A 56,504-nucleotide genomic window follows, 5' to 3' on the forward strand; every position below is an offset into this window, starting at 1 on the left:
GCGATGGCCACCTTCGAGGCCTCCCGGCCCGCCGTGGGCGCCATGGCCGTAGGTACCGCCCGGGCCGCGTACGAGGTGGCCCTCGACTACGCCAGGACCCGCACCCAGTTCGGCCGCCCGATCATCGACAACCAGGGCGTCGCCTTCCAGCTCGCCGACATGCGCACCCAGATCGACGCGGCGCGCCTGCTGGTCTGGCGCGCCTCCTGGATGGCGAGCACCGGCAAGCCGTTCACCTCCGCCGAGGGCTCGATGTCCAAGCTGTACGCGAGCGAGGTCGCCAAGAAGGTCACCGCCCAGGCCGTCCAGATCCTCGGCGGCAACGGCTACACCCGCGAGTACCCGGTCGAGCGGATGCACCGCGACAGCGCCATCTACACGATCTTCGAGGGCACGAGCGAGATCCAGCGCCTGGTGATCGCCCGCACCCTGTCCGGCATGCCGATCCGGTAGCCGGAGCCGTACGCCCAGGGGCCGGCCCCCACCGCCCGCGGCGGGACGGGGGGCCGGCCCCTGGGCGTCAGCGGGCGTCCCGCAGCAGCCCGGCCAGGGCGCGCGCGAAGAGCAGCCGGCCCGCCGCGGCCGTCAGCGGGTCCAGGAACCGCGGCAGGCCGCGCAGCCGCAGTTCCTCCCGCCACCGCACCTCGCTGCCGCCGCGGCCGTCAGGGGCGGGGCGCACCTCGATCTCGGCCCAGCCCGTCACCACCCGGCCGTGCTTGACCAGCCGGCAGTGCCCGGGCCGGCCGTCCGCCGGCGGCCGCCAGGCGACCACTTCCATCGGGTCGTCGAAGGCGACCCGCCCCAGGCCCGTGCGGGCCGTGAAGCGGGTGCCCAGGCGCGTGGGCGGGTCCGTGGCCACCGTCGTACGGGTCAGCGGGACCTGCGCGCCGTGCCGCTCCCAGTCCGTCACTCTGTGCCACGCCTCAAGAAGCGGTACATCGGCGGTGTGCACGATCTGGATAACGGACATGTACTGATCGTAAATCCCCTTCCGGTACCTGAGATGAATGTCGAATATGGGTTCCATCCGGTGCCGGCGGTCGGTCATACTTCCGGCCACCGTGGACGGCGGCTCGGACCGGCAACGACCACCCGGCCCTCCGCCGCCGCAGCGCGAGGAGGTACGCCATGTTGTGTTCCCACCAGCCGATGTGCCCCAGTGCCGACAGCGCCGATCGTGACGCCGCCCGCACCGTGGCCTCCCATCCCGAACAGGGCTGGAGCCTGCTCTGCAACGGCGTGGTGCTCTTCGACGACACCGGTGAACAACTTCCCGACGGGCGCGTGGTCGAGCCGCGCCGCCCCGTCCTGCTCCGAGCCTGAACAGGGGGAGACCATGCGCCAGACCCTGATCCGCAAGCCCGCCCCGCGCCCCGCGCCCCGCGACCTGGACCTGCGTACGCCGTCGGGCAGACCCCTCCCGTACTGACGGGAGCCCGCATCCGGGGGAGCCCCCGCCCGCCCGCGTCGGCCTCGAAGGCGACCGCGACGGGCGGCTCCTCGCCGAGCTGACGCGTGACGCTCAGGAGCCCGTCCGCCGTCGGTGCGCGGAAGGCCGGGTCGGAGAAGGTGGCCGGGCGGCTGACGAACACGCCCATGGACGAGGACCAGTTCCGGCTCAGCCCACGGCTCACCCCACCTGCGGCCGGGACTCGGCCCCGCCGTGGAAGGCCTTCTCGTACGCCTCGTCGCCGATGGCCGCCCGGGCCTGCCGCTCGCCCGCGTCGCGCAGCGCCAGCAGGGAGGGCGAGCCCATCTGGGGCCGGCCCACCGTGCGCCACCAGGCGTGCCCGGTGCCGAGCAGCCGTGCCGCCAGCTCCCCGTCGCCCTGCGCCGCCACGGCGGCCCCCAGCAGGTCCAGGCCGAGGGCGATCCCGAAGCTGTCGTGCAGCAGCCGCTTGCCCGAGAGCATGGCGCGGACGTGCCGGGCCGCCTCGCCGGGCCGTCCCAGCCCCAGCGCCGCCACCGCCAGGACGTAGTCGGCGTACGCGCGCAGCCAGTGGTCGCCGATCGCCGCGCAGGCGTCCCGCAACTCCGCCGCCTCCGCCATGGCCTCCTCGTAGCGGCCCAGGTCGGACAGCGCGTACGAGGCCACCAGCTGGCACAGCAGCCGGCCCAGCCCGTACGGCCGGCCCGCGTGCGCCGACCGGGCCCGTCCGCCGGTCAGGGCGAGCGCCCGGTCCGCGTCCCCCGGCATCAGCACCGACACGCCCACCAGGTACGTCGCCCGCAGCCGCGTCTCGGGGTCGGCGGACCCCTCCGCCGCCCGGACGCACTGCTCGCCCAGCGCCAGGCTGGTGCTCAGGTCCCCCTGGAGCAGGGCGGTCAGCCCGAGGGCCCAGACGCCCTGCCGGTGTGCCGGGTCGTCGGCGGGCACGGTGGCCAGCGCGCGTTCCAGGAAGCCGCGGCCCTCGCTGAGGTGCCCGCAGCAGAACCAGAAGAACCACAGGTTTCCGGCCATCTCCAGGGCGGTGCGCGGATCGGTGCCCAGCAGGTGTTCCAGGGCCGTGCGCAGCTCCATGTGGTCGGCGCTGGTGCGGCGGTACCAGTCGAGCTGCTCGGGCCCGAGCCAGCCCGCGTCGGCCTGCCGGGCCAGGGCCGCGTACCAGTGGGCGTGCCGGTCGGCGACCACCGACTCCTCGCCGAGCTCACCGAGCCACTGGCGGCCGTACTCGCCGATGGTGTCCAGCATCCGGTAGCGCTCGCGCGCGCCTTCGACGGTGCGGCGGACCACCGACTTGCCGGCCAGGCCGGCCAGGACCCGCTCCACGCGGTCGGCGGGCAGCGGGCCGCCGGCGCAGACGGCGCGGGCGGCGGCCAGGTCGAAGTCCCCGGCGAAGACCGACAGCCGGGCCCACAGCAGCCGCTCCAGCGGCTCGCACAGCTCGTGGCTCCAGCCGATCGCGGTGCGCAGGGTGCGGTGCCGGGGCGGCCGGCCGGCCGCGCGCGGGTCGGCGAGCACCTCGAAGCGGGTCTCCAGACGCGCGGCGACCTGCTCCAGGGTGAGCAGGTCCAGGCGCGCGCCGGCGAGTTCGAGGGCGAGCGGCAGGCCGTCGAGGCGGCGGCAGACCTCCACGGCGGTGGCCGAGCGCCCCGGGTCGGCGAAGGCCGCGGCGAGCTGGGGCGTGGCGGCCAGGGCGCGTTCGCGGAAGAGCACCACGGCGTCGCTGTCGGCGTCCCCGACGGGCAGCGGGCGCACCTCGCGGACGGTCTCGCCGTGGCAGCCCAGGGGTTGGCGGCTGGTGACCAGAACGGTCAGGCCCGGTGCCGCCTGGAGGAGTTCGCCGACCAGATGGCGACAGGACTCGACCAGGTGCTCGCAGGTGTCGAGCACCAGGAGCACGTCCCGCTCGGCGCACCACTCGCACAGGCTCTCGTCGAGGCTGCGGCCGGACAGTTCGCCCAGGCCCAGGGCGTGGGCCACGGTGGCGGAGAGCAGGGCGGGGTCGCGCAGCGGGGACAGTTCGATCCACCAGGCGCCGTCGGGGTGGTCCGTACGGGCGGCCGCCCGGGCCGCGCGCAGGGCGAGACGGGACTTCCCGACGCCGCCCACGCCGGTGAGGGTGACCAGCCGACTCTCCCTCAAGAGGGCCTTCAGCAGGCGTAGTTCCTCGTCCCGCCCGACAAAGCTCGCCGTCTCCGGCGGCAGGTTCCCCAGCACGGCGTCAGATTCTGTCTCAAAGTCCCGGTGAGGCGCGCCCGGGTGATCGTTGTTGATCGAATAGTCATCGAGCGAACGGTCAGTTTGATCCCGCGGATACGAGCGTGACCGATCGTTCGGGAGAGAAGCCGCCCCAGCCGCCGTCGGGCAGCCGGGCGCGCAGTTTCACGGTCCAGACCGTACCTCCGGGCCCGGTGGCGTCGAGGCGCTGGACGGTGCGGCCGACGGGCACGGCGTCGGCGCCCCACTGGACGACCGTGGTCGGGCGCCCGTTCACCCAGAGCTCGTACGCGCGGGGCCGGTGGGCCGGGTCCGGCCAGGTCCAGGAGAGCTCGACCGTGCCCGGAGCGGCCGTGGCCAGGAAGTCCACCGGGACCGTGCCACCGGTGTCCGGCGCCGCGGGGGTGGTGAGGCGGGCGGCGGGGCTGTCGGGGGAGGAGTTCTCGGCGGCGTCCCGGGCCCGGACGGTGAACGCGTACGCGGTGTGCGGGCGCAGCCCCGTCAGGCGCGTGCCGGTCTCGCGGCCGCCCGCGGTGTGGACCCGTACCCCGCCCTGGTAGACGTCGTACGCCGTGACGCCGGTGTCGTCGCGGGCGGCGGACCAGACCAGGTGTACGGTGCGGCCGTCCTCGGCCCGGGCGGTGAGCCGGGCGGGGGCGCCGGGGGCGCGGACGTCGCGTGCCGCCCGGGCGGCGGTCGTCACCCGGGCCGCGCCGGTGGGGTCCGAGAGGTTCCCGGCCGCGTCGCGGGCCCGGACGGTGAAGGCGTAGCGCGTGGCGGGGGAGAGGCCGTCGACGTCCACCATGGTCCGCTCGGCGGGGAGTTCGCGCACCAGGACCCCGTCGCGGAAGACCTGGTACGCGGTGACGCCCGCGCGCGGATCGGCGGCCTCCCACATCACGTGCGCCGAGGTGGCGCTCCCGGACTCGGCCGTCAGCCCGGCGGGGGAGGGCGGCGGATCGGTGTCCGCCCCCGGGCCGCCGCAGGCGGTCAACGGGACGGAGCACAGGAGGCAGCACAGGACCAGGACCGGGCCGACGGTGCGTCGCACGGCCGCCCTCCTTCCCTCGCGAGGTCCCCGTCGAGCCCCTGCAGGCTCCCCGTCGAGCTCCTCCCGGGACCGGGTTCAAAGGTCTGGACATATATGACACGAGCGTCGTGGACACATCAAGACCCTGCGGTCGCCGCTCCGTCGCGGAGCGGCGCGCGCCGCGGTCGTCGGGGCGGCGGATCCCGACGTGTCCGATCACGTCCTGTTCCACTGCGATCGATGTGCAGGAGCGGTCGGGGCGCCCGGCCCCGGTGGCCCCGCCGGCCGCGGCCACCGCCCCGCCACGGCCAGGCCCAGACGGGCGTAGCCGGGCAGGACCACGTACACCACCGCCGGCACCACCAGCGCCGTGAGCACCAGGGAGCGCAGGGGCAGGGGGAGTCCGGCCAACGCCGGCCCCAGCACCGCCAGCACCGCGGTGATGACCGGGTACACGGCGAGCCAGGTCAGCAGGGCCCGGCGGTGCGCGCCCGGGGCGCTCACGGGGCGGCCGGGAGGCCGAGGGCGGGATCGCCGGTGTACGCGCGGGCGAGGCCGAGGGAGTCCTCGAAGATGTCGTAGGCGGCGATCCGGCCGTCGGCGATCGTGAAGACCATGACGAAGGTGTCGTCCAGGATCTGCCGGGAGGCCGTGAAGCGGTAGGCGAAGCGGCCGGGGATGACGACCTTGGTGCCGTGGCCGGGGGGCCCGGCAGGTACCTCGGTCATGCCGTGCACCTCGAACGCGAGGGGCTCGCTGGCGGTGAACAGCTCGGTGAAGAAGTCCCGCAGGGCGTCGTGTCCCTGCCGGACCCCGACCCACGGCACGATCCGCGGGTCGCCGGGCACCGTCCAGACCGCGTCCGGGGCGACGAGGGACAGCGCCCGGTCGATGTCGCGGGCGCCGAAGGCGGCGAAGTAGGCGTCCACGACGGCGGTCGCGTCGGTCGTGGCGGTGGGCGCGTCGGTCGTGGCGGTGGTCGTCGTGGTCGCGGCGGTTGCGGTGGTCGCGGCGGTCGTGCTCATGGGTCCCTCCCTGGTGGTCGTCCTCCCGGGCGGGCCGCCCGGGGACGTCTCCACCTTCCGTCACGATCCGCCCCAGGGCGCCCGATGGGCATGCCGGTCTATACGATCCATGCCCGGGAGGCATGGAATGGACATGGAACTCCGACTGCTCGGCTACGTCGTCGCGGTCGCGGAAGAGGGCACGGTGAGCGGCGCCGCCCGGCGCCTCAACCTGACCCAGCCCACCCTCAGCCGCCAGCTCCGCGACCTCGAACGCCGCCTGGGCACCGAACTGTTCGTCCGGACCGGGCGCGGCCTCACCGCCACCCCGGCCGGCCTGGCGCTCGCCCAGCGGGCCCGCGCCGTGCTCGCCGGGGCCGAGGCGGCGCTCGAGGACGTGCGCCGGGCCGCGCAGGGGCGGACCGGGCGGCTCACCGTCGCGTTCGCCGGCTCCGGCATCAACGGCCCGCTGGGCGCCGCGCTCGGCACGGTCCGCACCCGACTCCCCGACGTCGACCTCCGGCTCATCGAGAGCTTCGACGACGAGGAGATGTCACGGGGCGTCCTCGACGGCACGTACGACGTCGCGGTCCAGCGCCTGCCGCTGGCGGACAACCGGCTGCGCACGCAGCCCTGGTGGCGCGAGCCGCTCACGCTCTTCCTCCCCGAGCAGCACCGGCTGGCCCGCGGCCGCCGGCCACTGCCGCCGGTACCGGCCCGCGTCCTCGGCGAGGTGCCCCTGGTGCTGTGGCCGCGGGAGGTCTCGCCCCGCTCGTACGACGAGGTCATCGGCCTCGCCCAACGGGCCGGCGTCAGCCCGCTCGTCGCCGCCGAGGGACGCAGCGTCCCCACGGTCCTGGCCCTGGTCGCGGCGGGGTTCGGCGCGGCCGTGCTGGCCGACTCCATGCGCGTGCTGCGCCGCGTCGGCGTGACGCCGCGCCCCGTCGCCGACACGGTCACGACGCTGCACCTGGTCCGGCACGCCGAACGGGAGTCGGTGCTCCTCGACCGCTTCCTCGACCTGCTCAGGGCCCCCGCGTCCGGGGGCTGAGAGGGGCCCCGCCGCCGGGCGCCGCGCCCGTCACCCTCGGTCAACCACCCGGACGGCCGACACGTCGTTCCCCCGTCGGGCCGCGCGACTGCGCCACGATGTGGGCCGAATGCCGCATCCTCCGGGCCCGGCCGCACGGGCCGGGCAAGCCCGGACCCCTCCTCTGTGGCCGATGCGGCGTAGGAGGTTCCGATGGCCGTTTCCATCTCCGTGATCCTGCTGCTCCTCATCCTGGCGGTGATCTTCGTGCGCAGCGGCGGGCTGAAGTTCTCCCACGCGCTGGTGTGCCTGCTGCTCGGCTTCTACCTGGCGAGCAGCAGCATCGCGCCCACCATCCACGACGGCCTGTCCGCGACCGCGGACGTCGTCGGCAGCCTGCGGCCCTGACGCCGGCAACCCCCTTTCACGACACCCGTGTTGCGCGTGCGTGAATCATGACCCGCCGGTATGGATTCCTCGGGCAACGGGTTCTACCGTCGGGCGGCGGCGCGACCCCGTACGCCCGAAAGACGGAGGAATTCCCGGATGTTCCGAAGAGCGCTGAACTGCGCAGTGGTGCCGGCCCTGGCGGTCGCCGCGGCCCTGACGGGGGCGGTCCCCGCCCGTGCCGACGGGATACCCAACGCCCCCGGCCACCGCCTCGTCAGCCAGTACGACGGGGCACCCGCGACGGCGGCGCCCGTCCCCGGCCAGGCCCCGCCGCAGCACCCCTTCCTCGCGCCCAGCGGACGCAGCGGCATGCACGCCGACGCCGCCGGCAGCGCCACCTACCCCTGGTCCGGGCCGCTCGGCCGGAACCCGCGGGTGACCAGCAGGAAGATCGCCGCCCTCGGTGGCGAGTGCGCCACCGCCACGTTCGACTCCGGCGGCCGCCTCGTCACCGTCTGCGGCACCTTCGCGGGCTTCGAGGTGAAGCTCCTCGACCCGCGCACGCTCGACACCCTCGCCGAGTACGCGCTGCCGCAACGGTCCTCGACCGTCGAGGCCGTCACCCGCCTCGACTTCTCGAAGATCTTCAAGGACACCTCGGGCGGCGCGTACTTCTACCTCGACGACCAGGACCGGGCCGTCCTCGCCGACTCCCGCCAGCACGTCCTGCGCCTGGCGCACGCCCAGGGCCCCGACGGCACCTGGAGCTTCACGGTCGCGGACGACTGGGACCTGACCGGGGTCGTCCCGCACGACTGCATCGGCTGGACCAACCTGTGGCCCAGCGGCACCTGCGACCCCGTCACCTCCGTCATGCCGGACTGGCAGGGCCGGATCTGGTGGGTGACCCGGCTCGGCCGGGTCGGCACCGTCGACCCCCGGACCTCCGCGATCCGCTCGGTGCAGCTGACGGGCGAGGAGATCCAGAACTCCTTCTCGGTGGCCGAGGACGGCGTCTCCATCGTCACCGACCACGCCCTCTACAGCTTCGCCGCCACCCCCGACGGCACCCCGCGCGTCCAGTGGCGGCAGACGTACGACCGCGGCACCGGCACCAAGCCCGGCTCGGTGAACCAGGGTTCGGGCACCACCCCGGACCTGTTCGGCGACCCCGCGGCGCCCGGTGGCGGCTACGTGGCCATCACCGACAACGCGGACGACCGCATGAACGTCCTCGTCTTCCGCCGCGGCCGGGACGTCGCCGACGGCGACCGCCTGGTGTGCCGGGTCCCCGTCTTCGGCGCCGGGGCGTCCACCACCGACAACTCCCTGATCAGCTGGGGCAACAGCCTCGTCGTCGAGAACAACTACGGCTACGAGAACGTCACCAGCCTGCTGCTGGGCAAGAGCGTGGTCGGCGGCGTCACCCGCATCGACGTCCGCCCCGACGGCAGCGGCTGCGACACCGTGTGGGAGAGCGCGATCCGGTCCCCCTCGACCGTACCGAAGCTGTCGACCGCCAACGGGCTGCTCTACTTCTACGAGAAGGAGCCCAACGTCTGGGGCATCGACGCCTGGTACCTGACCGCCGTCGACTTCCGCACCGGCGAGCGGCGCTGGCGCCGGCTGACCGGCACGGGCCCGCTGTACGACAACAACTGGGCCCCGATCACCCTCGGCCCGGACGGCACCGCGTACGTCGGCGTGTTCAACGGCATCGTGGCGGTCCGCGACGACGGCTGACGCCGGCCCGGCGGCGGTCGGGACCGGCCCGCGGTACGGGCGCCCGGACGGGGCGCCCGTACCGCGGGGACGCGGGGGAGGGCGTCAGCGGCGCTCGGGCAGGTCGGCCTCGGCCGGGGCGACCGTGAAGCCGCGGCGGGCCACCGACGGGGCCGTCTTCTTGCCGCAGAACGCGGCCTCGAGCGTGCCGCCCAGGGCGGTGTTGGCGGCGCCCCGGTTGGAGGTGTTCGCCATCGCGCTCAGGCTCCGCTCGCCGTCGCGCGTGGTGAAGGCGTACGAGTAGAAGCCCTGCACGGTGCCGGTGTGGCCGAACACCTGGGTCCCGCACGACAGGTTGTACCGGCGCAGGCCGAGCCCGTAGAAGCGGGTGTTGGTGGCGTCGGTGGGGGTCACCGTGGTCATGGCGTCGAGCAGGTCGGCGCTCAGCAGCCTCCCCTTGAGCAGGCTGGACATGAAAGTACTCAGGTCCGCCTCCGTGGAGATCATCGCGCCCGCCGACTGGGCCCAGGAGACGGTCTGCTCGGTGGAGTCGACCAGCGGCGCGCCCTCCTCGTCCGGGTGCAGGTAGCCGTTCACGTGCCGGCCCTTGATGGCCGTGTCCGGGTGCACGTACGACGTGTTCGACAGCCCCAGGGGCTTGATGATGCGGCGCTCGTACTCCTTGGCGACGGGGCGCCCGGTGACCTTCTCGATGATCATGCCGACCACCACGAAGTTGGTGTTCGAGTACGAGTACGCCGCACCCGGCTGGGTGGTGCGCGGCTCGGCCAGCGAGAGGTCCACCAGCTCCTGGTACGTGAACACCCGGTTGCGGACCGCCTCGAAGCCGGGGACGGTGTTCGCGAACATCGCGTTGGTGTAGTCGGACAGGCCGCTGCGGTGGGTGAGCAGGTGGCGGACCGTGATGCGGTCGTCGGGGAGCAGCCCCGGGACGTAGGTGTTCACCGGGTCGTCCAGCTTCACCTTGCCCTCGCCCACCAGCTGCAGGAGGACCACGCTGGAGAAGGTCTTGGTGATGCTGCCGACGCGGAACCGCGCGTGGCGGTCCATCGCTGCGCCGGTGACGCGGTTCTGCACGCCCTCGCGGCGGAACTCCACCCCGTCCGGGCCGGTGAAGCGGGCCATGGCGCCGGGGGCGCCGGCGGCCAGGGTGTTGCGCAGGGCCTGCGAGACACCGTCCATGTCGGGGGCCGGAGCGGCCGGGGCGGTGGCGGTACGGGCGGGCAGGGCCGGCCGTCCCCCGGCGGCCGGGGCGGCGGTGGCGGGGGCGGCCGCGGCGACGACGGTGAGCACGGCGGCACCGAGGGCGAGGCGTCGGTCGATCGACAGGCGCACGGGTCTCCTCAACTGGTCAGGGTGAGAGAAGCGGTTCGCGGTCGCGTACCGCTGGCCCGAGCCTACGCAAGATCACAGACAGCGTGCCGCCCCGACCCCCTCGGCTCCCGCCGTCCCGGCCCCCGGCCCCTCGTCGACCAGCCCCACGACGTGGTCCGTGATCGTGTCGAGCAGGTCCGCCGCGGCCGCCGCGTCCCCGAGGACCAGGAAGTTCAGCGTCAGCCCGTCGGTCATGGCGGCCAGGTAGCGGGCCAGCTGCTCGACGGGCACCCGGGGCGCGAAGCCCGTGGCCGCCCGCAGTTCCTCGATCAGCTCGCGGAACGTGGCGGAGTACATCTCGTACTGACGGCGCGCCAGGTGGCCGAGCCCGGGGCGCCGCAGGGCGTACTGGGTGAGCTCGTACGTGAGCATGTGCTCGCCCGGACGGGTGCAGACGTGGTCCCAGTACGCCTGGAACCCGGCGCGGATCGTCTCGCGGAGGGTGCCCCGCGGGCGCAGCGCCTGGCGCACCACCGCGATGTAGTGCTCCGTGATGGCCTCGATGACGGACTCCAGGAGCGCCTCCTTGGACTCGAAGCAGTAGTGGAAGACGCTCAGCGACACGCCCGCCTCGGCGGCGATCGACCGGGTGGTCGTGTTCGGGACCCCGTCGCGGGTCATGGCGCGGATCGCCGCCTCGGTCAGCTGCCGGCGCCGCTCGGCCGAGGGCATGCGTGCCATGTCGTGGTCCCTTCGCTGTCGTTCCCGTGCCCGCCGGCCGCGCCGTGGCCCCGTACGAAGCGGCCGGGGCCGACCGGATCCGAGGTGCTGATCCGGCCGGCCCCGGCCCAGGGTCTCGCGGCGGCGTCAGTCGCTGTAGACGCCCACGTCGTAGAGGGAGTAGCCCCACCCGGTGCCGCGCGTCACCCCGTGCACCCGCAGGTAGCGGGCCGGGGTGCCGGCGAACCGGACCGTGTCGAGGCCTCCGTCGCCCTCGGAAGTGGACCATACCGTCTGCCAGTTCGAGCCGTCCGCGGACAGCTCGATCCGGTACCCGCGTCCGTACGCCCGCTCCCAGTCGAGGACGACCTTCCTGACCAGCTGCGTGGATCCGAGGTCGAGCCGGAGCCACTGGTCGTCGCTCCACTCGCTGGCCCAGCGGGTGCCCCGGTCGCCGTCCACGGCCCGGCCGGGCGCGTAGCTCACGAACGGGTTCCACCACTCGGTCGAGGAGGCCGCGGCCGGTGCGCCGGCCGCCAGGTCGACCCCGGCGCGGTGGTGCTCCGAGGCCCCCCACGTCCCGAGGTAGGACTCGGCGCCCTTCATCAGGTCGTCGACCACGTCCTGGCCGCCGGTGACCCGGATGTCCTCGATCCAGTCCGGCACCATGCCGTAGTGGGCGCCGCCGTCGGTGTTGAAGTCCCAGGTGCGCTGGCCGGTGACCTGCCGGTCGAGCAGCGACCCGCCGTCCGCGCTGCGGAAGGGGTACTTGACCGGGTTGGCCGCGTCCGCCCCGCGCGGGGCCGGCCAGCCGCCGACGCCGTTCATGTCGGTGCCGACGCCGATCCCGACGTGGTACTTCTCGCGCAGCGCCTTGGTGCGGCGGGCCTCGGCGGTGAAGCCCTCGGAGCCGTTCATGTACTGGCCGAGGAAGCCACCGAGCTTGTAGAGGCGCTCGGTCCAGTCCGTGTCCATCCAGCTGTGCGAGGAGATGACGCCCGGGTAGTTCTCCGACTCCAGGATGTCGAGGGACCGGTTCGCGGCCTTCACGCTCATGTGGTCGAGTTCGAGCATCATCTTGCGCTTCATCATCCCGCGCAGGGCGTACTCGCCGAGGTCGGTCAGGCCGCGGGAGTTGCACTGCGCGGACGCCGCGTAGCCGGGGAACGAGACGCCCTCGGGCAGCCTCTTCACGGCCGCCGGCGCGGCGGCGGCGTTCAGGCCGATGGGGTTGTCGTGCTGCGGACCGGTGCACTCCTCGGTCTTCCAGAAGGTGCCGGTGGACAGGAACTGGCCGACGTTGATGGCCACGCCGAGCGCCCCGGAGTCGAAGCGCACGCCGCACAGGGCGTTGTCGAACTTGTGGCACAGGAACATGCTGCGCACGCCCAGTCCGTACAGCTCGTCCAGACCGCGGTCGATGTCCGCCTTGCTGCACTGCGCGACGTCGAGGATCTGCTTGCAGCCGAAGGGCTCGGAGGTCTCGACGCCGAGGACGACGGCGAGCTTGCCCTGCTTGATGACCTCGCGGGCCTGCGCGGAGTCCGTGACGATGCGGAACCAGCCCTTGCCCGGGCCGCCGTACATCTTGTCGATGTAGTCCTGCATCTCGTAGGTCTTGCGCGCCTCCAGGCGGATGGCGGTCATCTCGTCGCAGGTGCGGTCCTTGAAGAAGTAGACCGAGCAGATGACCCCGTTGGTGACGAGGTCGTTGACGAGGACGCGCTGGCCGCCGCGCCAGGCCCGCTCGACCCAGGCGTAGTACGTCTGGGTGTGGGTCAGCGAGTCATGGGCGGGCCAGTCCTTGAACGTGGGCCAGCCGACGGGGTCGTGCTTGCCGTCGCCGCCCTTGGTGATCATGTCGAACACGGCCAGGGAGCCGTCGGGGTAGTGCTCGGGGCAGTCCTTGAGGGCGTCGGCGATGCCGTCCTGGGAGAACGGCTTGCCGCAGATGAGGCGGCCGCCGAAGCCCTCGTTGGACATCAGGTGGACGTGGTCGTCGACGAAGCCGCGCACCTTGCCGTCAGCGTCGGTGCCCTTGAACGGCTCGCCCGTGACGTTGATCTGCGAGTCGGGGGCGGGGCGGGCGGTGGGGTTCCACCAGCCCTCCTGGGTGGTGTCCGCGGAGGAACTGGTGGCCGGGCCGAGGAGTACGGCCACCACGGCGAGGATCACCGACAGGACGGCCGCCGGCCGCCTGGTCGAACGGGAGCGGGCGCCCCTCGGGCGCGGGGGCGCCGGGCGCGGATGTGGGGTCATGGGTACGTCCATGTCTTCGGGCGGTGGGGACGCTCTGCGGCATTGCGGAGGTACGGCGGTGCGGCGGTACGGGCAGTGCGGCGGTACGGCAGTGCGGCGGTGCTGCGCGGAACGCGCGGCCCTTCCCTGCGTCGTGTGACGCGACAGGCCTTCTTGACATGTCCGCGCTCATGGATCCGCTCCGAGAATCGCTACTGGTGCGTAAAGAGTCAAGGGTCCGGGACGCTTGACCTGATGCCCCGTCGGATCCGCTCCGCGCGGGGTCGAGTGCGGCCCGATCCGAGCGGGGGCCTTCGTGCTTCGCCGCCTCGTCCCGCCCCGGCCCCGCGACCCGCTCGCCGTCCTCGCCCCCGGCGAGCGCGGCCGGCCCCGCTCCGGGCGCGGCCGGCCCGGCCCCGGCGCGGCCGGCCCCCTTCAAACAAGGACAAGCCCGGGCGAAGCCTGTGACGTATCGCTCGGTGGACACCCCTTGATCGATCAAATATGGGAGGGGTTAGCATATGAGCGCCGCCTAGCTCGAAAGATAATCCTGTGACTGTCAACGACGACTCGTTCACCAACTGGAAGACCCGCGAGGAGATCGCGGAGTCGATGATCCCGATCATCGGGAAGCTGCAGCGCGAGCGGGACGTCACCGTCCTGCTGCACAGCCGCTCCTTGGTGAACAAGTCGGTGGTCAGCATCCTCAAGACCCACCGGTTCGCCCGGCAGATCGCCGGTGAGGAGCTCTCGGTCACCGAGACGATGCCGTTCCTGCAGACCCTCACCACCCTCGACCTGGGCCCGTCCCAGATCGACCTGGGCATGCTCGCCGCCACGTACAAGGCCGACGACCGCGGTCTGTCGGTGGAGGAGTTCACCGCCGAGGCCGTCGCCGGCGCCACCGGTGAGAACAAGATCGAGCGCGGCGCGCCGCGCGACGTGGTCCTCTACGGCTTCGGCCGCATCGGCCGCCTCGTCGCCCGCCTCCTGATCGAGAAGGCCGGCTCGGGCAACGGCCTGCGCCTGCGCGCCATCGTCGTGCGCGGCGGCGGCGACGCCGACCTCGTCAAGCGCGCCTCGCTGCTGCGCCGCGACTCGATCCACGGCCAGTTCAACGGCACGATCACGGTCGACGAGGCCAACAGCACCATCGTCGCCAACGGCAACGCGATCAAGGTGATCTACGCCAACGACCCGTCCGAGGTCGACTACACGGCGTACGGCATCAAGGACGCCATCCTCATCGACAACACCGGCAAGTGGCGCGACCGCGAGGGCCTCTCCAAGCACCTGCGCCCCGGTATCGAGAAGGTCGTCCTGACCGCTCCGGGCAAGGGCGACGTCCCGAACATCGTCCACGGCGTCAACCACGACATGATCAAGCCGGACGAGCAGATCCTGTCCTGCGCGTCCTGCACCACCAACGCCATCGTCCCGCCGCTGAAGGCCATGGACGACGAGTACGGCGTGCTGCGCGGTCACGTGGAGACCGTCCACTCGTTCACGAACGACCAGAACCTGCTGGACAACTACCACAAGGCCGACCGCCGCGGCCGCTCGGCGCCGCTCAACATGGTGATCACCGAGACCGGTGCCGCCTCCGCCGTCGCCAAGGCGCTGCCGGACCTCAAGGCGCCCATCACGGGCAGCTCGATCCGCGTCCCCGTCCCGGACGTCTCGATCGCCATCCTGAGCCTGCGCCTGGGCCGCGAGACCACCCGCGACGAGGTCCTCGAGTACCTCCGCGACGTCTCGCTGAACTCGCCCCTGAAGCGCCAGATCGACTTCACCACGGCCCCCGACGCCGTCTCGATGGACTTCGTCGGCTCGCGCCACGCCTCCATCGTCGACGCCGGCGCCACCAAGGTCGACGGCGACAACGCGATCCTCTACCTCTGGTACGACAACGAGTTCGGCTACTCGTGCCAGGTCATCCGCGTCGTCCAGCACGTCTCGGGCGTCGAGTACCCGACCTTCCCGGCCCCGCGGGCCTGAACCGGTCGTGCCGTCCCCGTGACGGCGTAGCGTGAGGCGTCCGGCCCGGGCTCAGTGCCCGGGCCGGACGCCTTTAGCGTTCCCGCGAGGGTTTCCCGCCACCCACGAGAGCCGCCGTCCCGTGGTGTGTGGGGAAGCCTCTTGAGGCGTCATGGCAGGCTGGTCCGGAGGCAGGCCCGGGCCTGGGGTGGCCGAAGGCCAGGGCGCAGCCCCGAAGCCCCAGGGGTGGGCCTGCCGTAGGGCCTGCAGGCCATGACGCCTCAAGAGGCGAGGGGACCCACACACCACGGGACGACCCCACGAAGCGAGCCCACCCCGACACCGCCGCTGGCCGCGCCCCCACCCCTCAGCGCCCCTCGGCGCTCCCCGGGCGGTCCCGCCCCGTCAGCGGCCGCCGCCCGGCGCGACCAGTCCCGTCTCGTACGCCGTGATCACGGCCTGGGCGCGGTCGCGCACCCCGAGCTTCGCGAACACCCCGGTGATGTGGTTCTTCACCGTCGACGGGCTGATGTCCAGCGCCGAGGCGATCTCCGCGTTGTCGAGGCCGGTCGCGATCAGGCGCCACACCTCGGCCTCCCGCTGAGTGAGGTCCCCGGGCGCCGCCGCGGACGGCGGCCCGGGAGGGTGCGGGGTGCGCACGTACGCGGAGATGAGCCGGGTCAGCAGCCGCGGCGCGACCGCCGCCTCACCGGTGTGCACCACCCGCACCGCCGCCACCAGGTCCTCCGGCGACACGTCCTTCGGGAGGAAGCCGCACGCGCCGGCGCGCAGCGCGGCGACCACGTACTCGTCCATGTCGAAGGTGCTCAGCGCGAGCACCCGGCAGCCGGGCAGCTCCCGGGCGAGCCGTTCGGTGGCGGCGACCCCGTCCAGCACCGGCATCCGGATGTCCATGACGACCACGTCCGGACGGAGCCGGTGCGCGAGCTCCACGGCCTCCGCCCCGTCGGCAGCCTCCCCGACCACCTCGAACGCCGGGTCGGGCGTGAGGATCAGGGCCAGGCCGCGGCGCACCAGCGGCTGGTCGTCGGCGATCAGCACCCGGACCCGCGCCCCGCCGCCGAGCCGGTCCGAAGGCCCCCTGCTCACGACGCCCTCCCGTCCGCGAGTGCCAGCGGCAGCCGCGCGGCCACCCTGAACCCGCCCCCGGCCACCGGCCCGGCATCGAGGGTCCCGCCGTGCAGGGCGACCCGCTCCCGCATGCCGACCAGCCCGTACCCCGGGCCACCGGCCCGCTCCCGTGCCGTGCCGGTCGCGGAACCGGCGGCGTCCGGCCCCGCTCCGCGGCCGTCGTCCGCCACGTCCACCCGCACCTCCGTCGCGCCGTACGCCAGCACCACGGAAGTCCGCGCCCCGGCCGCGTGCCTGCGCGCGTTCGTCAGCGCCTCCTGCACGATCCGGAACACCGCCAGCCCCACGCTCGGCGGCAGCGCGCGCTCCTCGCCCCGTACGTCGAACGAGGTCGGCAGGCCCGCCCGGCAGGACTCGGCGACGATGCGCGGCAGGTCCCCGATCCCGGGCTGCGGGGCGTCGATCCAGGGCCCCGGCGCGGCCGGACCGGGCTCGTCCCCGGCCGGGGGCCCGGGCTCGTCCCCGGCCCGCAGGACGTCCAGCAGCTGCCGCATCTCCCGCAGCGCCATCCGCCCGGAGCCCTCCAGCTCCACCAGCGCCTCACGCACCACCTCGGGGTCGCCGGCCAGATTGGCCCGCGCGCCGCCCGCCATCAGCTGCATGGTGGTGATGTGGTGCGCGACGATGTCGTGCAGCTCGCGGGCGATGCGCCGGCGCTCGGCGGCGACCGCGCGGTCGGCGAGCAGCCGGCGGTGGGCCTCCGCGTCGCGCTGCCAGCGGTTCACCACGAGCGCCGCGCAGGCGACCAGGAACGCCGAGGCCGCGCTCGCCGCCACGTCGACCGCAGGCGGCGGCCACCGCGTCAGCCCGACCAGCGGTACGCCCGCGCTCGCGAGGCCCGCCCCCACCGCGACCGCCGGGCCCCGGGAACGGACGACGGTGAACAGGGCGACGACCACGGCGGCGTTGAAGTGCTGGGGCGTCGGCACGCTCAGGTTGAGCCCCAGCCCGGCCAGCAGGACGGCGCCCAGTACGGGCAGCGGGGCGCGGCGCCGGGCCAGCAGCGGCAGCGCCGAGACCGTCATGAGCAGGCAGCCGACGGCGGGCACGCGCCCGAAGCCGCTCTGGCTGGCGAGCGCGAAGCCGGTCAGGTCGACGGCCGCGGCCCCGACCGCGACCAGCGCGTCGTTGCGCGTCCACGGCATCGTCCCTCGTCCCCCCTCACGGCCCGCCCGGTGATCCATTCTCCCACCGCGTTCCCGTGCGCGTCCCCCACCCCCGGGCCCGTCCCCTCTGGGAGCACGGTCCTGGTCGGCCGCCCCGCCGGGCCCGCGCTCCCACCCGCGATCTCGTTCCCGGCCCCGACGCTCCGCCCCGTCCGCGCTGATGAGCTGGACAGCGGCCGGGGGACACCCGGCCCGGCCCCGGGACGGACCCGGCGCCGACCGCACCCCACCGCCGGAGGCCCCTCCGTGATCCGCGCCCTGACCGGATTCGCCACCCGCAACCCATGGCGGGTGATCGCCCTGTGGGCGGTGCTCGGCATCGCCCTGACCGTCCTCGGCCAGGCGCTCGTCCCGCGCGTCACCCGCAGCGCCGGGGGCGACTTCCTGCCCCGTACGTACGACTCGGCCGCCGCGCTGCGCATCGCGCAGGACCGGTTCGGCGTGGAGCCCGACGCCGACACGGTCACGGTGCTGGTCGCCCGGCCCGACGGCCGGCCCCTCACCACCGCCGACCACGCCCGGATACGGGCGGCCGCCGCGCACCTCGGCAGCCGGCGGGTGCCGATGCCGCCGTCCGAGGACCGGCCGCCCCTCCTGGCCCTGGACCACTCCCAGACCCCGAAGGTCCGGCACGCCATGACCGCCCCCGACGGCAGGTTCGACCTGCTGGCCGTCCAGCTGCGGGGCAACACCGCCGACCCCGGCCTGCACGACCTCTACCGGGCCTTCCGCGACCGGGCGGCGGCGGAGTTCGACGCCGCCGGACTGCGCACCGGCTTCACCGGCGGCCTGGCCGACCTCGTGGACACCGCCGACGCGGACGAGCCGACGCGGCTGGTCGTCGGGCTGCTCATGACCGTCCTGATCATGCTGATCCACGTGCTGGTGTTCCGGAGCCTGCTCGCCGCGTTCGTCCCGCTGATCGCGGTCTCCGTCATCGGGGGCGCCGCCACCGGCGCCGTCGTCGGCACCGCCCTGCTCACCGGCATCCGGCTCGACACCTCCACCCCCGGCCTCATCGGGGTGGTCCTCATCGGCATCGGCGTGGACTACCTGCTCTTCCTCCTCTTCCGCTTCCGCGAGGAACTGCGGGCCCGTCCCGAGCTGCCGCCGCGCCGGGTGGCCGCCGACGTCAGCCGCCGCGTCGGCACCGCGATCACCTCCGCGGCCCTGACCATCGTGGCGGCCTTCGCCACCCTGGGCGTCGCGACCTTCGGCCAGTTCCGGGTGCTCGGCCCCGCCGTCGCGGTGTCGGTGCTCGTCATGCTGCTCGCCGCGCTGACCCTGATGCCGGCGCTGCTCGCGGTCACCGGCCGCCGCATGTTCTGGCCCTCCCGGGCCCTGACCCGCGCACCCCGCGCCGGCGCGGCCGCCGCCCTCGCCTCGCTCGTGGCCCGCCGCCCGCTCGCCCTGGTGCTCGCCTCCGTCGCCCTGCTGGGCGCGCTGGCGGCCGGACTGCACGGCGTCCGCATGGACTTCGGCGGGCCCGGCGGCGGTCGCGGCACGCCGGCCGCCGCCACCGCGGCCGAGATCGCGCGGGCACTGCCCGCCGGCGTGTCCGACCCCGCGACCGTCTACGTCACCGCGCCGGACGGACGCCGTCTGACCCCGGCCGCACTCGGCGACCTCCCCGGAGCCCTGGCCAGGGTCGGGGGAGTGGGCCGGGTCGGCACCCCGGTACTGAACGCGGACCGGACGGCCGCCCGCATCGACCTGTACCTCACCGCCGACGCGCGGACGCAGCGGGCCCGCGACGTCGTCTCCGGTCCGGTCCGGGCCACCGTGGCGGCCCGGACCCCGGCGGGCCTGGTCGCCCACGTCGGCGGCACCGCCGCCGTGCTCGCCGACGTCGCCACCGCCGTCGACCACGACCTGCGGCGGGTGTTCCCGGTCGCGGCCGCCCTGATCGCCGTCATCCTGCTCGTCCTGCTGCGCAGCCTGCTCGCGCCGGCCGTCCTCATGGTCTGCGTCGGCCTGGGCTTCGCCGCCACGCTCGGCGCGTCCGCCCTCGTCTTCCAGCACCTGCGCGGGGAGCCGGGCGTCGACTTCGTCCTGCCGCTGGTGCTGTTCCTCTTCGTCGTGGCCCTCGGCACCGACTACAACATCCTCGTCAGCGACCGGATCCGCGAGGAGATGGCCCGGCCCGGCCCGGCGCGCGCGGCCGTGGCCCGTGCCGTCCGGCACACCGTCCCGGCCGTCGCCACCGCCGGCGTCGTCCTGGCGGCCTCCTTCGGCAGCCTCGCCGTCGACGCGGCGCCCGGCACGCGGCAGATCGGCTTCGCGACCGGACTGGGCATCCTGCTGTCGGCGTTCGTCCTCTCGTCCGTCCTGGTGCCGGCCGCGGCCGCCCTCCTCGGCCGCTCCCTGTGGTGGCCGGTGCGCCCTGTCCCGGCGGACCGGGCCGGGGCGCCGGAGGGGCGGCCCGCGGCGGTCCCGGAGCACGCGGCCGGCGGCGGCCGCTGACCGCCGGGCCGACGACGGCCTACGGGCCCCAGTCCCACGTGTCGAAGTACCCCGGCGTGCCGCTGCGCCGGGCGGCCACGACGGCCTCCAGGCGGGCGAAGTCCCGTTCGGGCATGTGCTTCCGCCACTCCTCGACGGTCAGGACGCGCACGGCGTCGTGCTCCGCCGGGTCCAGGGTGATGGCCTCGATGCGGGCGGGGGACAGGCGGCCGCCGTCGAAGACGAAGCCGACCGTGGCGTACGGCCACTCCGCGCCCGGCAGTCCGAAGACGGTGGCCAGCAGCCGGGGCGGCCCGCCGAACTCCAGCCCCGTCTCCTCGCGGCACTCCCGCACCGCCGTCTCCCACGGCCGCTCGCCCGGGTCCATGGTCCCGCCGGGCCACTGCCACGGGTGGGTGCGCGAATAGGTCGCGCGCAGCTGCACCGGCCGCTCGTGCTCGTCCGTGAAGAACAGGCAGGCGAAGGCGGTGGCCTTCATGACGGTCTCGGCGTACTGCTCGGGCGGCAGCCAGGTGGCGCTCATGGTCCGCTCCTGTCGGCGGTGTGGGGTCGGGGTGGGGTGGGGCAGGGCGGGCGGGTTGGATGCGGGCGGCGGGCGGCGGCAGGTGGGTGGGCGTCAGGTGGGGTGGGCGGGGCCGTTGGGGCTCCGGGGACCCCTACCCCGCCCGGCGCCCGACAGGCCCTGCCGGGGGTAGGCGTGCCGTCCTTCGGGAGCGTGCGCGGCGTGCGCGGTGGTACGGCTCGACCGTGTGCGCCGGGCACACCGGTCCCGGGGCGCGGGCCGCTCCGCGGCGGGGCCCCGTACGCCCGGGCGCGGAGCGGCCGTTCCGGTCGGGCATGATCAAAGGTATGGACCACTCCTCCCTGTCGACCACCCAGGCCGCGGTCACCGCCGTGCGCGCGATCGCCGACGCGTACGGCCGCACCGTCACGGTCGTCGACGACATCGGCGCGGACCGGACCTCCCGCCGTACCTCGGCCCCGCTGTTCACCGCCGTCGACGCCGACGGCTCGCTGCCGCACGAGGCCTTCGTGGAGCTGGCCGGGAGCCCCGCCGTGGGCATCCGGCTCTTCCCGGAGGGCGACGCGCTGGTCACCGTGGAGGGCGTCGAGTTCCACGACGTGCCGCGGGAGGCCGTCCCCGCGTTCGTGCGCTCCGTGCTGGGCGGCCTTGCGCACGTGAAGGGACGGTTCTTCCCGCCCGGGTACCGCCTGGTCGTCCCGCTGCCGGGCGACCGGACGTACACGGAGGTGGTCACGGGCGTGGCCCTGACCCCCTGGCTCTCGCGCGCGTTCCGCGACTGAGGGCGGCTCGGGGGCCGGGCGCGCCCGGGCCGGGGCGTCGTCCCGGATCCGGCCGCCGGATCGCCTTGGATGGGGGCGACGCCCGCGGACACCCCCGCGGGCCCACGACGGCCCGACCCCCGAAAGGCCCGGCATGAGGAAGATCAAGGCCCAGTTGTTCATCTCGCTCGACGGCGTCGTCGAGGCCCCCGACCAGTGGCACTTCCCGTACTTCAACGACGAGATGGGGGCGGCGGTCGACACCACCCTCGGGCGGGCCGACACGCTGCTGCTCGGACGCCGGACGTACGACAGCTTCGCCGGCGCCTGGCCGGGACGGGAGGCCGCCGGCGGCGAGGACGCCCCCTTCGCCAAGGTCCTCGGCGACGCCCGCAAGATCGTCGTGTCGAAGCGCCGGCTCGACTTCACCTGGCGCAACTCCGAGCAGGCCGACGGCGGGCCCGCCGAGGCGGCCGCCGCACTCAAGGGGGAGCCCGACACCGGCTCGCCCGTCTGGATCAGCGGCTCCGTGTCGGTGGTGCGCCACCTGCTCGCCGCCGGCCTCCTCGACGAACTCAACCTCCTGGTGCACCCCATCGCCGTCCGCAAGGGCCTGCGCCTGTTCGAGGAGGCGGACACGTCCGTCCCGCTGGAGCTGGTGTCCTGCGAGACGTTCCGGACCGGCGTGCTGAACCTGTTCTACGCCCCGGCCGCCGGCCCCGGCGCCGGCACGTACGAGGACGCGAGGACCCACCTGCCCCAGCACTGACCGCCCGGCCGTGCCGCCCGGTCCCGCAGGGGCGGTTCCCGGCCTCATCCGCCGCCCCGGCGTACCGAAGTCGGCCATTCTGCGCGTTCTCCTTCCTGGTCCGGACAAGTCCGGCAGGATGGCGCCGGTAGCACCGGAGACGACACCCGGGACGGCGCGGGCCGCGCGGAACCGGCCGGCAGCGGAGAAGGAGCGGCGATGCGGGGCGGCGGTACGGTCGCGGTGGTCGGCGGGAGCATTGCGGGCTGCGCGTTCGCGGCAGCGGCGGCGCGCGCGGGCGCGGACCGCGTGGTGGTCCTCGAACGCACCCGCGGGCAGCTGGCCGACCGGAGCGTCGGCCTGTGCATCCACGACGACCGGGCCGCCGAACTCACGGCCGCCGGCGCCCTGCCCGGGGGCATCGCCGCCCACCGGCTGACCCGGCGCCGCTGGGTGGTGCGCGACGGTGCGACGGCCGCCGGGAAGCTGTTCTGGGAGCAGCCGTTCCCCTTCCACTCCTACCACTGGGGACTGCTCTGGCGGGGGCTGCGGGAGGCGACGCCCGCGTCGGTGGTCTACCGGCAGGGTGCCGCGGTCGCCGGCGTCACGGTCCCGTCCGGGACGGGCGACGAGGCCCGGCCCGAGGTCACGCTGACCGACGGCACCGCCGAACGCCACGACCTGGTCATCGGTGCCGACGGATACCGCTCCGTCGTCCGCGAGGCCGTCAGCACCGGCTCCCGACCCCGCTACGCCGGGTACGTCTGCTGGCGCGGCAACTTCGACGCGCGCCTCCTGGACGGCCTCGGCGAGGACGTGTGGCCCTCCGACGCGGTCACCACCGTCTGCTTCCCCGGCGGCAGTTGCGTCGTCTACCGCATCCCGGGCCCGGCCGGCACCCGCGTCAACTGGGTCCTGTACGCCGTGCCCCCGCAGGACGGCGCGCTGCGCTTCGACGACCCCACGAGCTTCCCGCCCGGCCACCTCACCCCGGGCCTCGCGGAGGGCCTCGCGGAGCTGCTCGACCGCGCGTTCCCGCCGTACTGGGGCCGGCTGCTCGCCCTGACCGCCCCCGAGGACACCTTCGTCCAGCCCATCTACGACCTGGAGGTCCCCCGGACCGCCGCCGGCCGCGTGCTCCTCGCGGGCGACGCCGCCACCGTGGTGCGCCCCCACAACACCAGCGGTGTGGCCAAGGCCCTGCAGGACGCGACCGCGTTCGGCGCCGCCTGGCGCAGTGCCGCCTCCTGGGACGACCTCGTCGCGGAGTACGGGGCGGCACGGGGGCCCGCCGGCCGCGAACTGGTGGCCCTCGCCCGCCGGTTGGGTCGCGCCCAGGTCGAAGAGACCCCCGACTGGACGGCGATGGACCCCGGCCGCGCCGAGGTCTGGTGGCAGGAGGTGCTGGCCGGCGCGGCGGACATCGGCGGCCAGTCCCTGACCGGAGGTCGACTCTAGCTGCGACCGGAGGCGGGGTCGGGCGGGTGCGCGCCGGGGTGAGCCGTGTCTCACCCGGCGGCGGACGCTTGTCTATGCAACGAGTTGCATAGAAGGATCGGGGCATGGCGCTCGACCACGCGATCCTCGTGTCCCTCCTGGAGAAGCCCGGCTCCGGCTACGAGCTGGCCCGCCGCTTCGAGCGGTCCATCGGCTACTTCTGGACCGCCACGCACCAGCAGATCTACCGGGTGCTCAAGCGCATGGAGACCGAGGGCCTGCTGGTCGTCCGCGACGTCCCGCAGCAGGGCCGGCCGGACAAGAAGGAGTACTCCGTGGCGGGCCCCGGCCGCACCGCCCTGTCCCGCTGGCTGCACGAGCCGATCGAACCCGAGAGCCTGCGCCACGACCTCGCCGTCAAGATCCGCGGCGCGGCCTTCGACGACCCGGCCGCCCTCGTCCGCGAGGTCGAACGGCACCGCCAGGTGCACGGCGACCGGCTCGCGCACTACCTCGCCGGCGAACGGCGCGACTTCACCGGACCCGAGGCCCCCGCGCCGCTCGACGCCGGCCAGGAGCTCCAGCACGTCGTCCTGCGCGGCGGCATCGCCTACGAGCGCATGACGATCGCCTGGCTCGACGACGTGCTCGCCACCCTGCACCGCCTGGCCGGCCCACCCCCCTCGGCGCCGACGGCGTAGGTGCCCCCGCCCACGGACCCTGAGCGCCCACGGACCCTGAGCGCCCACGGACCCCGAGCGCCCGCGGACGGGGCCGGGCCCCGCCCGCCCGGGCCCGCCCGCCGCCGCGCACGCACCCCCACGGACCTCCCACCCCACCCCACCCCTCGACCGACGGAAGGCGGACCTCCCATGGCCGACCCGCTCCTCTTCAACCCGCGCACCTACGACCCGGCGCACTTCGACCCCGAGACCCGCCGGCTGCTGCGCGCCACCGTGGACTGGTTCGAGCAGCGCGGCAAGCGCCGGCTGATCCAGGACTACCGCGACCGCGCCTGGCTGGCCGACTTCCTCGCCTTCGCCGCCAAGGAGCGGCTGTTCGCCACCTTCCTGACCCCCGCCTCCGCCGCGGCCCCCGGCCAGGACGACCTGCGCTGGGACACCGCCCGGATCGCCGCCCTCAACGAGATCTTCGGCTTCTACGGCCTCGACTACTGGTACGCCTGGCAGGTCACCATCCTCGGCCTCGGCCCGGTCTGGCAGAGCGAGAACGCCGCCGCCCGCGCCCGCGCGGCCGAACTCCTCTCCCAGGGCGAGGTCTTCGCCTTCGGCCTGTCCGAGAAGACCCACGGCGCCGACATCTACTCCACCGACATGCTGCTGGAGCCGTCCGCCGACGGTGCCGGCGGCTTCCGCGCCACCGGTTCCAAGTACTACATCGGCAACGGCAACGCCGCCGGCCTCGTCTCCGTCTTCGGCCGCCGCACAGATGTCGAGGGCCCCGACGGGTACGTCTTCTTCGCAGCCGACAGCCGCCACCCGGCGTACCACCTCGTGAAGAACGTCGTCGACTCCTCCAAGTACGTCAGCGAGTTCCGCCTGGAGGACTACCCGGTCGCCGCCGAGGACGTCCTGCACACCGGGCGCGCCGCCTTCGACGCCGCCCTCAACACCGTCAACGTCGGCAAGTTCAACCTCTGCACCGCCTCCATCGGCATCTGCGAGCACGCGATGTACGAGGCCGTCACCCACGCCCACAACCGCATCCTCTACGGCCGCCCGGTCACCGCCTTCCCGCACGTGCGCCGGGAACTGGCCGACGCCTACGTCCGCCTCGTCGGCATGAAGCTGTTCAGCGACCGCGCCGTCGACTACTTCCGCTCCGCGGGCCCGGACGACCGCCGCTACCTCCTCTTCAACCCGATGACGAAGATGAAGGTGACCACGGAGGGCGAGAAGGTCATCGACCTGATGTGGGACGTCATCGCGGCCAAGGGCTTCGAGAAGGACAACTACTTCGCCCAGGCCGCCGTCGAGATCCGCGGGCTGCCCAAGCTCGAGGGCACGGTCCACGTCAACCTGGCCCTGATCCTCAAGTTCATGCGCAACCACCTCCTGGAGCCGGTCGAGTACCCGGCCGTGCCGACCCGCCTGGACGCGGCCGACGACGACTTCCTCTTCCGGCAGGGTCCGGCCCGCGGCCTGGGCTCCGTGCGCTTCCACGACTGGCGCCCGGCGTTCGACGCGTACGCCGAGCTGCCGAACGTCGCCCGGTTCCGCGAGCAGGCCGACGCGCTCTGCGAGTTCGTCGCCACCACCGCCCCCGACGAGGCACAGGGACGCGACCTCGACTTCCTGCTCTCCGTCGGCCAGCTGTTCGCGCTGGTGGTGCACGCGCAGCTGATCCTGGAGCAGGCGCGCCTGACGGACCTGGACACCTCCGTGCTCGACGAGCTGTTCGCCGTCCTCGTCCGCGACTTCTCCGGCCACGCCGTCGAACTGCACGGCAAGGACTCCGCCACCGAGGCCCAGCAGCGCTGGGCGCTGGGCGCGGTCCGCCGCCCGGTCGTCGACGAGGCCCGCTCGGCGCGAGTCTGGGCCAGGGTCGAGGCGCTCTCCGGCGCCTACGAGATGGCCGAGTAGCCCGGGAGCGCCGTCGGCTGCTCGGCCGCCCAGCGGGCCGCCTTCCGGGCCGTACGGCGGCACCGCGACCGTCGACGGCCCGGCCCGCCGGATCACCGCCGAGTACCGAGCACGGCCCGACGGCCACCGGCCGGCGACCCCGGGCCGCCGCGACCACTCTCCGTGCCGAAAAGATGCGCCGCGTGACGGACCGTGTCAGCGTCGTACCGCGGGCGGGACGACGAGGTCCCACCCGCTCCAAGGTTCCAAGGAGAGTGACCCGTCATGGGTGGTATGCAGGACAAGCGCCAGCAGCCCGGCAAGGGCCGGGAGGAGCAGACCCGGGGCCAGCGCAGGCCCGGAGAGGTCTCCCGGGACCGCGACGAGGACATGCGGCGCGAGGACATGTCGCGCGAGGACATGCACGGCGGCGACATGCGTGGCGGCGAGATGCGGCGTGACGACATGCGGGGCGGCGACATGCGGGGCGGTGAGATGCACCGCGACGACATGAGCCGCGGGGACATGGACGAGCGCCGGAGCACGGGCGACATGCGCGAGAAGCGCGGCAAGCGGGACGTGCGCGGCGGCCACTGACGCCGTCGCCGCCTCCCGCGGCACCCCCTGAACCAGGACCCCGGCCGGGACCGACAGTCACCACCGGCCGGGGTCCTGACCCGTGTTTCGGCGTACGGCGCCCGGGCAGACGCCCCCGGTCAGCGGCAGCCGCGCGCCGAGGCGGTGAGCACCATGGCCCGACCGGTCTGGACCGGTGTACTGAGCTTCGGACTGGTGAGCTTCCCCGTCGGGATCCACACCGCGACCGACAGCCACACGATCCGCTTCCACCAGCTGCAGCGCGGTACCTCCGACCGCGTCCGCAATCGCCGGGTCAACGAGCGCACCGGCGAGGAGGTGGCTGCCGACGAGATCGTCAAGGGGTACGACGCGGGCGACGAGTACGTCCTGGTCGAGCCGGCCGAGCTGGAGGACATCGCCCCCGGCCGCTCCAGGGCCCTGGAGATCAGCGGCTTCGTCGACCTGGAAGCGATCGATCCGATCTTCTTCGACCGGACCTACTACCTCGGGCCGAAGGGCGCGGAGTACGCGAAGGTCTACGCCCTGCTGCAGAGCGCCCTCGCGAAGACCGGCCGGGCCGGCGTGGCCACCTTCGTGATGCGCGGCCGCGAGTACCTCGTCGCCCTCAAGGCGGAGGACGGCATCCTGACCCTCCACACGCTGCACTGGGCCGACGAGATCCGCGATCCCCGCGAGGAGGTCCCCGACCTGCCCGACGAGTCCGTCGCGGCGAGCTCCGCGAAGGAGCTGCGGATGGCGGAGCAGCTGGTCGCCGCCCTCGAGACGGACTGGGACCCCGAGGGGTTCCACGACACCTACCAGGAGAAGGTCGCCGCCCTGGTCGAGGCCAAGCGGACGGGCGGGACCGTCGAGAAGGCCGAGCTCCCGGCGGAGGCCACCAACGTCGTCGACCTGACCGAGGCCCTGCGCGCCAGCGTCGCACGGGCGCGCGGCGGCCGGCGCGGCGGCAGCCGCCGCACCCCGCCGACCGAGCGCCCCTCCCTCGACTCCCTCACCAAGGCCCAGCTGTACGAGAAGGCGGCCGCCGCCGGCGTGCCGGGGCGCTCCACCATGACCCGTGACGAACTGGCCGAGGCCCTGACCCGTGCCGACGCCGCCTGAGGCGTCCCGGCGTCCCGGCGTCCCGGCGGCCGGGCCGCCGGGGCGGGCCGCCGATATCCTGGGACGGAGATCGGGGGCTTTCCCCACCCGGAAGGCAGCACGATGAACCGGCGTCGGCACCTCATGCTCCTCGCAGCCCCGCTCCTCGCCTCCACGGTGGCCTTCGGCCCCGCCCACGCCGCGCAGGCCGGCACCGCCGGGACGACCGGGGCCGTGTCGGCGGTGAAGGTCACCAAGGTCGAGGTGGTCACCCTGCTGAAGTCGGGGGAGACCGTCGAGTGCAACGGCACCCCCGTGGCCATGTCCTTCGACGGAAAGATCACGGCGACCGGGCCGGGCGCCGTCCGCTACCACTGGACCGTCAACACCGGCCGGGCCCGGGTCTCGCCGGGAACCTTCTCCTACGGCGCGGGCACCTCCACCAAGGTCTCCCTCCTGGTCGCGGACGTGCCGGCCCCCAAGGGCGCCAAGGCGGTGACCGGGTACGTCACGCTCCACCTGCCGGACCAGAAGAAGAGCGTCCGCAGCGAACAGGTGACCTTCCCCTGCAAGAAATGACCGCGCGAGAAGGCAGCCCTCGGGAAGTCGGCCCTCGAGGAGGCCTCCGAGAAGTGTGCCGACCCTCCCTCACGCCTCCAGCTCCTGGCGCCAGAGCTCCTCGGTGAGACGGTCCACGCCCGCCGCCAGATGGCGCCGGTAGGTGGACATCGGCAGACGCAGGAGGTCGGCCGCGCGCTGCTGGGTGCCGGCCGGCCTGAGGTACGTGTGGTGCAGCGCCCGGTACCCGCGCCGGTCGTGCGGCGCGGCCTCGAGCCGCGCGGCGGCCTCCCGCAGCAGCGCGGCCAGCGCCACCGCGCGCTCCTCCTCCCCGGCGTGCTCCCCGCCGCGGGCGGCCACCGACCGGGACCGCAGCAGCACGCACCCGTGCAGCCCGCCGGCCCGGCCCAGCCCCCGCAGCGCCTCACGGACCCCCGCCCCGAACTCCTCGCGGTCCAGGACGCGCAGCGGGGCGGCCTCGGGCGGTGCCACCGCCAGCGGCTCGGCCGCCGACTCCCGCGCCCCGAGCAGGTCGAGCCAGGCCAGCGGAGGCGTACGGCGCCAGTCGTGGACGAAGGCCCCGTACGTCCGCCCGCCGACCGTGAAGTCCGCCGCGGGCAGCCGCTCGAAGTCGGCGTACGCGCACCCGGCGGCCCAGAAGGCCGGGTCGGCGAAGGTCAGCAGCGTCAGCGCGGGCCTGGGCCCGGAGAGGTAGTGGTGGGTCAACCGCAGGGTGATCAGGGTCTGCACGGGCGACACGTCCTGGTACGCGTCCCCGGCCAGCCAGCAGCGCACCAGCAGGGCCCGCTCGCCGGCGCGCAGCCCGCCCGGCCCGCGCAGCCAGGCCCGGGCCGCCACGACGGCCGGGTCGGCCGGCCCGGCAGGCTCGGCCGCGTCGAGGGCCAGCAGGACGTAGAACCCGCTCGGCCCCTCTCCCGCCGCCGCGACCGTCCCCCAGGTGGCCGCCGGATGCGCCCACCAGGCGCGCAGCAGGGCGGCCGACTCGGCACCCTCGTGCCGCTCGGCCATGGCCAGCAGGTCCGGCAGCTCGGCCTCCCGGGTCGGGGCGACCGTCAGGGCGTCCAGCCGGGCCGCGCCCGCCGGGCCCGCGCCGACCGGGGCGAGGAGCGGGCCGACCAGCGGGCTGTCGCGGTGCAGGTAGGCGAAGTCGGCGAGCACGGTCCGCTGCCGCGGGCGGTCGTGGTCGGCGAACAGCTGCTGGTAGTACGAGCCGGCCCGGCGGCGCAGCTCGGCCCGGCGCACCGGGTGCCGCCAGGCGAGTTCGGCGTCGAGGACCGAGCGGGCGAGGTCGTGGGGGTGGATGCCGCGGCCCCCGTACTCGGTGACCGACAGCGAGCACAGCCAGTCGAACAGCTCGCGGGCGTCGGGTACGCCGACCAGCGCGGCCAGCAGCGGCTCGGTGGTGACCAGCACCTGGGCGTACGCCTCCAGCGCCGCGCGGTGCAGCGGGCTCGGCACCACCTCCAGCAGCGCCGCCAGGAGGGTGCTGACCACCCACGGCGGCTGCGCCGGCTGACCGGTGTGCCGCGCCCCGTGCACGTGCACGTCCGCCATCAGCGCGAGCGCCAGCGGGTGTCCGTGGGTGAACTCCAGCACCCGGGGGTGCTCGGCCGCCGGGACCCCGCGCCGGGCCAGCAGCTCCGCGCTGTCCGCGGGCGGCAGCGGGGCGAGCGCGAGCACGTGCAGCAGCCCCTGCCAGGCGGGGTCGGTGCGCCAGGCCAGCGGGGGCGGTTCCCGGTCGGCGAGGGCGAGGACCGTGTCGTCGGGTACGTCCGCGAGCAGCCGCTCGGCGGCCGGCACGGCGGCCGGTAGGTCGACCACCACCACCGTGCCCGGGGCGAGGCCGCCCGGCCCGGTCTCCCCGCTCCCGCTCTCCGCGTCGACGCGGACCACGGGCCGGCCGGCCCGGGCCGCGAGCCAGCCGAACTGGCGCAGCAGCGTGGACTTGCCGATGCCGGCGGGGCCGTGCACGTGCACCACCGCGCCCTGACCCTCCGCCAGGATCCGCCGGAACCGCTCGACCTCCGCCCGCCGGCCGACGAAGCCGCGGGCCCGTGCCTCCGCGAACCGGTCCGCCAGCCGCCGTGCCTCCATGCGCTCCCACCCCCTCTCCGGTGATACCAGGGAGTGGACGAGGACCGGGCGTGATGGACCGCTTTTGGGCGGGAGTTGACCTCCTTTCGGCGTGTCGGACGGATGGCGCCCGCTCCTACCGTGGGCAGTGCCCGAGAGGGCGAGGAACCGTGCCGACCAGGGGAAAGCCGCCCGAGCCGGCCGCCCCCGGGGTCCACGCCGCACCAACCACCAGGAGGGACGCACCATGTCCGAGACGACCACGACCGCCGGCACGCCCACCGCCGCCACCACCGGGCGGGGGACCACCACCGGCCGGCGCACCGGCCTCCGTCCGACCGCCGCCGCCTCGCTCGTGGCGGCCTGCGCCGCGGCCCTGTTCGCCGCCGCCGGGCCGGCCTCGGCCAGCCAGTTCTTCGGCGGCACGCTGCACCCCGGCGAGCAGCGCTGCGTCCAGCAGTACGCCGGGTACCAGGTCCGCGCCGACGGCCGGGCCACGGGACAGGGCGCGAAGTTCAAGCTCCAGTACAACGGCGTCACCGTGCCCGGCACCGGCTCCCCGGGGCTCGTCACCAGCTGGGCCGCGGACCTCCGCTCCGCCTGGGGCACCTTTCCCGGCCCCGGCTACTACACCGCCTGCGTGACCAACAACGGCACCGCGGACACCAACGTCCGCCTGGACCTCAGGACCGACGGCGAACTCTGACCCCGCCGGCCACCGCCCGGCACCCGGCCCCGCACCGACGGGATCCCGTCAAGCGCGGGGCCGGGCCCGGGCGGTCCCGGCGACGGCGCGGGCAGGAAGGTCCCCAACAGGGCTGCGGGGGAAGGGGTATCGGGTTTCGGCCAACTACCGGAACTTCGATTCCGTGGGCATGTCCAGATCATGATCTGCTGTCAAGACCCGTGCGCGGAGCGGATAAGCTACCGGGTCGTTGTCCAAGGATCTTTATTTTCCGATCGTTTGAGGGTTCTGATGGTTCGAGAGGGATCGTCGCCCGGCAGCCCACGGCCAGCGTCGTCCGCAGTATGGGCCGTGCCCGCCGTGGTGACAGCGGCCGTCGCGGCGGTGGCCGTGGCCCTGGTGTCGGCGCCCGCCCGCACCCCCGTGGCGTGGACGGGCGCGGTGGCGTGCGTCGCGGTCGCGCTCGCGTGCGCCGTGGCCGCCCGGCGCGGTGCGGCGCTCGCGTCGCTCCGGGACGCCGTCGACGAGCAGCGGACCCTGCTCGCCCGGCAGGAGGCGGAGACCGTACGGCTGGCCGAGGCGGTGCTGCCCGCGGTCGCGGAGCGGCTGCGCAAGGGGGAGTTCCCCGAGGACGTACTGGCGTCCGTGGCGGACGAGGACGTCCACGGGGCCGGTCTGACCCCCGAGTTCAGGGCGGCCCACCGGGCGGTGCTGCGCTCGGTGACGGAGGCCGTCGTGGCCGAGGAGGACCTGCGCGACTCGGCGCAGCGCGCCTTCGTCAACATCGCCCGCCGCGTCCAGGCGATCGTCCACCAGCAGGCCCAGGAGCTGCGGGAGATGGAGGAGCGGCACGGCCGCACCCCGGACGTCTTCGGCGACCTGCTCCGGCTCGACCACGGCACCGCGCTCATCGGCCGGCTCGCCGACTCCATCGCCGTCCTCGGCGGCGCCCGGCCGGGCCGCCAGTGGTCCAAGGCCGTTCCCCTCTACAGCGTGCTGCGCGGCGCGATGTCCCGGATCATCGACTACCAGCGCGTGGAACTGCACTCGGTGTCCCAGGTCGCCGTGGTCGGCACCGCCGTCGAACCGCTCATCCACGCCCTCGCCGAGCTGCTGGACAACGCCACCCGCTACTCCCCGCCCCAGACCAAGGTCCACCTGACCGCCGTCGACGTGAACGCGGGCATCGCCGTCGAGATCGAGGACGGCGGCGTCAACATGAGCGAGGAGGCCCGCAAGCGGGCCGAGCGGATGCTGCGCCAGGCCCAGCAGGGCATCGACGTCAACGACCTCGGGGAGACCCCGCGCCTCGGCCTCGCCGTGGTCGGCCGCCTCGCGCAGGCGCACGGCTTCCAGGTGTCGCTGCGCTCCTCGGCGTACGGCGGCGTCCGGGCCGTCCTCGTCATCCCGCAGCACCTCATCACCAGCGTCGCCGCGGCCACCGGCGTCGCGCACGGCATCGGCACCTCGTCCGGCCCGCGCGCCGCCCTCGACCCCGCCGCCGAGGACCGCGGGCCGCGCCCGGCCACCGGGCCCCGGCGGGCCGACGAGGACGCCCCCGTGGTGGCGGAGCGGACCCCGAACGGGCTGCCGCAGCGCCGCCGCCGGCAGCGCGCCGCGGCGCCGGCCCTGCCCGTGCAGCCCGTGGCGGCCCCCGCGGCGGCTCCGGCCGCCGTCGAGCCGGCCGTACCCGCGGCACCGACCGCACCGGACCAGAAGCCGGAACCCGCACCGCAGGTGCAGCCCGGGATATGGCTGGCCGCCTTCCAGAACGGCCTGTCCGGAGAGAGCCAGACCGCCGCCGGCACGACGACCACCGCCGGTACCACCACCGCCACCGCACCCGGTACGGCCACCGGCCGGACCGGCACGGCCAGCCAGCACACAGACGTATCGCCGGCCGCGGCGAACAAGGGGGAACAGGCATGAGTCGCCAGCTGACCAACATGGACTGGATGCTCAAGGACCTGGCGGAGAGCGTCCCGCAGACCCGCAACGTCGTCGTCCTGTCCGCCGACGGCCTGCGCATGGCCCAGCACGGTGCCGACACCGACAGTGCGGACCGGCTCGCCGCCGCCTGCGCCGGACTGCAGAGCCTGGCCGGTGCCGTGGCCACCGAACTCCCGCACAGCAACGGCCGGATGCGGCTCGTCGTCATCGAGATGGACGGCGGCTTCTTCTACCTGATGGCCGCCGGCGCGGGAGCCTACCTCGCCGTGCTCGCCGACGAGGGCGTGGACGCCGGGCTGATGGGCCAGCGCATGCGGGACCTGGTCGCGCGTATCGGAGAGCATCTGAGCAGCCCGCCCCGCAACGAGGAGCAGCCCGCGTGAGTGACCCGGGCCGGGGCTGGGAGGACGAGGGGCCCGAGCGGCTCTACGTGATCACCGGTGGCCGCAGCGGGGCGGCCCGACCGGCCGGCCTCGACCTGGTGACGCTCATCGTCGCCAGGTCGGGGCCCGGCAACGGGATGCAGCCGGAGCACGCGGCCATCATGCGGCTGTGCGCGTCACCGCTCTCGGTCGCCGAGATCTCCGCGTACCTCGGGCTGCCGGTCAGCGTGGTCACCGTCCTGCTGGAGGACCTGCTCGCCGCGGGGCACGTGCTGTCCCGGGCCCCCGTCCCCGCCGCCCAACTCCCCGACCTGGCACTGATTGAGGCAGTCATCGATGGACTTCAAAAGCTCTGAGCCGCGGCGCGAGGACGCGCTGCCGGCCACCGCCGTCGCCGCGGTCAAGGTGGTGATCGTGGGGGGCTTCGGGGTCGGCAAGACGACCCTGGTCGGGTCGGTGAGCGAGATCCGGCCGCTGACCACGGAGGAGACGATGACCCGCGCCGGCGTCGGGGTCGACGACACCGAGGGCATCGAGGGCAAGACCTCCACCACCGTGGCCATGGACTTCGGCCGTATCAGCATCAACGAGGAACTGGTCCTCTACCTGTTCGGCACCCCCGGACAGGAGCGGTTCTGGTTCCTGTGGCGCGGGCTGTTCGAGGGCGCGCTGGGGGCGGTGGTCCTCGTGGACACCCGCCGCCTGGAGGTCAGCTTCGACGTCATCGGACGTCTGGAGGAGCGGGGCGTGCCGTTCGTGGTCGCCGTCAACGACTTCCCCGAGTCGCCCCGGCACCCCCTGGAGGAGCTGCGGGCCGCCCTCGACCTGCCGGCCTCCGTGCCGCTGGTGCGCTGCGACGCCCGTCGCCGTGACTCCAGCCGCGACGTGCTCATGACGCTCATGCGCTACCTGCACTCCCTCGCGGTGACGCCCGAGGCGTCGTGACGCCGGCGTCCTGACCCCGTGACCGCGCCTCCGCCCCGCCCGGCCGGCCCAGGCCGAGCGGGCGGGGGCAGCCGGGCTGGATACACTTTCGACTATGGGAAAGTGCCCCGTCGTTTCGAACGCAGATTCGAGGCGACGACGTCGCGGTACGGGTCCGGAGCGGCGCGGGGCCGCCGGTCCGCCCGGGTGAGGCGCGTCCGATGGGCTCCGCATCCGACCTGAGCGTCTACGACACGGGCCGCCCGTCCGGCCTGATCGGCAAGCAGATCGCCGGCTACCGGATCGAGCGCATGCTCGGCCGGGGCGGCATGGCCGTCGTCTACGCCGCCAAGGACCTGCGCCTGGACCGCATGGTCGCGCTCAAGCTGATCGCCCCGGAGCGGGCCCGCGACGACACCTTCCGGCGCCGCTTCACCCACGAGTCACGGGTCGCCGCCTCGATCGACCACCCGCACATCGTGCCGATCTTCGAGGCCGGCGAGACCGACGGCGTCCTCTACATCGCCATGCGCTACGTCTCCGGCCTCGACCTGCGGGCCCTGCTGGACCGGGACGGCCCGCTCCCGGTCGCCACCGCCCTGCGCATCGCCGCCCAGGTGGCCTCGGCGCTCGACGCCGCCCACGAGCACGACCTGGTGCACCGGGACGTCAAGCCCGCCAACATCCTGGTCGCCCCCGGCACGGACGACGAGCACCCCGAGCACGTCTACCTCACGGACTTCGGGCTGACGAAGAAGTCCCTGTCCCTCTCCGGCTTCACCACCGCGGGCGAGTTCGTCGGCACCCTCGACTACATGGCCCCCGAGCAGATCTCCGGCCGCCCGGTGGACGGCCGGTGCGACCTGTACAGCCTGGCCTGCGTCGTCTACGAGACCCTCGCCGGCGGTCCCGTCTTCGAGCGGGACGAGGACATGGCCCTGCTGTGGGCGCACCAGTACGACCAACCGCCGCCCCTCGGCGAGCGGCGGCCCGAGGTCGGGCCCGCCGCGGCCGAGGTGGTGGCGAAGGCCCTGTCGAAGGTTCCGGAGGACCGGTTCGCCACCTGCCTGGAGTTCGTGGCCGCGCTGCGGGTCGCCTCGGGCGGTGGGGAGCGCGCCGCGGATCCGGCCCGGCGGGAGGCCGGGGCGGGCGGGGCCCCGGCGGAGGACGGGCCGCCGCCCGAGCCCCCGGCCTGGGCCGGGCCGGTGTTCCGCGGTCCGGCGGGCGGCTGAGGGGGAGCCCGGGCCCACCCCGTGCTGACAGGGCCGGCCTCCGTGCCGTGCGGGGCCGCCCCGAAGTGCGCGGACGGCGAAGAACCCCGCCCTTCGGGGGCGGGGTTCGCAGTGTCGGTGGTGCGGGTTCCGGTGCGGCGGTCGGGCCTCACAGGCCCATCGCGACGGCCAGGCGGGTCATCTCCGCCGTGGTGCTGATGTTCAGCTTGGCCCGGATGCGGCGCAGGTAGGCGTCGACGGTGTGCTTCGAGAGGCCCATGTTGCGGGCGGTCTGCAGGTACGTGCAGCCGGCGGCGATGTGGCGCAGGGCCTCCTGCTCACGCGGGGCCAGCGAGGTGGTGGGGGCTTCGACCTGCGGGGCGGTCAGGGTGAGGCTCATGGGATTTCCTCCGACGCATCGGTTCGGTCATCTCTGCTCACGTCCTCGGAAGCAGGGGACTTGCGATGGGATGTCGCTTTTGTCCGCTACTGAAGAGCTTGACCGCCCCACGTCATGGCGCTGTCCGCCGTTTGTCACCGCCGTGTCACAGGACCCCCGGACGGAGGAACCGCATCCCCGCCGCGCACGTCCCCGCGGCTCAGAACGCCGCGATCGGCAGCTCGGGGACCCCGGTCAGGGACTGCTCGGCCCAGATGGTCTTGCCCACCGGCGCCGGCCGGGCGCCCCAGCGCTGGGCCAGCTGCGCGACCAGCAACAACCCGCGGCCGCCCTCGTCGAAGGTCCGCGCCCGGCGCATCCGCGGCGCCGTGCTGCCCGAGTCGGAGACCTCGCAGATCAGGGTGGTGTCCTGGTGGATCAGGCGGAGCTGGACGGGCGGCTGCCCGTACCGGATGGCATTGGTGACCAGCTCGCTGACCAGGAGCTCGGTGACGAACGAGGCCTCCTCCAAGCCCCAGGCCTCCAACTGGTCGGTGGTGTTGCGGCGGGCGTCGGAGACGACCGAGGGGTCGGACTCCAGGTCCCAGACCGCCACCCGGTCGGCGTGCAGGGCCCGGGTCCGCGCCACGAGCAGCGCCACGTCGTCGTCGGGCCGGTGCGTCAGCAGCGCCGTCAGCACCCGGTCGCACACCGTGTCCAGCGTGCTGGCCGGCCGCAGCAGCGCGCCGAACATGCTGTCCAGGGCCTCGTCGATGTCGTGGTCACGGGCCTGGAGCAGGCCGTCGGTGTACAGCGCGAGCACGCTGCCCTCCGGAAGCTCCGTCTCGACCGTCTCGAAGGGCAGGCCGCCCAGGCCCAGCGGTGGCCCGGCCGGCACGTCCAGGAGGTAGACGGAACCGTCGGGGGAGACCACGGCCGGCGGCGGATGGCCGGCCCGGGCCAGCGTGCAGCGGCGGCTGACCGGGTCGTAGACGACGTACAGACAGGTGGTGCCGATGCCGCCGGCGGCCTCGCCGCCGGCCTCCCGCTCGCCCTCGTCGGCCGACAGGTGGATCACCAGGTCGTCGAGGTGGGTCAGCAGCTCGTCGGGCGGCAGGTCGACGTCGGCGAGGGTGCGCACCGCCGTCCGCAGGCGGCCCATGGTGGCGGCGGCCCGCATGCCGTGGCCGACGACGTCGCCCACGACCAGGGCCACCCGCGCCCCGGACAGCGGGATGACGTCGAACCAGTCCCCGCCCACGCCGGCCTCGGTGCCGGCGGGCAGGTAGCGGGAGGCGATCTCCAGCGCCGGGTGGTCGGGCAGCTTGTGCGGGAGCAGGCTGCGCTGCAGGGTCATGGTGCTGGTGTGCTCCCGGGTGTGCCGGCGCGCCTTGTTGATGCCCACCGCCGCCCGGGTCGCCAGCTCCTCCGCCAGCCACAGGTCCTCCGGCTGGAACGGCTCCCGGCCCTCGTCACGGCTGAGGAGGGCGACGCCGAGGGCCGTGCCGCCGGCCCGCAGCGGCACCACCAGCACGGAGTGCGTGCCGTTCCCGCCGAGCCAGGCCGCCTCGGGGTCCTGGGCCAGCCACTGCGCGACGGCCGGGTCGGCCGTCGCGTAGACGGCGCCGCGACCGCTGGCCAGCGCCTCGGTGGGCGGCGACGGCGACGCGTAGACGGTCGTCTCGCCGACCCCGACCCGCGGCCGCGGGCCCGTCCCGGCGGCCGAGCGCACCGCCGTGCGGCACACGGTGACCGGTCCCGCGGCCGGGCCCGCGGAGGCGGTGTCGGGACGCGGGGCGGGTTCGAGCAGGTCCACGACGGCGAAGTCGGCGATCCGGGGTACGGCGGCGTCGGCCAGCTCCTGCGCGGTCCGGCCGCTGTCCAGGGTGGTGCCGATGCGGGCGGCGGCCTCGTCCGGCAGGAGGGTGCGCTGCCGGGCGCCCTGCAGGGCGTTCATGTCGTGGGCGGTCAGGCACACCGCGCGCACCCGGGCCTCCGGGTCCCGCAGCGGGTCCAGCTCGGTAGCCCAGGCGTTCCCGGGGCTGTCGCCCGCGCCCGCGGCGCGCACGAACGCCGCCACGTACTGCGGCTCACCCGTCTCCAGGACCAGCCGCATCCGCCGCTCGGTCTCGTCGCTCACGGGGTCCGGGGCGATCTCCGGCAGCCGCAGACCGCGCATCTCCTCCTCGGCCAGCCCCAGCAGGCGCTCCATGGCGGCGTTCGCCCGCACCAGCCGCAGGTCCTCGTCGAAGACCGCGAGGAAGCACGGCGACTGCGCGAACGCCCAGTCCCGCAGCGACGCCTCCCAGGCGCTGCGGGGCCGCCCGGGCACCGCGGAGACGAGGAACCACTTCGTGGTACCACCGCTGGACGTCCAGCGGTGCGCGATCAGCGCCCGGTGCAGCCGGTGGCCGTCCCGGTGCCGCAGTGCCACGGTGCCCCTCCACAGCTCCGCCCCGGACGGGATCAGCCGGGCGGGATCGCCGGGGGCGTCCGCGAGCAGGTGGACGGCGGGCCGCCCCACGATGTCGGAGGACTCGTGGCCCAGCAGGCGGCGGGCACCCTCGCTCCACTCGGTGACGATGCCCTGCTCGTCGATGCTGGCCGTGGCCGTGTACGCCGGCTCGGCGGAGGAGTCCGGCTCCTCGGGCCCCTCACCGGGAGGGGTGGGCAGTCGATCCATCGCCGCTCATCTCGCCCTCGCTCGTTCCAGTGGTTCCGCCGCGCGACGGGAACCTGCATGGCCAGGGGTCCAATGACAAGCATGATCCAGCGGGCCGAAGAGCACCAACGCAGTGCACCCGCCGGCTCACGGTCCCGGTCGTTCCGGCCCGCCCCCGGGGTGCCCCGGCGGCCGGCCCGGCCGTACCAGCACCAGGGCGAGGACCGCGTCGCCGACCTGCCACACCATCGCCCGCCGCGGCCCGCTGAGGGCCGGCGGCCGCAGGCCCGTGATGACGATCCGGCGCGGTGCCGGGCCGTGGACGCCCTCCCGGTCGGCCTTGACCGCCGCCTCCTTCAGCGCCCAGGCGCCGGCCAGCGCCTCCGGCCGCCCGGTGTCGACGAGGGCCAGTTCCTCGGCGGAGAGCACGTGGTCGGCGACGCGGCGGACGGCGGGGGCGGAGCCGGTCTCGCACAGGTCCACGCCGACCGGGTCGGGCGCGATCGCCGCCGCTACGTGGCCGGCCGTATGGCTGATGGAGAGGTGCAGTGCGGGGAGCGGGCTGCCGGCGACGACGACGTACGGGCTGCCGTCCTCCCGCGGCAGCACCTCGACGTCGGCCTCGGGCGCGCCGACGGCCGCGCCGACCAGGCGCTTGGCGAGCAGCCGGCCGGCCATCCACTCGCCCCGGCGCCAGGCCGGCAGCCCGCGCACCACGCCCCGCTCGGCGGACGAGAGGCGCAGCGGCCGGTGGGTGAGGTCGGGGCGGCGGGCGACGACGAGGCCGGCTCCGCCCCAGCGGAGTATCCGATCCGGGGCGAGCGGGGCGAAGGCGGCGGCGCAGTCGGTCGCGGCGGGTACGGCGGTGGTGTCCATGGCGGTGGTCCTCTCAGCGGTGCGGGTCAGGCGGCCGGGGCCGGGGCGGGCCGGCGCGACGCGCGGGCCAGCGCGGTCACGGTCCGGCGGATCTGGTCGGCGGTGTGGTCACGGGTCACGAAGAAGCGCAGCCGGGCCAGCTCCTCCGGCACGGCCGGATGGAGGATCGGGTTGACGCTGATGCCCTGCCGGAACAGCGCCTCGGCCAGCCGCAGGGTCCGTACCGAGTCCCCGACGATGCACGGCACGATCGCCGTTCCGTGGCTGTCCCCGGTGTCGACGCCGGCCTCCCGCGCCAGGCGGGCGAACAGTGCGGCGTTCTCCGAGAGTCGCGTCACCCGCTCCGGCTCGGCCCGCAGCAGCCGCACCGCGGTCAGCGTCGCGGCGGTGTCGGCCGGGGTCATCCCGGCGCTGTAGACGAAGCCGGGGAGGGTGTAGCGCAGGTACTCGACGACGGGGCGGGCCGCCGCGACGTAGCCGCCGCAGCTCGCCAGGGCCTTGGACAGCGTGCCCGACCACAGGTCGACGTCCGACCGGTCGGTGCCGAAGTGCTCGCCGATCCCGCGCCCGGTCGCGCCGATCACCCCGATGCTGTGCGCCTCGTCGACCATCAGCAGCGCGCCGTGCCGGCGCTTGACCTCGACCAGGGCGGGCAGGTCGGCGATGTCGCCGTCCATGCTGTACACGCCCTCGATCACGACCAGCACCCGCCGGTACTGGTGGCGGACCTGCGCGAGGAGGGCGTCGAGCGCGGCCGCGTCGTTGTGCGGGAAGGGCCGCCGGGTGGCGCCGGAGAGGCGGCAGCCCTGGAGGATGCTGTCGTGGGCGAGGGCGTCGTGGACGACGAGGTCGCCCGGGCCGACCAGGTGCCCGATCAGGGTGACGTTGGTGGCGTGGCCGTTGGCGAGGGTCAGGGCGGCCGGGCGGCCCAGCAGGTCCGCGAGCGCGGCCTCCAGCTCCCCGTGCGGCGGCCGGCTGCCGGACAGCAGCCGGCTGGCGGACACCGACGTCCCGTAGCGGCCGACCGCCTCCTGCGCGGCCGCGCTCACCTGCGGGTGCGTGGCCAGGCCCAGGTAGTTGTAGCCCGCGAAGGAGAGCAGCTCCCGGCCGTCGACGACGGTGGTGTCCGTCATGCCGCCCTCGTGGACGAGGAAGTACGGGTTGGGGAGGCCGAGACCGGTGAGCACGGACACCCGCTCGGCGTGCGCGGCGACCTCGGGGAAGCACTCGATGCGGGTGTGCTCGTCCGGTGGCGGGGTGCCGGTCGGTCCGTCGGGGGAGACGGGGGGCGGGCCGGCCGACGGGGCTTCGGGTTCGGGTTCGGGTCCGGGTCCGGGTTCGGGGGCGGGCGCGGGGGCGGGTTCGGGCGCGTGGTCGCGCTGGGCGGGGACGGGTACCGGGGCCGGGTCCGCCGTACCGCCCGAGAGCAGGGCCGCGATCCCGCCGACGGTCGGCCGGTCGGCCGCGCGCTCGTCGAGCGCCCGGTCGGGCCACAGCCTCCGGAGGGAGGTGAACAGGTCGGTCAGCATCAGGGAGTCGAAGCCGAGGTCGTCGACGAGCAGCTGGTCGGCGCGCAGCCGGTCCACCGGGAAGGCGCTGATCCGCGCCACGTGCGCGAACACGGCCCCGGTGACCGCGTCGGCGCCGGGCGGCGGCCCTCCGTCCGCCGGGGCGCCGGCCGCGGCCGGCTCGGCGGGCGCCGGTACGACGGCCGGTTCCTGGGCCACCGCCGCGACGGGTTCCACGCGGTCCGGCACCGGGGCGGGTGCGGAGGCCGGGGAGGCCGAGGCGGTCGGGGTGGTGGGGGTGGCCGGGGCGGTCGGGCCGGCGGGCGGCGGGGGAAGGGTCGCGGCGAGGCCGGTGAGCAGCGTGACCTGCTGCTGGACCAGCTGGAGCAGCTCGTGCATCAGGTTGTCCATCGGGTGGTTCATCGGGGTCTCCTCGTTCGGTACGGGCGGGACGCCCGGAAGGGATTCGCCTGCGGCGTCCCGCCCCGCCGGCGCCGCCGGTCGGGTTCCGGCGGGGCCGCCGACCGCGGCGGCGCGCCGCCGCGGCACCCAGTACGACTGGGGGTCGAGCCGTGCCACCGGCAGGTCGAGGGCGTGGCGGTGCTCGGCGGGCACCAGGACGCGCGGGTCGACCGGGGCGCCCAGGACCGCCATCCGGGCGAGGCCGTGCACGAAGCCGCGCCCGTCGTCCGGTTCCGCTCCGGACGCGGCGACGACCTGCACGCCGTCGAGGCCGGTGAGGTTGCGGCCCACGGCCCGCAGCAGCGAGCCGCCGCCGGTCACCTGGACGAAGACGCGGGCGCCGCCGTCGTGGGCGGTGCGGACGGCCTCGCCGAAGCGCACGGGCGCCGACGCGTGCCGGGCCCACAGCTCCCGCAGCCGGGAGGCGTCGGTGCAGACCGCCGCGTCCACGGACGAGACGAACGGCAGGACGGGCCGGGCGATCCGGAGCCCGGCGAGCCCGGCGCTCATGGCCTCCCGTGCGGTGGCCAGCCGCGGCGAGTGGAAGGCGTTGGACACGTCCAGGGCCTTGGTGGTGATGCCCGCCGCCGCGCAGGCCCGCCGTACCGCGGCGAGCCCGGGCAGGGTGCCGCTGACCACCACCTGGCGCGGCTCGTTGAAACAGGCGAGCCACACGTCGTCGATGCCGTCGACCAGGCGCCGGCAGGTGTCCTTGTCGCTCTGCACGGCGAGCATCCCGCCCCGCGGCTCCGGCTCGGCCTCCCGGAGCGCCCGGCCCCGGTGGGCGAGCAGCCGGACGACCTCCTCACCGGTGACGGCCCCGGCGGCCGCGGCGGCCGCGAACTCCCCCGCGCTGTGCCCGAGGGTGAGGTCGGGGGCGATGCCGTGGTCGGCCAGCAGGCGGGCGGCCGCGAGCTGGAGGGTGCCGAGCAGGGGCTGGCACACGTCGGTCCCGGCGAGGCGCCGCCGCAGCTCCTCGTCGTCGGCCGGGGCGGCGGACGCCCGGCCGTACAGCAGCTCGGCGGGGTCGGGGCCGCCCTCCCGGCGGGCCACCGCGCCGAGGGCGTCCACCGTCTCCCGGAAGGCGGGGAACCGCTCGTACAGGTCCCGCATCATGCCCGGCCGCTGACTGCCCTGGCCGGGGAAGACGAAGCAGATCCGGCGCCGGCCGGCCGGCAGCGGCGCGTCGGCGGCGAAGGCGCCGTCGCCGAGGTCGCCCCGGACACCGTCGGCCCACTGCCGGCGGGCCCGGAGCAGCCGCCGCACGAACGTCTCCGTGTCGGACGCCACGATCGCCAGCCGGGCGGTCAGCGGCCGGCGCCCGCCGAGCGTGTGGGCGAGCGCCGCGACCGGGAGCCGGGGCGTGCGCCGGACGGTGTCGAGCACCTCGCCGACGTGCCGGTCCAGGAGCTCCGGATTGCCGGCGGTGAGCAGCACGAGCTGCGGTACGGGCGCGGCGTCGGAGCCGGAGGCGTGGGGTACGGACACCGCCCGGGCGGAGACGGCGGGGACGGACGCCGCGGGGACGGACGCGGCGGGGACGGCCACGGTGGGGAGGGACGCGGGGACGGACGCCGCGGGGACGGCGTCGGCGGGTACGGACGCCGCGGCCGCGGGCGTGACCGGTGCGCAGGCGGTGCCGGCGCGCAGGGACGCGGCCGTGACGCAGCGGGCGGGAGCCGCCGGGCGTACGGAGGGACGCGCCGCGGTGCGGGGGGCGGGCGGGGCCGGGGGCGCCGGGGCCGGCGGCTCCTCCAGCACCACGTGGACGTTGGTGCCGCCGAAGCCGAACGAGCTGACCGCGGCGCGCCGCCGGTCGGCCCCCGGCCAGGGCCGCGCGGTGTCGGCGATCCGCAGGCCGGCTGCCGGGATGCCCAGGTCGGGCGCGGGGCTGGTGTCCGGCTGCGGCACGATCGTGCCGTGGTGGACGACCAGGGCCGTCTTGATCAGGCCCGCGATCCCCGCCGCCGACAGCGCGTGCCCGATGAGGGCCTTGCCGGAGGCGAGGTAGCACAGGGCCGGGTCGTCGTCGGGGTACTCGGTGCGCAGCCGGCGCAGGGCCTCCACCTCGGCGCGGTCGCCGACCGTGGTGCCGGTGCCGTGCGCCTCGATGAAGCCCACCGAGGAGGGCGGGAGGCCGGCGTCGTCGTAGGCCCGGCGCATGGCCCGCAGCTGTCCCTCGGGGGTGGGGGCCAGCGGCCCCGGAGCGGCACCGTCGTTGGCCGAGCCGATGCCGCGGACCACGGCGTAGACGCGGTCGCCGGCGGCCAGCGCGTCGGCCAGCGGCCGTACGACGACCGCGCCGGCGCCCTCGCCGAGGACGAAGCCGTCGGCCCGCTCGTCGAAGGGGCGGCACACCCCGCTCGCGGACAGCGCCCGCAGCGCGGAGAAGCCGATCAGGCCCTCCGGGGTGAGGTTCAGGAACACGCCGCCGACCACGGCGAGCCGACAGGTCCCCTGCCGCAGCTGGGCCACCGCCTGGTCCAGGGCGACCAGCGAGCCGGAGCAGGCGGCGTCGACGGCGAGGCTGGGGCCACCGAGGTCGAACTGCCGGCTGATGGCGCCCGGCGCCATGTTCAGCAGGCTGCCGGGCAGCGAGAAGGGCTGGAAGCCGCCGAGCCGGGCCGCCCGCTCCCGGACGGCGCCCAGGTCGCCCCCGGTCTCGGCGGCCAGGGCGATGGCCCGGAGGGGGGCCGCCATGAGGTCCTTGTAGTCGGACACCGACATGCCGACGAACACCCCCGTGCGCTCCCGGTCGAAGTCGCCCCGGCCCAGCCCCGCGTCGTCGAGGGCCTCGCGGGCCACGTCGAGCATCAGCCGGTGCTGCGGGTCCATGGCCCGGGCCCGGGCGGGCGGTATCCCGTAGTGGAAGGCGTCGAAGCGGTCCACGCCGTCCAGGAAGGCCACCTGGTCGGTGTACGCGGTGTGGGGGTCCGACCGGTCGCCGGACGGGTCGTGGAACGCGGCGTGGTCCCAGCGCTCCCGAGGCACGGGCGCGAACTGCCGCTCCCCGCTCAGCAACAGCTCCCAGTAACCGCGGACGTCGGGGGCGCCGGGAAATCGGCAGCCGAGTCCGGTGATGGCGATGTCGGTCATGACGGATGGTCCTTCGGCGATTCGCCCCTGCCCTTGCGCAGGAGGGTCGAATGCCACCGTGCCCGGCCGGGGCCGCGGGCCACAGTCACGGCCATTCGTCACTTGACAGGAGTGCGGATGCCGGAGCAGGAACGGGGACTCCGAGATCCGGTCGGGGCTTTTACCGTGCGCCCTCGCGGGAGTCAAGTCCCGTATTGCAGTGGCGTGACGGTCCGCGGCCGGGACGGTTTATTTGAAGCACGGCCCCACCGGGGAACCCCGGAAACGAAAAGGGCCGGCACATTGCCCGACAGTTTGAATGGAGAATTGCCATGTTCGCTCGTTTTTCGACCCGTCGCCTCGTTCTCGCCGGTGCTTCCGTGGCCCTGGTCGGTGGTGGTGTCGCCCTCCCGGCGCACCGGCAACAACAGCTGCAAGGGCAAGTGCACGATCAGCACGGGCAACGCGAAGGGCGGCGACGCCAGCGCCGACGCGGTCAACACGGGTGACGCGACCTCCGTGAGCGGCGACGCCACGGGTGCCGGCGGCACGGTCAAGAACATCAAGAAGGACATCAAGAAGGAGGTCCTCAAGAAGATCGGCAAGTGAGGGCCGGGGGCCCGCCCGCTCCCCCGGGCGCCCCGACACACGGACGCCGGAGAGGCCGCAGCCCCTCCGGCGTCCGCCTCTGCCGTGCTCCGTCCGTCAGCCGTTGCCGCCCACCGCGGTCGCGTCGCCGCTCACGGCCGTCGAGTCGCCGGCGTTCGCCGCGTCGGCGCTGGCGTTTCCGCTGGTGGCGTTGCCCGTGGTGATCGTGCACCGGCCGATGCAGGTGCCCACGCCGCCCGAGGTGGCGGCGCCGGAGGCGGCCTCGCCGCCGACGGTCGTGTTGGCGGCGTTGGCGTCGCCGCTCACCGCGGTGGCGTCGCCGCCCCGGCTGTTGTTCTGGTCGCCGCCGCGGCCCTCGTCGTCACCGCCGCGCCGGGCGCGCTGGCCGATCGGGGCCTCGGCCGTCCGGTGGCTGCCGCCGCTGACCACGTCGGCGGTGGCGACGGTGTTGACGCTGCCGAGGCACAGACCGTTGCACACGTTGAAGGCGCCGTCGCCGGCGGCGGTGTTGGTGCTGGTGCCGCACAGGCCCGCGCACTCGTTGTACGCGCCGTTCCCGACCGTGGTGCTGACGCTGTCGTCGCACAGGCCCCGGCAGACGCCCGACGCCCCCTCGCCCACGGCGGTGTTCGTGCTGCCGTGGCACAGGCCCGTGCAGCCGGCCGAGAGACCGTCGCCCGCGGCGGTGTTGTCGGAGTCGTGGCACAGCCCGGCGCAGCCGCCGGCGCCGTCGACGACCAGGACGCCGCCGTCGTGGGTGAAGGTCACGGCGTAGTGCGGGACCGCCGGTGCGGCCGCCGCGGTCGCCGGGAACGCGACCCCGCCGCCGACCAGGGCCACGGAAGCCGCCGCGAGCACGAAACGACGGGTCCAGGAACGCTCGTTCATCGGAATTCTCCGGGATTCTCGTGCGAGGTCTTCGCCCGCGGCCAAGCGGACGGGCGCCGCGGGTTCCGGCCGGAAACGTCCCATGCCGTGCGGACGCCGGGGCCATGCGAGGGCGACGTTATCGCGCGGATCACCCGGTCGACAGAACCCCGCCGGGCGCGGCGTGTTCCGCCCGCCCGGGCCTTCTCCGCCCGGCCCCCCCGCCGGCCCGCCGGGCCCTTCGGGAGCTTCCGCAAGGGATTCCCGCCACGGTGCCCGAAGGCTTTTACCAAGATCCGCGAGACGGCGTCAAGTCCCGTATTCAAGTGGCGTGACGCGGGGGCCCGGACCGGGTTTATTTGAAGTACGCCCTCACCGGGGAAACCCGGAAAGCAGAAGGCGGAGAAACCATCCAAAAGAATCCCTCGGGAAACATTCCCGAGACCCTTTCCTTCCGAATGGAGAATTGCCATGTTCGCTCGTTTTTCGACCCGTCGCCTCGTTCTCGCCGGTGCTTCCGTGGCCCTGGTCGGTGGTGGTGTCGCCCTCCCGGCGGGCGCGGCCAACACGGGCAACAACAGCTGCAAGGGCAAGTGCACGATCAGCACGGGCAACGCGAAGGGCGGCGACGCCAGCGCCGACGCGGTCAACACCGGTGACGCGACCTCCGTGAGCGGCGACGCCACGGGTGCCGGCGGCACGGTCAAGAACATCAAGAAGGACATCAAGAAGGAGGTCCTCAAGAAGATCGGGAAGTGACGCCGGCACGCACCCGCCGCACCGCCGACCGCGCAACCGCCGGAGGGGCCGACCGCCCTCCGGCGGTTGCGCGCCGTCCACAGGCCCCGGCCGACCGGCACGGGGTGTCCGCGGCTGCCGATAGGCTTCTCGGATGGCCCTTCCGGACGCTTCCCCCGAGATCTCAGACCCTTCGCTGCAGGTGCTCCACCGTGTCTTCGGATACAGCTCGTTCCGCGGCGAGCAGCAGGAGATCATCGACCAGGTCGTGGGCGGCGGCGACGCCCTCGTCCTGATGCCGACCGGCGGCGGCAAGTCGCTCTGCTACCAGATCCCGGCCCTGGTCAGGGAGGGCACGGGCGTGGTGGTCTCCCCGCTCATCGCCCTCATGCAGGACCAGGTGGACGCGCTCACCGCCCTCGGCGTGCGGGCCGGCTTCCTCAACTCGACGCAGGACCCCTACGAGCGGCAGGCCGTCGAGCAGGCCTTCCTCGCCGGGGAGCTGGACCTGCTCTACCTGGCCCCGGAGAGGCTGCGCACCGAGGGCACCCAGCGGCTGCTCGACCGGGGCACCGTGTCCCTGTTCGCGATCGACGAGGCGCACTGCGTGGCCCAGTGGGGCCACGACTTCCGGCCCGACTACCTGGCGCTGTCGATGCTCCACGAGCGCTGGCCCAAGGTGCCCCGCATCGCCCTGACGGCCACGGCCACCGAGGCCACGCACGCGGAGATCGCCGGCCGGCTGGGCCTGGAGGACGCCCGGCACTTCGTCGCCAGCTTCGACCGGCCGAACATCCAGTACCGCATCGTCCCCAAGAACAACCCGACCCGGCAGTTGCTGGAGCTGATCCGCACCGAGCACGCGGGGGACGCCGGCGTCGTCTACTGCCTGTCCCGGTCCTCCGTCGAGAAGACCGCGGCGTTCCTCGTGGAGCACGGCATCGACGCCGTGCCGTACCACGCCGGCATGGACGCGGCCGCCCGCGCCGCGAACCAGGCCCGCTTCCTGCGCGAGGACGGCGTCGTGGTGGTCGCCACGATCGCCTTCGGCATGGGCATCGACAAGCCCGACGTGCGCTTCGTCGCCCACCTCGACCTGCCCAAGTCGGTCGAGGGCTACTACCAGGAGACCGGCCGCGCCGGACGCGACGGCGAGCCCGCCACGGCGTGGCTCGCGTACGGGCTGCAGGACGTGGTCCAGCAGCGCAAGCTCATCGACGGCTCCGAGGGCGACGAGGCGCACCGCCGTTCCCTGGGCATGCACCTCGACGCCATGCTCGCCCTGTGCGAGACGGTCGACTGCCGCCGGGTGCGGCTGCTCGCCTACTTCGGGCAGTCCGGCACGCCCTGCGGCAACTGCGACACCTGCCTGACGCCGGCCGAGTCCTGGGACGGCACCGTCGCCGCGCAGAAGCTCCTGTCCACGGTGTGGCGGCTGGCCCGGGAGCGGCGCCAGAAGTTCGGCGCCGGCCAGGTCATCGACATCCTGCAGGGCAAGAAGACCGCCAAGGTCATCCAGTTCGACCACGACGCGCTCTCGGTGTTCGGCGTCGGGGCGGACCTGAGCACCGCGGAGTGGCGGGGCGTCGTGCGCCAGCTGCTGGCGCTCGGCCTGCTCGCGGTGGAGGGCGACTACGGGACCCTGGTCCTCACCGAGGCCAGCGGCGACGTGCTGGGCGGCCGCCGCACCGTCTCGATGCGGAAGGAGAAGGCCGCCGCCGCGCCCCGCAAGGAGTCCGGCTCCGGCTCCCGCTCCGGCAAGGGCGCCCGCGTACCGGTCGACCTGCCGGCCGCCGCGGTCCCCGTCTTCGAGGCGCTGCGCGCCTGGCGCGGCGCCACGGCGAAGGAGCAGGGCGTACCGGCGTACGTGGTGTTCCACGACGCGACCCTGCGGGAGATCGCCACGCAGCTGCCCGCCACGATCGAGGAGCTGGGGACCGTCGGCGGCGTCGGCGAGGCCAAGCTGGCGAAGTACGGCGAGGGCGTCCTGGCGACCCTGGCCGGGTCCGGCGCCCCCGCGTCCGGCGCCCCCGCGTCCGGCGCCGACGCCCCCGGGGATCCCGGCGCCCCGTCCGGCCCGGCGACCCCGCCCGCCGGCGGCGCCGGCCCCTCCGCCGCCCCGGACGGTCCGCCGTTCGACGACGAGGAGCCGCCCTTCGACGACGAGCCGGCCCCCTGGGACGACTGGGAGTGACGACCGGCACGCAGGGAGCGGCGGCCCGGCGGCCGCCGGCGCCGCCCCCCTGCAACCGGTGGCGCCCGAAAACCGGTTGGCCGCCACCGCCCGGCCGGGATAGGAAGGCCGCATGCTGAGTGGTACCAAGGTCGGGCTCAGGGCCCGGCACGAGGACGACATCCCGGTCCTGCGGACCGAGCTCTACAACGACGTGGTCAACGCCGCGCGGGCCGAAGGCGGACCGTGGCGGCCGCTGTCGCCCACCTCGAAGGACCCGCGGCTCGTGGTGGACGAGACGGCGCAGGGGAGCGTCGCGTTCTCGGTCGTCGAGCTGGCGGGGGGCACCCTCGTCGGCGCGGCCACGCTCTGGGGCATCGACACGCACAACCGCGGCGCGCACATCGGGCTCGGCCTGCTGCCGTCCGCGCGCGGCAAGGGCTACGGAACCGACGTGGTCGCGGCGCTGTGCCACTACGGCTTCGTCGTCCGCGGCCTGCACCGCCTCCAGATCGAGACGCTGTCGGACAACACTGCGATGCTGCGCTCCGCCGAGCGCAACGGCTTCGTCCGCGAGGGCGTGCTGCGCTCCTCGGCCTGGGTGCTGGGGGAGTTCGTGGACGAGGTGCTGCTCGGCCTCCTCGCCCGGGACTGGAAGCCGGACGCGCGGGCCTCAGGCTGACGGCCGCAAGGGGCCGGTACTCGCTGCTCATGATCGAGGACCACCATGCCCTGGTCCGGACGAACTCGGAGCGGGCCCGCGCCCAGGGGGAAGACAGCTGACCGGACATGCCGTGTGATCGCCGGGCGGCTCCCCGCCGGGCCCGCGCAGGGCCCGGGATCAACCTCCCGCGGTACCGCGGGAGGTTGACGCGCCGTCGTGCGCACGCGGCTACCCTGCGGCAATGCGGATCCGCCCCCTCCTCGCCGACGCGCTGGTCGCGGCGGCGATCGCAGGCCTTGCCGTCCTCCTGGCGCAGGAGGCCCCGGAGCAGGGCTGGCCCGCGCTGGACGGCACCGGATACGCCCTCGTGGCCGCCCTGCACCTGCCGCTCGTCCTGCGCACCCGCGGCCCGGTCACGGTCTGCCTCTTCGTCGACCTCGTCTGGACGGCGTACGTCACGGCCGGCTACTGGCCCGTGGTCAGCTCCTTCGGCCCCATGCTCGCGCTCTACACCGTCGCCTCCACCCGCAGGGCACGCACCACCGGCCTCTGCGCCGGCCTGATGGCCGCGGTGTGGATCTACGCGGGGCTGCTGCGACCCGACTCCAACATGGTCTCGGTCGCCGGCCAGGCGCTCGTCTTCCCGGCCGTCATGTGGCGCTTCGGCTGGCTCGCCCGCCGCTCCGCGGAGCTCACCCGCCGGTTGCGTGCCGAACAGGCGGAGCGGGCCCGTCGCGAGGTCGCGGCCGAGCGCGGTCGGATCGCCCGGGAACTCCACGACGTGGTCGCCCACCACATGGCGGTGATATCCGTGCAGTCCAGCCTCGCCTGGTACGTCATCGACTCGGACGCCGCGACCGCGCGCACCGCCCTCGCCACCATCACCAGCACCAGCGGCGAGGCCCTGGAGGAACTGCGCCGCGTCCTCGCCCTGCTGCGGACCGACGAGGCCGACGCCGCCCCGCTGGCCCCCGTACCCGGCCTCGACCGGCTCGACGAGATGGTGGCCCGCGTCCGGGCCGGCGGCGCCGAGGTGGACCTCCGCGTGGTCGGCCGGCCGCGGCCGCTCGCGCCGGGCACCGGCCTGTGCGTGTACCGCGTGACCCAGGAGGCACTCACCAACGTGCTCAAGCACGCCCCGGGGGCCCGCACGACCGTCGAACTCACCTATGGGCGGCGGGAGGTGACGGTGCAGATCACCGACGACGGCGGGGGTGCGGTTCCGGCCAACCTCCCGCCCGGGAGTGGACACGGCTTGATCGGCATGCGGGAACGGGCCAAGCTCTACGGCGGGACGATCAGCATCGGCCCGCGGCACGAGGGGGGATTCGCGGTGAGCCTGACCCTGCCGACCGCCGCGCGGGCCCCCGGCCAGGGAGACGACACAGCACAATGACCAGGGTGCTCGTCGTGGACGACCAGTTCCTCATCAGGGCCGGACTGGTCGGACTGCTGCGGGCGGCCCCGGGCATCGAGGTGGTCGGCGAGGCCGCCGACGGCGCCGAAGCCGTCGAACTGGCCGCCCGGACACGGCCCGAAGTGATCCTCATGGACATCCGGATGCCCGGCATGGGCGGCATCGAGGCGACCCGGCGGATCCTCGCGGAGGCCGAGGACCCGCCGCCCCGGGTCCTGATCCTGACCACCTTCGACCTCGACGAGTACGTGTACGGGGCGCTGCGCGCCGGGGCGTGCGGCTTCCTGCTCAAGGACTCCGGACCGGAGCGCCTGCTGGCCGCGGTGGCGGCCGTGCGCGGTGGGGACGCCCTCTTCGCGCCCAGCGTCACCCGGCGCCTCGTCGAGGCCTTCGCCCCGCGCCCGGAGCCCGCGCCGGACGTCGAACCCCCGGCGGACCTGGCCGCGCTGACCACCCGTGAGCGGGAGGTGCTCCAGCTGACCGGGCGCGGGCTGTCCAACGGCGAGATCGCCGGCCGGCTCTCGATCAGCGAGGCCACGGTCAAGACCCACCTCAACCGGACCATGAGCAAACTCGGCCTGGACAGCCGGGCGCAGGCCGTCGTGACGGCGTACGAGACGGGGCTGGTCCGACCCGCGCGCGGCACGTAGGGGGCCACGGCAGGCCGGCCCCGGCATGATCCGCCGGGCACGCCCGGACCCGGGCCCGGACTGCGCGCCCCCCGCGCCCCCCCCCCGCGCCCCCCCCGCGATCGCTGCCCCCCCGCGGCGGGCCCGGTCTGGTCACGCGCGGGCCCCGGCCGCGGCCAGGGCCGTCGCCCGGGCCCTCGCCCGCACGGCCCGCAGTGTGGCCAGGTCGCGTACGTACGCACCGCCGACGCGTCCTTCGGCGTCGGACTGGGCCGCCGCCACGGCGTCGGCCAGGCCGGCGCGTGCCTGGCAACCGGCGTCGGTGCGCGCCACGTCGAGCTCCCGCCCCGCCACGGCGTGCACCGCGGCGGGATCCGTGCCCGCCGCGTCGAGCTCCCGGCCGATCGCCGTCACGGGATCGGTGAGCGCGGTGGACGGGTGGCCCGCCGCGGTCATGCAGGAACTCCAGCGGGCGCGTGCACGCACGAACCGCGGATCCCGCTCCACGGCGTCGACGACCCGGTTGCCCAGGACCACGAACGTGTTCGACAGCCGCAGGTACTCCGGCCCGTACTGGGCCAGGTCCGCCCGGACCGCGCACGAGTCGGCACGGTAGAAGAACTCGCTGCCGTCGGGCATCGGCAGGCGCCGCTCCTGCGCCTCCGTGCCCAACAGGGCGTCCTGCCACCGCCGGTCGGCGGCCCGGTCCCCGTTGGCGTCGGCGGGCGGGCCGGCGGCGAGCGCGGCGCCCGTGACGCCGTACCCGTCGGCCGCCGCCCCGGCCGGTGTGAGCAGGCCGTACGGATTCGGCTCGGGCCGGTCGGCCCCGGGGCGCGACGGCTGCGGCCGGTAGGTGAGACCGCGGCCCCGCATGCAGGCGGCCACCAGTCGCTCGTTCTCGGCGTGCAGGGCGACCGCGGCGCGGCCCGACTCGGCGGCCGTGACGCCCCCGAAGGGGGCGGGCGGCGGCGCGGAGCGGGCCGAGGCGGGGGCGCCGCCGGACGGTGAGCATCCGGCGACGCCCAGGGCCGCACCGACGCCGACCCCGACGCCGACGAGCAGGGCCGCGAGGGCGGACGGGCGTCGGAGGGTCATCGCGGTCCCGTCAGCACCACTTGTTGGACCAGATGTGCGGCAGGTTCCAGGCGCCGATCTCGCGCCACCCGGTGCCGCGGTTCAGCGGCCAGCCGCGGCCGCGGAAGTTCTTCTCCTTGTAGACCTTCACGTTGCACCGGGCGCCGTTGTTGTACAGGGAACCGCCGGCGCTGTAGTTGAAGTTGGCGTACCGGCTCAGGTCCCGGTTGTCCTGGTAGACCTTCTGCACGCGGTGCGCGGCGGTGCTCTGGTAGTTCTTCAGCCAGTACGCGCACAGCGCCGTGCGCGGGCAGTCCCGCGGTGCCGCGGCCGAGGCCGGGGTGACGGTGAAGGCGCCGGCGCCGAGCGCCGCACCGACGGCGAGAGCCATGAGGGAACGCCGGGTCCTGTCCATGGAATTCTCCTTTTCCTTGCCTGTACGTGGAAATCAGCTTTTCAGGAGTCGGGTGCGGCCCGCTTGTACGAATGCGCCTCGATTTCCTTCCGCCGGTCCGGCGCCCGGGGCGGCGAGCCCGAAACGGAACAGGCCCTGCGGACTACGGGGGAAGCGTGAAGGATTCGAGGAGGCCCCCGATATGCAGCGGGGAACGGTTCCGCAGTTCCCGCAGCCGCCCGGGCGTGCAGCCCAGCGCCGCCTTCACGCACCGGTGGAAGTGGGCCTGGTCGCAGTAGCCGGCCTCGGTCGCGGTCTGCGCCGCGGACCGCTGCGACTCCATCAGCCGCAGGGCGTACTGGAGGCGGGTGATCTGGGCGTACGCCTTGGGCGCGACGCCCACCTCCGCGCGGAACCGGCGCTCCAGGTGCCGCCGGCTCTGCGCCATCGGGGCCGTGAGCTCGGCCACCGACAGCCGGCCGTGGCCGCGCCGGATCGCGCCCACCGCGCGGCACACGGCCGGGTCGGCGGGCGGGCCGGCCGCCAGCCGCGCCGCGAGGAACCGGTCGAGGAGAGCGAACCGGTCCTCCCAGCACGTCAGCCGGGCCAACTCCCGGGCCAGCAGCGTCACGCCCGGCAGCAGTTCCTCGGACAGCGCGGTGCGCCGGCCGTCGGGAACGCCCGCCGCTTCGGCGAAGAGCGAGTACGCGGCCGTCGGCGCCAGGGCCACGGTCACCGCCGCGGCCCCGCCGGCGGAGTCGGTCGCCACGGCCCTGGTCTGCACCGCGGCGACGAACGAGTCCGGGGGTGCGGGCGCGCGGGCCGGCGCGGCGGCCGCCCCGAGGGGGTCGCCGAAACCGATCACCAGGCGTACCGCCCCCGTGGGCACCTCCAGGCGCCGCACGGCCGGCCGGGGCCCCGCGGCGTGACCGCGGTAGCCCAGTACGGCACCGAGCAGCCGCGCCGCGGGCCGCCCCGTCACGTGCGCCGGCGCGGCCCCCGAGCCGCGCCGGTGCACGACGGTGACGTCATTCATTGCGGATCCGACTTCCTTTTTCCGAGAAACGGGTTTCACCGGAAAGGAAATCTAGGGACGCCGGGGTCTTCTTCCATCCCGCAGGGAGCTGATCTTCGCGTCAACCCGGGCGGTACCGCCCGGATTCCTCCACCCAGCGCGGTACAGCGAAAGGCCGACGGCGTCCGAAGAGACGCGTACGCCCCGCCCGCGCGGCGGTCCCCGCGATTCAGAACCGGACGGGCAGCGCCAGGAGTCCGCGGGCCCGCAGCGACGGGCGCCACCGCAGGTCCGCGCGGGGGACGTCCAGGGCCAGGGCGGGGAACCGGCGCAGCAGCGTGCCCACGGCGACCTCCGTCTCCAACCGCGCCAGCGGGGCGCCGACGCAGTAGTGGATGCCGTGGCCCAGGGCCAGGTGGCCGCCCTCCTTCCGGTCCGGCACGAACCGGTCGGGTTCGGCGAACCGCTCGGGGTCCCGGTTGGCCGAGGCCAGCGACAGCATCACGGTCTCCCCGGCCGGGATTCGCACCCCGTCGAGCTCGACGTCCTCCCGCGGGAAGCGGCGGATCGCCAGCAGCGCCGGCCCGTCGTAGCGGGCGAACTCCTCCACCGCGTCGGCGGTCCGCGCCGGGTCCGCGCGCAGCGCGGCCAGTTCGTCGGGGTGGTCGAGCAGCGCGAGGACGGCGGTGCCGATGAGCTGGACCGTGTTCTCGTACCCGGCGAACAGGATGAGGAACGCGAGCGAGGTGAGCTCGTCCTCGGTGAGCCGGTCGCCGCCGTCGCGGACGCCGATCATGTCGGTCAGCAGGTCGTCCCCGGGCTCCCGGCGCTTGTCTGCGATGAGCTGGGGGAAGTACGCGAGCATGGCGGCCACGGCGTGCCGGGCGGCGCCGGGGTCGGCGGGGTCCGGGGCGATCAGCGCGTCGGTCCAGGCCCGGAAGTCCGGGCGCGAGGCGTGCGGCACGCCGAGCAGGTCGCAGATCACGGTGATCGGCAGCGGCGCGGCGTAGTCGGCGATCAGGTCGGCTCGGCCGCGGTCCGCGACCGCGTCCAGCAGCCCGTCGGCCAGGGCCTGGACGCCCGGCCGCATCGCCTCCACCCGGCCGGGGGTGAACGCCTTGGAGACCAGGCGCCGGATGCGCGTGTGGTCCGGCGGGTCCATGTTCAGCAGGTTGGCGTCGAGGGCCGGGGGCAGGGAGAAGCCCGTGTAGTTGCCGGGCAGCCGGTGCGTCTTGTCCAGGGAGAGCCGCGGGTCGGCGAGGAGCCGGCGTACGTCGCGGTAGCGGGTGACGACCCAGACGGGCAGTCCGTCCGGCCCGGTGACGCGGTGCGCCGGTCCGGCTTCGCGGAGCCGGGCGTAGGAGGCGTGCGGGTCGGCGATCAGTGCGGGCAGGTCGGGGAACGCGGTAGCCATGATCGTCACCCTAAGCGGGCTGCCGGGTGCCGGGTGCCGGGTGCCGGGTGCCGGGTGCCGGGTGCCGGGTGTCGGGTGCCGGTGCTGGGTGCTGGGTGCTGGGTGCCGGGTGTCGGGTGCTGGGGCCGCGGGATCCGCCCGGTGGGCCGGGCGAGCGGCCGGGCGGGCGGATCCGGGCGGTCGAGTGGCGGGTCAGGGAGTCGCGTTGAGCTCGGCGACGATCGAGGCCGGGGTGTGGCCGCTGCTGTCGGACAGGCGGTGGAAGTCGACCGAGACGTAGTTCGGCTCCCGGCCGCCGCTCGCGGTGCGGCACTGGTTCGCGACGCGGTCGCGGAGTTTGGCGCCGTTGTCCAGGGCCGCGGTCAGGACGGTGGGCACGTTGCGGTGGTGGCTCATCATGAACAGCCGCCGGAAGCCGGGCTCCTGACGGTCCAGCGGGACGTCCGACCAGCGGGTGACGCAGGCCAGGTCGTTGCCCATGTCGCCCAGGCTCCAGTAGTTGGCCACCGTCCACGAGCGGTCGTACATGACGCCCAGGTGCTCGCGGTCGCCCCGGTCGGAGAAGAGCAGCAGGCGCTTGCCGGCGGTGACGAGGTCGGCCACCTTCGGCCAGCCGTGCTGCCGTACGCCCCACTGGTCGGGCCGGAAGAGGAGTTCGGGCAGCCCCCGGACCCGGCCGAGCGACGACTGGAGCTGCTCGGCGCTCACGTAGTCCTCCAGGAAGACCGTCACGAGTTCCTGCGGGTGGGAGTTCAGGAAGTCCACGACCGTCTGCATGGTGCCCGTGAAGCTCTGCCGGGGCAGGGCGTACGTGGCGCCGGCGAAGGTCTTGCAGTCGCCGTGGCACAGGTACACGTCGCTGGGGTAGCAGTCGCTGCCGAAGCTGATGACGCACAGCCAGGTGCTGTGCTCGTACCAGTGCGTGTCCAGGCTGAGCCCGCGCACGCCGTTCTCCAGCTGGCCGCGCACCGACTCGGACTGGTTGACCGAACTCCAGCGGGAGTCCTCGTAGTTGGTGAAGGAGTTGTGGGTGGTGAGGAAGGTGGCCTCGTCGAGGCGGCGGTCGCCCCAGCGGGCCGCCGCGGCGGCGCCGGCCGGTCCACCCGCCGGGGCCGCGACGGCGG

49 protein-coding genes (2 of these 49 only partly in view) are annotated in these 56,504 nt (G+C 74.7%); 27 read left to right on the plus strand and 22 right to left on the minus strand.

The window, feature by feature from the left end; genetic code table 11:
- Window positions 1-453, plus strand: partial view of an acyl-CoA dehydrogenase family protein gene (locus tag IF43_RS0115785; RefSeq protein WP_030200206.1) — the 3' portion only. 774 nt of this gene lie to the left of the window's left edge; only the last 453 of its 1,227 coding nucleotides appear in the window; its start codon lies beyond the left edge, outside the window; the stop codon is at window positions 451-453.
- Window positions 454-520: 67 nt separating this feature from the next.
- Here IF43_RS0115785 and IF43_RS0115790 read toward each other — a convergent pair whose 3' ends face one another.
- On the minus strand, window positions 521-970 hold the full coding sequence (locus IF43_RS0115790) for a hypothetical protein (protein WP_030200208.1): 450 nt from the start codon (window positions 968-970) through the stop codon (window positions 521-523).
- 161 nt (window positions 971-1,131) lie between these two features.
- Between IF43_RS0115790 and IF43_RS0115795 the strand changes: the two genes are divergently transcribed.
- Window positions 1,132-1,323: a DUF5999 family protein gene (locus IF43_RS0115795; RefSeq protein ID WP_030200210.1), complete on the plus strand. Its 192-nt coding sequence runs from the start codon at window positions 1,132-1,134 to the stop codon at window positions 1,321-1,323.
- 307 nt (window positions 1,324-1,630) lie between these two features.
- Here the strand turns inward: IF43_RS0115795 and IF43_RS0115800 are convergent, their stop codons facing one another.
- The 4 genes from IF43_RS0115800 to IF43_RS0115815 form a co-directional block, all read right to left on the minus strand.
- Window positions 1,631-3,661, minus strand: a complete 2,031-nt coding sequence (locus IF43_RS0115800) for an AAA family ATPase (protein ID WP_030200211.1) — start codon at window positions 3,659-3,661, stop codon at window positions 1,631-1,633.
- 79 nt (window positions 3,662-3,740) lie between these two features.
- Complete coding sequence (locus IF43_RS0115805; RefSeq protein WP_078910194.1) at window positions 3,741-4,712, minus strand: fibronectin type III domain-containing protein; 972 nt, start codon at window positions 4,710-4,712, stop codon at window positions 3,741-3,743.
- A 195-nt stretch (window positions 4,713-4,907) separates the two neighbouring features.
- Window positions 4,908-5,195, minus strand: a complete 288-nt coding sequence (locus IF43_RS38700; protein ID WP_063753340.1) for a hypothetical protein — start codon at window positions 5,193-5,195, stop codon at window positions 4,908-4,910.
- Entirely contained in the window at window positions 5,192-5,716 is a 525-nt protein-coding gene (locus IF43_RS0115815; protein WP_030200216.1) for a nuclear transport factor 2 family protein, read from the minus strand. The genes IF43_RS38700 and IF43_RS0115815 overlap by 4 nt, the downstream gene beginning before the upstream one ends.
- Window positions 5,717-5,843: 127 nt before the next feature.
- On the opposite strand from IF43_RS0115815, the gene IF43_RS0115820 reads away from it, so the two are divergent.
- The 3 genes from IF43_RS0115820 to IF43_RS0115830 all read left to right on the plus strand — a co-directional run bounded on the left by IF43_RS0115820 (window position 5,844) and on the right by IF43_RS0115830 (window position 8,858).
- Window positions 5,844-6,746, plus strand: coding sequence for a LysR family transcriptional regulator (locus tag IF43_RS0115820; RefSeq protein ID WP_051795382.1), 903 nt, complete (start codon window positions 5,844-5,846; stop codon window positions 6,744-6,746).
- 192 nt (window positions 6,747-6,938) lie between these two features.
- Window positions 6,939-7,133, plus strand: a complete 195-nt coding sequence (locus tag IF43_RS0115825) for a hypothetical protein (protein WP_030200220.1) — start codon at window positions 6,939-6,941, stop codon at window positions 7,131-7,133.
- A gap of 138 nt (window positions 7,134-7,271) precedes the next feature.
- Window positions 7,272-8,858, plus strand: coding sequence for a hypothetical protein (locus IF43_RS0115830; RefSeq protein WP_030200222.1), 1,587 nt, complete (start codon window positions 7,272-7,274; stop codon window positions 8,856-8,858).
- An 84-nt stretch (window positions 8,859-8,942) separates the two neighbouring features.
- Here IF43_RS0115830 and IF43_RS0115835 read toward each other — a convergent pair whose 3' ends face one another.
- From IF43_RS0115835 to IF43_RS0115845, 3 genes are all read right to left on the minus strand, one after another.
- A complete protein-coding gene (locus IF43_RS0115835; protein WP_037888719.1) occupies window positions 8,943-10,193 on the minus strand; it encodes a serine hydrolase in 1,251 nt (416 codons plus the stop codon).
- A gap of 72 nt (window positions 10,194-10,265) precedes the next feature.
- Window positions 10,266-10,913 carry a TetR/AcrR family transcriptional regulator gene (locus IF43_RS0115840; protein ID WP_051795384.1) on the minus strand — a complete coding sequence of 216 codons (648 nt, stop codon included), beginning with the start codon at window positions 10,911-10,913 and terminating at the stop codon, window positions 10,266-10,268.
- Window positions 10,914-11,039: 126 nt separating this feature from the next.
- Complete coding sequence (locus IF43_RS0115845) at window positions 11,040-13,151, minus strand: discoidin domain-containing protein (RefSeq protein WP_078910196.1); 2,112 nt, start codon at window positions 13,149-13,151, stop codon at window positions 11,040-11,042.
- A gap of 531 nt (window positions 13,152-13,682) precedes the next feature.
- On the opposite strand from IF43_RS0115845, the gene IF43_RS0115850 reads away from it, so the two are divergent.
- A complete protein-coding gene (locus IF43_RS0115850) occupies window positions 13,683-15,128 on the plus strand; it encodes a glyceraldehyde-3-phosphate dehydrogenase (protein WP_030200229.1) in 1,446 nt (481 codons plus the stop codon).
- Window positions 15,129-15,512: 384 nt separating this feature from the next.
- Here the strand turns inward: IF43_RS0115850 and IF43_RS0115855 are convergent, their stop codons facing one another.
- Together IF43_RS0115855 and IF43_RS0115860 are read right to left on the minus strand one after the other, a co-directional pair.
- Window positions 15,513-16,217: a response regulator transcription factor gene (locus IF43_RS0115855; protein WP_030200230.1), complete on the minus strand. Its 705-nt coding sequence runs from the start codon at window positions 16,215-16,217 to the stop codon at window positions 15,513-15,515.
- Window positions 16,214-17,404, minus strand: coding sequence for a sensor histidine kinase (locus IF43_RS0115860; RefSeq protein ID WP_234332194.1), 1,191 nt, complete (start codon window positions 17,402-17,404; stop codon window positions 16,214-16,216). Before IF43_RS0115860 ends, IF43_RS0115855 begins: the two co-directional genes overlap by 4 nt.
- Before the next feature lie 267 nt (window positions 17,405-17,671).
- Here IF43_RS0115860 and IF43_RS0115865 point away from each other — a divergent pair, with 267 nt between their 5' ends.
- Window positions 17,672-19,888: an MMPL family transporter gene (locus IF43_RS0115865; protein WP_030200236.1), complete on the plus strand. Its 2,217-nt coding sequence runs from the start codon at window positions 17,672-17,674 to the stop codon at window positions 19,886-19,888.
- 19 nt (window positions 19,889-19,907) lie between these two features.
- On the opposite strand, the gene IF43_RS0115870 is transcribed toward IF43_RS0115865, so the two are convergent.
- On the minus strand, window positions 19,908-20,411 hold the full coding sequence (locus IF43_RS0115870; RefSeq protein ID WP_030200238.1) for an NUDIX domain-containing protein: 504 nt from the start codon (window positions 20,409-20,411) through the stop codon (window positions 19,908-19,910).
- Between the two features lie 326 nt (window positions 20,412-20,737).
- Between IF43_RS0115870 and IF43_RS0115875 the strand changes: the two genes are divergently transcribed.
- The 8 genes from IF43_RS0115875 (at window position 20,738) to IF43_RS0115910 (ending at window position 28,198) form a co-directional block, all read left to right on the plus strand.
- Complete coding sequence (locus tag IF43_RS0115875) at window positions 20,738-21,193, plus strand: hypothetical protein (RefSeq protein ID WP_030200240.1); 456 nt, start codon at window positions 20,738-20,740, stop codon at window positions 21,191-21,193.
- 133 nt (window positions 21,194-21,326) lie between these two features.
- Window positions 21,327-21,941, plus strand: coding sequence for a dihydrofolate reductase family protein (locus IF43_RS0115880; protein ID WP_030200242.1), 615 nt, complete (start codon window positions 21,327-21,329; stop codon window positions 21,939-21,941).
- A 198-nt stretch (window positions 21,942-22,139) separates the two neighbouring features.
- Window positions 22,140-23,378 (plus strand): FAD-dependent monooxygenase, encoded by a 1,239-nt coding sequence (locus IF43_RS0115885; protein WP_030200244.1) that lies wholly within the window; start codon window positions 22,140-22,142, stop codon window positions 23,376-23,378.
- 104 nt (window positions 23,379-23,482) lie between these two features.
- A complete protein-coding gene (locus IF43_RS0115890) occupies window positions 23,483-24,058 on the plus strand; it encodes a PadR family transcriptional regulator (RefSeq protein ID WP_030200246.1) in 576 nt (191 codons plus the stop codon).
- A gap of 171 nt (window positions 24,059-24,229) precedes the next feature.
- Window positions 24,230-25,960, plus strand: a complete 1,731-nt coding sequence (locus IF43_RS0115895) for an acyl-CoA dehydrogenase family protein (protein ID WP_030200247.1) — start codon at window positions 24,230-24,232, stop codon at window positions 25,958-25,960.
- A 264-nt stretch (window positions 25,961-26,224) separates the two neighbouring features.
- Window positions 26,225-26,536: a hypothetical protein gene (locus IF43_RS0115900; RefSeq protein WP_030200248.1), complete on the plus strand. Its 312-nt coding sequence runs from the start codon at window positions 26,225-26,227 to the stop codon at window positions 26,534-26,536.
- A gap of 153 nt (window positions 26,537-26,689) precedes the next feature.
- Entirely contained in the window at window positions 26,690-27,640 is a 951-nt protein-coding gene (locus IF43_RS0115905; protein ID WP_030200249.1) for a Ku protein, read from the plus strand.
- A gap of 102 nt (window positions 27,641-27,742) precedes the next feature.
- Entirely contained in the window at window positions 27,743-28,198 is a 456-nt protein-coding gene (locus IF43_RS0115910) for a hypothetical protein (protein WP_030200251.1), read from the plus strand.
- Window positions 28,199-28,267: 69 nt separating this feature from the next.
- Here IF43_RS0115910 and IF43_RS41630 read toward each other — a convergent pair whose 3' ends face one another.
- On the minus strand, window positions 28,268-30,292 hold the full coding sequence (locus IF43_RS41630; protein WP_030200253.1) for an ATP-binding protein: 2,025 nt from the start codon (window positions 30,290-30,292) through the stop codon (window positions 28,268-28,270).
- 226 nt (window positions 30,293-30,518) lie between these two features.
- Between IF43_RS41630 and IF43_RS0115920 the strand changes: the two genes are divergently transcribed.
- The 6 genes from IF43_RS0115920 to IF43_RS0115945 all read left to right on the plus strand — a co-directional run bounded on the left by IF43_RS0115920 (window position 30,519) and on the right by IF43_RS0115945 (window position 35,445).
- Window positions 30,519-30,977 (plus strand): hypothetical protein, encoded by a 459-nt coding sequence (locus tag IF43_RS0115920; protein WP_030200256.1) that lies wholly within the window; start codon window positions 30,519-30,521, stop codon window positions 30,975-30,977.
- A gap of 270 nt (window positions 30,978-31,247) precedes the next feature.
- Window positions 31,248-32,885: a sensor histidine kinase KdpD gene (locus IF43_RS0115925; protein WP_078910197.1), complete on the plus strand. Its 1,638-nt coding sequence runs from the start codon at window positions 31,248-31,250 to the stop codon at window positions 32,883-32,885.
- Window positions 32,882-33,289, plus strand: a complete 408-nt coding sequence (locus IF43_RS0115930) for a roadblock/LC7 domain-containing protein (RefSeq protein ID WP_030200259.1) — start codon at window positions 32,882-32,884, stop codon at window positions 33,287-33,289. Before IF43_RS0115925 ends, IF43_RS0115930 begins: the two co-directional genes overlap by 4 nt.
- Entirely contained in the window at window positions 33,286-33,645 is a 360-nt protein-coding gene (locus IF43_RS0115935; protein WP_030200260.1) for a DUF742 domain-containing protein, read from the plus strand. The genes IF43_RS0115930 and IF43_RS0115935 overlap by 4 nt, the downstream gene beginning before the upstream one ends.
- The gene (locus tag IF43_RS0115940) at window positions 33,626-34,234 is read left to right on the plus strand and encodes an ATP/GTP-binding protein (protein ID WP_030200261.1); all 609 of its coding nucleotides are present in this window, start codon (window positions 33,626-33,628) and stop codon (window positions 34,232-34,234) included. Before IF43_RS0115935 ends, IF43_RS0115940 begins: the two co-directional genes overlap by 20 nt.
- A gap of 200 nt (window positions 34,235-34,434) precedes the next feature.
- Entirely contained in the window at window positions 34,435-35,445 is a 1,011-nt protein-coding gene (locus tag IF43_RS0115945) for a serine/threonine-protein kinase (protein WP_030200265.1), read from the plus strand.
- Window positions 35,446-35,593: 148 nt separating this feature from the next.
- Here IF43_RS0115945 and IF43_RS0115950 read toward each other — a convergent pair whose 3' ends face one another.
- From IF43_RS0115950 to IF43_RS38065, 4 genes are all read right to left on the minus strand, one after another.
- Entirely contained in the window at window positions 35,594-35,824 is a 231-nt protein-coding gene (locus IF43_RS0115950) for a response regulator transcription factor (RefSeq protein ID WP_030200268.1), read from the minus strand.
- A 199-nt stretch (window positions 35,825-36,023) separates the two neighbouring features.
- Complete coding sequence (locus tag IF43_RS0115955; RefSeq protein WP_030200269.1) at window positions 36,024-38,486, minus strand: SpoIIE family protein phosphatase; 2,463 nt, start codon at window positions 38,484-38,486, stop codon at window positions 36,024-36,026.
- 126 nt (window positions 38,487-38,612) lie between these two features.
- Window positions 38,613-39,341, minus strand: coding sequence for a 4'-phosphopantetheinyl transferase superfamily protein (locus IF43_RS38060; protein WP_030200270.1), 729 nt, complete (start codon window positions 39,339-39,341; stop codon window positions 38,613-38,615).
- 26 nt (window positions 39,342-39,367) lie between these two features.
- On the minus strand, window positions 39,368-44,407 hold the full coding sequence (locus tag IF43_RS38065) for a type I polyketide synthase (RefSeq protein ID WP_051795389.1): 5,040 nt from the start codon (window positions 44,405-44,407) through the stop codon (window positions 39,368-39,370).
- Between the two features lie 351 nt (window positions 44,408-44,758).
- Between IF43_RS38065 and IF43_RS0115970 the strand changes: the two genes are divergently transcribed.
- A complete protein-coding gene (locus IF43_RS0115970; protein ID WP_158939332.1) occupies window positions 44,759-44,995 on the plus strand; it encodes a hypothetical protein in 237 nt (78 codons plus the stop codon).
- 96 nt (window positions 44,996-45,091) lie between these two features.
- On the opposite strand, the gene IF43_RS0115975 is transcribed toward IF43_RS0115970, so the two are convergent.
- Window positions 45,092-45,883, minus strand: a complete 792-nt coding sequence (locus IF43_RS0115975; RefSeq protein ID WP_030200279.1) for a hypothetical protein — start codon at window positions 45,881-45,883, stop codon at window positions 45,092-45,094.
- A gap of 450 nt (window positions 45,884-46,333) precedes the next feature.
- On the opposite strand from IF43_RS0115975, the gene IF43_RS0115980 reads away from it, so the two are divergent.
- From IF43_RS0115980 to IF43_RS0116000, 5 genes are all read left to right on the plus strand, one after another.
- Window positions 46,334-46,621 carry a hypothetical protein gene (locus tag IF43_RS0115980; RefSeq protein ID WP_158939334.1) on the plus strand — a complete coding sequence of 96 codons (288 nt, stop codon included), beginning with the start codon at window positions 46,334-46,336 and terminating at the stop codon, window positions 46,619-46,621.
- A gap of 133 nt (window positions 46,622-46,754) precedes the next feature.
- Window positions 46,755-48,794 (plus strand): DNA helicase RecQ, encoded by a 2,040-nt coding sequence (gene recQ / locus IF43_RS0115985; RefSeq protein WP_030200284.1) that lies wholly within the window; start codon window positions 46,755-46,757, stop codon window positions 48,792-48,794.
- 112 nt (window positions 48,795-48,906) lie between these two features.
- Window positions 48,907-49,455: a GNAT family N-acetyltransferase gene (locus tag IF43_RS0115990; protein ID WP_030200286.1), complete on the plus strand. Its 549-nt coding sequence runs from the start codon at window positions 48,907-48,909 to the stop codon at window positions 49,453-49,455.
- Between the two features lie 223 nt (window positions 49,456-49,678).
- Window positions 49,679-50,833, plus strand: a complete 1,155-nt coding sequence (locus IF43_RS0115995; RefSeq protein ID WP_030200288.1) for a sensor histidine kinase — start codon at window positions 49,679-49,681, stop codon at window positions 50,831-50,833.
- Window positions 50,830-51,504, plus strand: a complete 675-nt coding sequence (locus IF43_RS0116000) for a response regulator transcription factor (protein ID WP_030200290.1) — start codon at window positions 50,830-50,832, stop codon at window positions 51,502-51,504. The genes IF43_RS0115995 and IF43_RS0116000 overlap by 4 nt, the downstream gene beginning before the upstream one ends.
- Window positions 51,505-51,636: 132 nt before the next feature.
- Here the strand turns inward: IF43_RS0116000 and IF43_RS0116005 are convergent, their stop codons facing one another.
- The 5 genes from IF43_RS0116005 to IF43_RS0116025 form a co-directional block, all read right to left on the minus strand.
- The gene (locus tag IF43_RS0116005) at window positions 51,637-52,578 is read right to left on the minus strand and encodes a hypothetical protein (RefSeq protein ID WP_037888723.1); all 942 of its coding nucleotides are present in this window, start codon (window positions 52,576-52,578) and stop codon (window positions 51,637-51,639) included.
- Between the two features lie 10 nt (window positions 52,579-52,588).
- Window positions 52,589-52,972, minus strand: a complete 384-nt coding sequence (locus tag IF43_RS0116010) for a peptidase inhibitor family I36 protein (RefSeq protein WP_037888726.1) — start codon at window positions 52,970-52,972, stop codon at window positions 52,589-52,591.
- Window positions 52,973-53,114: 142 nt separating this feature from the next.
- Window positions 53,115-53,987, minus strand: coding sequence for an AraC family transcriptional regulator (locus IF43_RS36485; protein ID WP_051795392.1), 873 nt, complete (start codon window positions 53,985-53,987; stop codon window positions 53,115-53,117).
- A gap of 208 nt (window positions 53,988-54,195) precedes the next feature.
- Window positions 54,196-55,380 carry a cytochrome P450 gene (locus IF43_RS0116020; RefSeq protein ID WP_030200296.1) on the minus strand — a complete coding sequence of 395 codons (1,185 nt, stop codon included), beginning with the start codon at window positions 55,378-55,380 and terminating at the stop codon, window positions 54,196-54,198.
- A gap of 192 nt (window positions 55,381-55,572) precedes the next feature.
- Window positions 55,573-56,504, minus strand: partial view of a PI-PLC domain-containing protein gene (locus IF43_RS0116025; protein ID WP_234332195.1) — the 3' portion only. 190 nt of this gene lie beyond the right edge of the window; only the last 932 of its 1,122 coding nucleotides appear in the window; its start codon lies beyond the right edge, outside the window; it ends in the stop codon at window positions 55,573-55,575.

This window comes from Streptomyces sp. NRRL S-87, from assembly GCF_000719335.1.
In the GTDB taxonomy this organism is placed as follows: domain Bacteria; phylum Actinomycetota; class Actinomycetes; order Streptomycetales; family Streptomycetaceae; genus Streptomyces.

Bases quoted from the DNA above. Each gene is read 5' to 3' on its own strand.
- IF43_RS0115790 (WP_030200208.1), bottom strand. From the start codon at position 970: ATGTCCGTTATCCAGATCGTGCACACCGCCGATGTACCGCTTCTTGAG.
- IF43_RS0115815 (WP_030200216.1), bottom strand. From the start codon at position 5,716: ATGAGCACGACCGCCGCGACCACCGCAACCGCCGCGACCACGACGACC.
- IF43_RS0115820 (WP_051795382.1), top strand. From the start codon at position 5,844: ATGGACATGGAACTCCGACTGCTCGGCTACGTCGTCGCGGTCGCGGAA.
- IF43_RS0115825 (WP_030200220.1), top strand. From the start codon at position 6,939: ATGGCCGTTTCCATCTCCGTGATCCTGCTGCTCCTCATCCTGGCGGTG.
- IF43_RS0115830 (WP_030200222.1), top strand. From the start codon at position 7,272: ATGTTCCGAAGAGCGCTGAACTGCGCAGTGGTGCCGGCCCTGGCGGTC.
- IF43_RS0115840 (WP_051795384.1), bottom strand. From the start codon at position 10,913: ATGGCACGCATGCCCTCGGCCGAGCGGCGCCGGCAGCTGACCGAGGCG.
- IF43_RS0115845 (WP_078910196.1), bottom strand. From the start codon at position 13,151: ATGACCCCACATCCGCGCCCGGCGCCCCCGCGCCCGAGGGGCGCCCGC.
- IF43_RS0115860 (WP_234332194.1), bottom strand. From the start codon at position 17,404: ATGCCGTGGACGCGCAACGACGCGCTGGTCGCGGTCGGGGCCGCGGCC.
- IF43_RS0115870 (WP_030200238.1), bottom strand. From the start codon at position 20,411: ATGAGCGCCACCTGGCTGCCGCCCGAGCAGTACGCCGAGACCGTCATG.
- IF43_RS0115875 (WP_030200240.1), top strand. From the start codon at position 20,738: ATGGACCACTCCTCCCTGTCGACCACCCAGGCCGCGGTCACCGCCGTG.
- IF43_RS0115880 (WP_030200242.1), top strand. From the start codon at position 21,327: ATGAGGAAGATCAAGGCCCAGTTGTTCATCTCGCTCGACGGCGTCGTC.
- IF43_RS0115885 (WP_030200244.1), top strand. From the start codon at position 22,140: ATGCGGGGCGGCGGTACGGTCGCGGTGGTCGGCGGGAGCATTGCGGGC.
- IF43_RS0115890 (WP_030200246.1), top strand. From the start codon at position 23,483: ATGGCGCTCGACCACGCGATCCTCGTGTCCCTCCTGGAGAAGCCCGGC.
- IF43_RS0115895 (WP_030200247.1), top strand. From the start codon at position 24,230: ATGGCCGACCCGCTCCTCTTCAACCCGCGCACCTACGACCCGGCGCAC.
- IF43_RS0115900 (WP_030200248.1), top strand. From the start codon at position 26,225: ATGGGTGGTATGCAGGACAAGCGCCAGCAGCCCGGCAAGGGCCGGGAG.
- IF43_RS0115905 (WP_030200249.1), top strand. From the start codon at position 26,690: ATGGCCCGACCGGTCTGGACCGGTGTACTGAGCTTCGGACTGGTGAGC.
- IF43_RS0115910 (WP_030200251.1), top strand. From the start codon at position 27,743: ATGAACCGGCGTCGGCACCTCATGCTCCTCGCAGCCCCGCTCCTCGCC.
- IF43_RS41630 (WP_030200253.1), bottom strand. From the start codon at position 30,292: ATGGAGGCACGGCGGCTGGCGGACCGGTTCGCGGAGGCACGGGCCCGC.
- IF43_RS0115920 (WP_030200256.1), top strand. From the start codon at position 30,519: ATGTCCGAGACGACCACGACCGCCGGCACGCCCACCGCCGCCACCACC.
- IF43_RS0115925 (WP_078910197.1), top strand. From the start codon at position 31,248: ATGGTTCGAGAGGGATCGTCGCCCGGCAGCCCACGGCCAGCGTCGTCC.
- IF43_RS0115930 (WP_030200259.1), top strand. From the start codon at position 32,882: ATGAGTCGCCAGCTGACCAACATGGACTGGATGCTCAAGGACCTGGCG.
- IF43_RS0115940 (WP_030200261.1), top strand. From the start codon at position 33,626: ATGGACTTCAAAAGCTCTGAGCCGCGGCGCGAGGACGCGCTGCCGGCC.
- IF43_RS0115945 (WP_030200265.1), top strand. From the start codon at position 34,435: ATGGGCTCCGCATCCGACCTGAGCGTCTACGACACGGGCCGCCCGTCC.
- IF43_RS0115950 (WP_030200268.1), bottom strand. From the start codon at position 35,824: ATGAGCCTCACCCTGACCGCCCCGCAGGTCGAAGCCCCCACCACCTCG.
- IF43_RS0115955 (WP_030200269.1), bottom strand. From the start codon at position 38,486: ATGGATCGACTGCCCACCCCTCCCGGTGAGGGGCCCGAGGAGCCGGAC.
- IF43_RS38060 (WP_030200270.1), bottom strand. From the start codon at position 39,341: ATGGACACCACCGCCGTACCCGCCGCGACCGACTGCGCCGCCGCCTTC.
- IF43_RS38065 (WP_051795389.1), bottom strand. From the start codon at position 44,407: ATGACCGACATCGCCATCACCGGACTCGGCTGCCGATTTCCCGGCGCC.
- IF43_RS0115975 (WP_030200279.1), bottom strand. From the start codon at position 45,883: ATGAACGAGCGTTCCTGGACCCGTCGTTTCGTGCTCGCGGCGGCTTCC.
- IF43_RS0115980 (WP_158939334.1), top strand. From the start codon at position 46,334: ATGTTCGCTCGTTTTTCGACCCGTCGCCTCGTTCTCGCCGGTGCTTCC.
- recQ (WP_030200284.1), top strand. From the start codon at position 46,755: ATGGCCCTTCCGGACGCTTCCCCCGAGATCTCAGACCCTTCGCTGCAG.
- IF43_RS0115990 (WP_030200286.1), top strand. From the start codon at position 48,907: ATGCTGAGTGGTACCAAGGTCGGGCTCAGGGCCCGGCACGAGGACGAC.
- IF43_RS0115995 (WP_030200288.1), top strand. From the start codon at position 49,679: ATGCGGATCCGCCCCCTCCTCGCCGACGCGCTGGTCGCGGCGGCGATC.
- IF43_RS0116000 (WP_030200290.1), top strand. From the start codon at position 50,830: ATGACCAGGGTGCTCGTCGTGGACGACCAGTTCCTCATCAGGGCCGGA.
- IF43_RS0116005 (WP_037888723.1), bottom strand. From the start codon at position 52,578: ATGACCCTCCGACGCCCGTCCGCCCTCGCGGCCCTGCTCGTCGGCGTC.
- IF43_RS0116010 (WP_037888726.1), bottom strand. From the start codon at position 52,972: ATGGACAGGACCCGGCGTTCCCTCATGGCTCTCGCCGTCGGTGCGGCG.
- IF43_RS36485 (WP_051795392.1), bottom strand. From the start codon at position 53,987: ATGAATGACGTCACCGTCGTGCACCGGCGCGGCTCGGGGGCCGCGCCG.
- IF43_RS0116020 (WP_030200296.1), bottom strand. From the start codon at position 55,380: ATGGCTACCGCGTTCCCCGACCTGCCCGCACTGATCGCCGACCCGCAC.